At 62.5% G+C, this 54,829-nt stretch carries 55 protein-coding genes (2 of these 55 only partly in view); 38 read left to right on the top strand and 17 right to left on the bottom strand.

Going from position 1 to position 54,829, the window contains the following annotated elements; genetic code table 11:
- Window positions 1-664 carry the 3' portion of a co-chaperone DjlA gene (gene djlA / locus ACDC67_RS07030; RefSeq protein WP_376691795.1) on the top strand. The gene continues 128 nt to the left of window position 1, outside the view, so the window shows 664 of its 792 coding nt (coding positions 129-792); its start codon lies beyond the left edge, outside the window; its stop codon occupies window positions 662-664.
- A gap of 25 nt (window positions 665-689) precedes the next feature.
- Here djlA and ACDC67_RS07025 read toward each other — a convergent pair whose 3' ends face one another.
- Complete coding sequence (locus tag ACDC67_RS07025) at window positions 690-1,274, bottom strand: inorganic diphosphatase (RefSeq protein WP_376691793.1); 585 nt, start codon at window positions 1,272-1,274, stop codon at window positions 690-692.
- A 134-nt stretch (window positions 1,275-1,408) separates the two neighbouring features.
- On the opposite strand from ACDC67_RS07025, the gene ACDC67_RS07020 reads away from it, so the two are divergent.
- Together ACDC67_RS07020 and ACDC67_RS07015 are read left to right on the top strand one after the other, a co-directional pair.
- On the top strand, window positions 1,409-4,207 hold the full coding sequence (locus ACDC67_RS07020) for a TonB-dependent receptor (RefSeq protein ID WP_376691791.1): 2,799 nt from the start codon (window positions 1,409-1,411) through the stop codon (window positions 4,205-4,207).
- Between the two features lie 200 nt (window positions 4,208-4,407).
- Window positions 4,408-5,178, top strand: a complete 771-nt coding sequence (locus ACDC67_RS07015) for an alpha/beta hydrolase (RefSeq protein ID WP_376691939.1) — start codon at window positions 4,408-4,410, stop codon at window positions 5,176-5,178.
- A 33-nt stretch (window positions 5,179-5,211) separates the two neighbouring features.
- On the opposite strand, the gene ACDC67_RS07010 is transcribed toward ACDC67_RS07015, so the two are convergent.
- The 3 genes from ACDC67_RS07010 to rraA all read right to left on the bottom strand — a co-directional run bounded on the left by ACDC67_RS07010 (window position 5,212) and on the right by rraA (window position 7,828).
- Entirely contained in the window at window positions 5,212-6,501 is a 1,290-nt protein-coding gene (locus ACDC67_RS07010) for a lactate 2-monooxygenase (protein WP_376691789.1), read from the bottom strand.
- A gap of 68 nt (window positions 6,502-6,569) precedes the next feature.
- Window positions 6,570-7,217, bottom strand: coding sequence for a lamin tail domain-containing protein (locus ACDC67_RS07005; RefSeq protein WP_376691788.1), 648 nt, complete (start codon window positions 7,215-7,217; stop codon window positions 6,570-6,572).
- Window positions 7,218-7,348: 131 nt separating this feature from the next.
- Complete coding sequence (rraA, locus tag ACDC67_RS07000) at window positions 7,349-7,828, bottom strand: ribonuclease E activity regulator RraA (RefSeq protein WP_376691786.1); 480 nt, start codon at window positions 7,826-7,828, stop codon at window positions 7,349-7,351.
- A gap of 205 nt (window positions 7,829-8,033) precedes the next feature.
- Between rraA and ACDC67_RS06995 the strand changes: the two genes are divergently transcribed.
- The 3 genes from ACDC67_RS06995 to ACDC67_RS06985 all read left to right on the top strand — a co-directional run bounded on the left by ACDC67_RS06995 (window position 8,034) and on the right by ACDC67_RS06985 (window position 10,402).
- Complete coding sequence (locus ACDC67_RS06995; RefSeq protein WP_376691784.1) at window positions 8,034-8,519, top strand: RNA polymerase sigma factor; 486 nt, start codon at window positions 8,034-8,036, stop codon at window positions 8,517-8,519.
- A gap of 10 nt (window positions 8,520-8,529) precedes the next feature.
- Window positions 8,530-9,327 carry an anti-sigma factor family protein gene (locus tag ACDC67_RS06990; RefSeq protein WP_376691782.1) on the top strand — a complete coding sequence of 266 codons (798 nt, stop codon included), beginning with the start codon at window positions 8,530-8,532 and terminating at the stop codon, window positions 9,325-9,327.
- Window positions 9,328-9,460: 133 nt separating this feature from the next.
- Entirely contained in the window at window positions 9,461-10,402 is a 942-nt protein-coding gene (locus tag ACDC67_RS06985; RefSeq protein WP_376691781.1) for a surface lipoprotein assembly modifier, read from the top strand.
- Between the two features lie 7 nt (window positions 10,403-10,409).
- Here ACDC67_RS06985 and ACDC67_RS06980 read toward each other — a convergent pair whose 3' ends face one another.
- On the bottom strand, window positions 10,410-12,173 hold the full coding sequence (locus ACDC67_RS06980; protein WP_376691779.1) for a S8 family serine peptidase: 1,764 nt from the start codon (window positions 12,171-12,173) through the stop codon (window positions 10,410-10,412).
- Window positions 12,174-12,407: 234 nt separating this feature from the next.
- Window positions 12,408-13,787 carry a hypothetical protein gene (locus ACDC67_RS06975; RefSeq protein WP_376691777.1) on the bottom strand — a complete coding sequence of 460 codons (1,380 nt, stop codon included), beginning with the start codon at window positions 13,785-13,787 and terminating at the stop codon, window positions 12,408-12,410.
- Between the two features lie 238 nt (window positions 13,788-14,025).
- Here ACDC67_RS06975 and ACDC67_RS06970 point away from each other — a divergent pair, with 238 nt between their 5' ends.
- A complete protein-coding gene (locus ACDC67_RS06970; protein ID WP_376691775.1) occupies window positions 14,026-14,361 on the top strand; it encodes a YegP family protein in 336 nt (111 codons plus the stop codon).
- A gap of 77 nt (window positions 14,362-14,438) precedes the next feature.
- Here the strand turns inward: ACDC67_RS06970 and mgtE are convergent, their stop codons facing one another.
- The gene (gene mgtE / locus ACDC67_RS06965; RefSeq protein WP_376691774.1) at window positions 14,439-15,818 is read right to left on the bottom strand and encodes a magnesium transporter; all 1,380 of its coding nucleotides are present in this window, start codon (window positions 15,816-15,818) and stop codon (window positions 14,439-14,441) included.
- A gap of 218 nt (window positions 15,819-16,036) precedes the next feature.
- Here mgtE and ACDC67_RS06960 point away from each other — a divergent pair, with 218 nt between their 5' ends.
- The 4 genes from ACDC67_RS06960 to ACDC67_RS06945 all read left to right on the top strand — a co-directional run bounded on the left by ACDC67_RS06960 (window position 16,037) and on the right by ACDC67_RS06945 (window position 21,565).
- Window positions 16,037-17,632, top strand: a complete 1,596-nt coding sequence (locus ACDC67_RS06960; RefSeq protein ID WP_376691772.1) for a cation:proton antiporter domain-containing protein — start codon at window positions 16,037-16,039, stop codon at window positions 17,630-17,632.
- 54 nt (window positions 17,633-17,686) lie between these two features.
- On the top strand, window positions 17,687-18,433 hold the full coding sequence (locus ACDC67_RS06955; protein ID WP_376691770.1) for a nuclease-related domain-containing protein: 747 nt from the start codon (window positions 17,687-17,689) through the stop codon (window positions 18,431-18,433).
- Window positions 18,434-18,532: 99 nt separating this feature from the next.
- Window positions 18,533-20,590 (top strand): prolyl oligopeptidase family serine peptidase, encoded by a 2,058-nt coding sequence (locus ACDC67_RS06950; RefSeq protein ID WP_376691769.1) that lies wholly within the window; start codon window positions 18,533-18,535, stop codon window positions 20,588-20,590.
- Between the two features lie 3 nt (window positions 20,591-20,593).
- Complete coding sequence (locus ACDC67_RS06945) at window positions 20,594-21,565, top strand: patatin-like phospholipase family protein (RefSeq protein WP_376691767.1); 972 nt, start codon at window positions 20,594-20,596, stop codon at window positions 21,563-21,565.
- Window positions 21,566-21,600: 35 nt separating this feature from the next.
- On the opposite strand, the gene ACDC67_RS06940 is transcribed toward ACDC67_RS06945, so the two are convergent.
- Entirely contained in the window at window positions 21,601-22,128 is a 528-nt protein-coding gene (locus ACDC67_RS06940) for a pseudouridine synthase (RefSeq protein WP_376691766.1), read from the bottom strand.
- A 657-nt stretch (window positions 22,129-22,785) separates the two neighbouring features.
- On the opposite strand from ACDC67_RS06940, the gene ACDC67_RS06935 reads away from it, so the two are divergent.
- The 5 genes from ACDC67_RS06935 to ACDC67_RS06915 all read left to right on the top strand — a co-directional run bounded on the left by ACDC67_RS06935 (window position 22,786) and on the right by ACDC67_RS06915 (window position 25,168).
- Window positions 22,786-23,322: a GNAT family N-acetyltransferase gene (locus ACDC67_RS06935; RefSeq protein WP_376691764.1), complete on the top strand. Its 537-nt coding sequence runs from the start codon at window positions 22,786-22,788 to the stop codon at window positions 23,320-23,322.
- Window positions 23,323-23,354: 32 nt separating this feature from the next.
- On the top strand, window positions 23,355-23,783 hold the full coding sequence (locus ACDC67_RS06930) for a hypothetical protein (protein ID WP_376691763.1): 429 nt from the start codon (window positions 23,355-23,357) through the stop codon (window positions 23,781-23,783).
- A 71-nt stretch (window positions 23,784-23,854) separates the two neighbouring features.
- A complete protein-coding gene (locus tag ACDC67_RS06925) occupies window positions 23,855-24,460 on the top strand; it encodes a DinB family protein (protein ID WP_376691761.1) in 606 nt (201 codons plus the stop codon).
- A 197-nt stretch (window positions 24,461-24,657) separates the two neighbouring features.
- Complete coding sequence (locus tag ACDC67_RS06920) at window positions 24,658-24,924, top strand: BrnT family toxin (RefSeq protein WP_376691760.1); 267 nt, start codon at window positions 24,658-24,660, stop codon at window positions 24,922-24,924.
- A complete protein-coding gene (locus ACDC67_RS06915; protein ID WP_376691759.1) occupies window positions 24,917-25,168 on the top strand; it encodes a BrnA antitoxin family protein in 252 nt (83 codons plus the stop codon). Before ACDC67_RS06920 ends, ACDC67_RS06915 begins: the two co-directional genes overlap by 8 nt.
- A 57-nt stretch (window positions 25,169-25,225) precedes the next feature.
- Here the strand turns inward: ACDC67_RS06915 and yghU are convergent, their stop codons facing one another.
- A complete protein-coding gene (gene yghU / locus ACDC67_RS06910; protein WP_376691758.1) occupies window positions 25,226-26,101 on the bottom strand; it encodes a glutathione-dependent disulfide-bond oxidoreductase in 876 nt (291 codons plus the stop codon).
- A gap of 171 nt (window positions 26,102-26,272) precedes the next feature.
- Between yghU and ACDC67_RS06905 the strand changes: the two genes are divergently transcribed.
- Window positions 26,273-27,253 carry a class I SAM-dependent methyltransferase gene (locus ACDC67_RS06905; RefSeq protein ID WP_376691756.1) on the top strand — a complete coding sequence of 327 codons (981 nt, stop codon included), beginning with the start codon at window positions 26,273-26,275 and terminating at the stop codon, window positions 27,251-27,253.
- 155 nt (window positions 27,254-27,408) lie between these two features.
- Here the strand turns inward: ACDC67_RS06905 and ACDC67_RS06900 are convergent, their stop codons facing one another.
- On the bottom strand, window positions 27,409-27,798 hold the full coding sequence (locus ACDC67_RS06900; RefSeq protein WP_376691755.1) for a hypothetical protein: 390 nt from the start codon (window positions 27,796-27,798) through the stop codon (window positions 27,409-27,411).
- Between the two features lie 135 nt (window positions 27,799-27,933).
- Window positions 27,934-28,197: a hypothetical protein gene (locus tag ACDC67_RS06895; RefSeq protein WP_376691753.1), complete on the bottom strand. Its 264-nt coding sequence runs from the start codon at window positions 28,195-28,197 to the stop codon at window positions 27,934-27,936.
- 34 nt (window positions 28,198-28,231) lie between these two features.
- On the opposite strand from ACDC67_RS06895, the gene ACDC67_RS06890 reads away from it, so the two are divergent.
- The 4 genes from ACDC67_RS06890 (at window position 28,232) to ACDC67_RS06875 (ending at window position 34,394) form a co-directional block, all read left to right on the top strand.
- Window positions 28,232-29,125, top strand: coding sequence for a GGDEF domain-containing protein (locus ACDC67_RS06890; protein ID WP_376691751.1), 894 nt, complete (start codon window positions 28,232-28,234; stop codon window positions 29,123-29,125).
- A gap of 28 nt (window positions 29,126-29,153) precedes the next feature.
- Window positions 29,154-30,578 (top strand): pyruvate kinase, encoded by a 1,425-nt coding sequence (pyk, locus tag ACDC67_RS06885; RefSeq protein ID WP_376691749.1) that lies wholly within the window; start codon window positions 29,154-29,156, stop codon window positions 30,576-30,578.
- Window positions 30,579-30,760: 182 nt separating this feature from the next.
- Window positions 30,761-31,783, top strand: coding sequence for a class I fructose-bisphosphate aldolase (locus tag ACDC67_RS06880; protein WP_376691748.1), 1,023 nt, complete (start codon window positions 30,761-30,763; stop codon window positions 31,781-31,783).
- A gap of 301 nt (window positions 31,784-32,084) precedes the next feature.
- Window positions 32,085-34,394 (top strand): NADP-dependent malic enzyme, encoded by a 2,310-nt coding sequence (locus ACDC67_RS06875; protein WP_376691746.1) that lies wholly within the window; start codon window positions 32,085-32,087, stop codon window positions 34,392-34,394.
- Between the two features lie 81 nt (window positions 34,395-34,475).
- Here ACDC67_RS06875 and ACDC67_RS06870 read toward each other — a convergent pair whose 3' ends face one another.
- On the bottom strand, window positions 34,476-34,889 hold the full coding sequence (locus ACDC67_RS06870; protein ID WP_376691745.1) for a hypothetical protein: 414 nt from the start codon (window positions 34,887-34,889) through the stop codon (window positions 34,476-34,478).
- Window positions 34,890-35,162: 273 nt separating this feature from the next.
- Here ACDC67_RS06870 and ACDC67_RS06865 point away from each other — a divergent pair, with 273 nt between their 5' ends.
- The 5 genes from ACDC67_RS06865 (at window position 35,163) to ACDC67_RS06845 (ending at window position 39,820) form a co-directional block, all read left to right on the top strand.
- Complete coding sequence (locus ACDC67_RS06865; RefSeq protein ID WP_376691744.1) at window positions 35,163-35,876, top strand: class D sortase; 714 nt, start codon at window positions 35,163-35,165, stop codon at window positions 35,874-35,876.
- Window positions 35,873-36,538 (top strand): hypothetical protein, encoded by a 666-nt coding sequence (locus tag ACDC67_RS06860; RefSeq protein ID WP_376691743.1) that lies wholly within the window; start codon window positions 35,873-35,875, stop codon window positions 36,536-36,538. Before ACDC67_RS06865 ends, ACDC67_RS06860 begins: the two co-directional genes overlap by 4 nt.
- Window positions 36,539-36,613: 75 nt before the next feature.
- Entirely contained in the window at window positions 36,614-36,814 is a 201-nt protein-coding gene (locus ACDC67_RS06855; RefSeq protein WP_376691741.1) for a dodecin family protein, read from the top strand.
- Between the two features lie 229 nt (window positions 36,815-37,043).
- A complete protein-coding gene (locus ACDC67_RS06850) occupies window positions 37,044-38,525 on the top strand; it encodes a diguanylate cyclase domain-containing protein (protein ID WP_376691740.1) in 1,482 nt (493 codons plus the stop codon).
- Window positions 38,526-38,677: 152 nt separating this feature from the next.
- Window positions 38,678-39,820: an acyl-CoA desaturase gene (locus tag ACDC67_RS06845; protein WP_376691739.1), complete on the top strand. Its 1,143-nt coding sequence runs from the start codon at window positions 38,678-38,680 to the stop codon at window positions 39,818-39,820.
- Between the two features lie 73 nt (window positions 39,821-39,893).
- Here ACDC67_RS06845 and ACDC67_RS06840 read toward each other — a convergent pair whose 3' ends face one another.
- Window positions 39,894-40,289 carry a hypothetical protein gene (locus ACDC67_RS06840; protein ID WP_376691737.1) on the bottom strand — a complete coding sequence of 132 codons (396 nt, stop codon included), beginning with the start codon at window positions 40,287-40,289 and terminating at the stop codon, window positions 39,894-39,896.
- Between the two features lie 502 nt (window positions 40,290-40,791).
- Here ACDC67_RS06840 and ACDC67_RS06835 point away from each other — a divergent pair.
- The 4 genes from ACDC67_RS06835 to ACDC67_RS06820 all read left to right on the top strand — a co-directional run bounded on the left by ACDC67_RS06835 (window position 40,792) and on the right by ACDC67_RS06820 (window position 43,503).
- A complete protein-coding gene (locus ACDC67_RS06835; protein WP_376691736.1) occupies window positions 40,792-42,084 on the top strand; it encodes a cation:proton antiporter in 1,293 nt (430 codons plus the stop codon).
- A 186-nt stretch (window positions 42,085-42,270) separates the two neighbouring features.
- Window positions 42,271-42,834: a PRC-barrel domain-containing protein gene (locus ACDC67_RS06830; RefSeq protein WP_376691734.1), complete on the top strand. Its 564-nt coding sequence runs from the start codon at window positions 42,271-42,273 to the stop codon at window positions 42,832-42,834.
- A gap of 207 nt (window positions 42,835-43,041) precedes the next feature.
- On the top strand, window positions 43,042-43,302 hold the full coding sequence (locus ACDC67_RS06825) for a hypothetical protein (protein ID WP_376691733.1): 261 nt from the start codon (window positions 43,042-43,044) through the stop codon (window positions 43,300-43,302).
- Between the two features lie 51 nt (window positions 43,303-43,353).
- Window positions 43,354-43,503: a lmo0937 family membrane protein gene (locus ACDC67_RS06820; RefSeq protein ID WP_376691731.1), complete on the top strand. Its 150-nt coding sequence runs from the start codon at window positions 43,354-43,356 to the stop codon at window positions 43,501-43,503.
- Window positions 43,504-43,794: 291 nt separating this feature from the next.
- Here the strand turns inward: ACDC67_RS06820 and ACDC67_RS06815 are convergent, their stop codons facing one another.
- Complete coding sequence (locus ACDC67_RS06815) at window positions 43,795-44,139, bottom strand: hypothetical protein (RefSeq protein ID WP_376691729.1); 345 nt, start codon at window positions 44,137-44,139, stop codon at window positions 43,795-43,797.
- Between the two features lie 364 nt (window positions 44,140-44,503).
- On the opposite strand from ACDC67_RS06815, the gene ACDC67_RS06810 reads away from it, so the two are divergent.
- The 4 genes from ACDC67_RS06810 (at window position 44,504) to ACDC67_RS06795 (ending at window position 48,747) form a co-directional block, all read left to right on the top strand.
- Window positions 44,504-45,955, top strand: coding sequence for a M48 family metalloprotease (locus tag ACDC67_RS06810; protein WP_376691728.1), 1,452 nt, complete (start codon window positions 44,504-44,506; stop codon window positions 45,953-45,955).
- Window positions 45,956-46,092: 137 nt separating this feature from the next.
- A complete protein-coding gene (locus tag ACDC67_RS06805; protein WP_376691726.1) occupies window positions 46,093-46,245 on the top strand; it encodes a DUF3096 domain-containing protein in 153 nt (50 codons plus the stop codon).
- Window positions 46,246-46,445: 200 nt separating this feature from the next.
- Window positions 46,446-47,819 (top strand): ice-binding family protein, encoded by a 1,374-nt coding sequence (locus ACDC67_RS06800; RefSeq protein ID WP_376691724.1) that lies wholly within the window; start codon window positions 46,446-46,448, stop codon window positions 47,817-47,819.
- Window positions 47,820-48,105: 286 nt separating this feature from the next.
- Complete coding sequence (locus ACDC67_RS06795; RefSeq protein WP_376691723.1) at window positions 48,106-48,747, top strand: type III secretion system effector protein; 642 nt, start codon at window positions 48,106-48,108, stop codon at window positions 48,745-48,747.
- 36 nt (window positions 48,748-48,783) lie between these two features.
- Here the strand turns inward: ACDC67_RS06795 and ACDC67_RS06790 are convergent, their stop codons facing one another.
- From ACDC67_RS06790 to ACDC67_RS06780, 3 genes are all read right to left on the bottom strand, one after another.
- The gene (locus ACDC67_RS06790) at window positions 48,784-49,560 is read right to left on the bottom strand and encodes a Crp/Fnr family transcriptional regulator (RefSeq protein WP_376691722.1); all 777 of its coding nucleotides are present in this window, start codon (window positions 49,558-49,560) and stop codon (window positions 48,784-48,786) included.
- Window positions 49,561-49,724: 164 nt separating this feature from the next.
- Complete coding sequence (locus ACDC67_RS06785; protein ID WP_376691720.1) at window positions 49,725-50,444, bottom strand: Crp/Fnr family transcriptional regulator; 720 nt, start codon at window positions 50,442-50,444, stop codon at window positions 49,725-49,727.
- Window positions 50,445-50,582: 138 nt separating this feature from the next.
- Window positions 50,583-51,176 (bottom strand): exopolysaccharide biosynthesis protein, encoded by a 594-nt coding sequence (locus ACDC67_RS06780; RefSeq protein WP_376691719.1) that lies wholly within the window; start codon window positions 51,174-51,176, stop codon window positions 50,583-50,585.
- A 128-nt stretch (window positions 51,177-51,304) separates the two neighbouring features.
- Between ACDC67_RS06780 and ACDC67_RS06775 the strand changes: the two genes are divergently transcribed.
- From ACDC67_RS06775 to ACDC67_RS06760, 4 genes are all read left to right on the top strand, one after another.
- A complete protein-coding gene (locus ACDC67_RS06775; RefSeq protein ID WP_376691718.1) occupies window positions 51,305-51,580 on the top strand; it encodes an ElaB/YgaM/YqjD family protein in 276 nt (91 codons plus the stop codon).
- 24 nt (window positions 51,581-51,604) lie between these two features.
- Entirely contained in the window at window positions 51,605-52,075 is a 471-nt protein-coding gene (locus tag ACDC67_RS06770; protein ID WP_376691717.1) for a hypothetical protein, read from the top strand.
- A gap of 168 nt (window positions 52,076-52,243) precedes the next feature.
- Window positions 52,244-53,494, top strand: coding sequence for an efflux RND transporter periplasmic adaptor subunit (locus ACDC67_RS06765; RefSeq protein WP_376691716.1), 1,251 nt, complete (start codon window positions 52,244-52,246; stop codon window positions 53,492-53,494).
- Window positions 53,491-54,829: the beginning of an efflux RND transporter permease subunit gene (locus ACDC67_RS06760; RefSeq protein ID WP_376691714.1), read on the top strand. The gene runs 1,778 nt beyond the window's last position; the window shows 1,339 of its 3,117 coding nt (coding positions 1-1,339); the start codon lies at window positions 53,491-53,493; its stop codon lies off the right edge, out of view. Before ACDC67_RS06765 ends, ACDC67_RS06760 begins: the two co-directional genes overlap by 4 nt.

Raw genomic sequence — 54,829 nt, 5'->3', positions numbered from 1 at the left:
GCTGGGCGCCATCCAGCGCCAGTTTCTCGATTCGACCTTTGCTGTCATGGGCGCGCTGTGCAAGGCCGACGGGCAGGTAACGCGCGACGAGATTCGCGTCGCCGAGCAGTATTTCGGCAAGCTCGGGTTGTCGAGCGAGCAACGCCAGGCGGCCCGGGCGTCGTTCAATCGCGGCAAGGCGGAAGGATTCGACCTGGCCGCGGAGATCGAGCACCTGCGCGCCGTGGTCCGCGGCAACCAGCCGATGCTCCAGCTTTTCCTCCAGGTGCAGCTCTCGGCCATCGCCGCCGACGGCGTGCTGCACGAAGCCGAGCACGACATGCTGCTGCGCGTGGCGCGCCTGCTGGGCTTGTCCGAAATCGACCTCAAGCGGCTCGAGGCAATGTTGCGCGGCGTCTCGGGCGCGAGCGCGGGCGGCGGTGCCGGCGGACGCGATGCACAACCGTTGGAGGATCACTACGCCGTGTTGGGCGTGGATCCTTCCGCCAGTGACGCCGAGGTCAAGAAAGCCTATCGCCGCCTGATGAGCAAGTACCATCCCGACAAGCTCGCCAGCAGCGGCATGCCCGAGAACATGCGCTCGGTTGCCAAGGAACGCGTGCGCGAAATCCGCAAGGCCTACGATGAGATCAAGGCTCGTCGCGACAAGCAGCGCGCTGCCTGACTCCGGATTCGTCGTCCGGGGGCGATCAGGGTGATTCGGTTGCCTCGATGATGGCCTGGCGCGCTGCATCGGCATCCCCGTAGCCTTCGATCTCGATCGATTTTCGCCCCTCCGGCAAATCCTTGTAGACGCGGAAGAAGGCCTCGATCCGTTTTCTCTGGGCGCTCGGCAGGTCGGAGAGTTCGTGAACGTCGGCGTAGTCCGGGTCCACATCCCCGGCCGGGACCGCGATGATCTTGTCGTCGCGCTCGCCGCCGTCGAGCAAGCGGAGAATGCCGATCGGCCTGACGCGAATGAAGGCCCCCGGCACGACAGCTTCACGCGTCAGTACCAGGACGTCCATCGTGTCGCCGTCGGCCGCATTCGTGGCCGGTAGAAACCCGTAGTTGGCCGGGTAGGCTACCGGCATGGTCTGAAAGCGGTCGAGTACCAGGTGACCATGGTCCGGATCGATTTCGTACTTGGAGAAGCTGCCGGCCGAGATCTCGATGCCGGCCAGGACGGTCTGGGGTGCGCTGTCGGGCTGCGGTACTTCGAATGGGTGTATGACGGCAGCCTGCAATCCGCTTGCGGCCATCAGCAAGAAAGCAACTTGAAGCATCTTGAGCATGTCTGTCTCCGGTTCTGTTCTGTGAGAGTGCGCTACAAGAGCCCTGCGCGTAATGAAACGGTCACGCCGGCGCAACTTTGCCGTAGCGGTAGCTTCCTAGCCTATGACACTCATCTTTCAAGAGGGTGTCAGGCATGCATTCGACGATTCTCAGGGCAGTTGCCCTTCTTTTCCTGTTTGTCGCATTCGATGCGTCGGCGCAGTCGACCGGTGACGTGCAGGGTCGTGTGACCGATGCGCAAGGCGGCGGTATCGAGGGCGTGCGCGTCACGGCCGAGCCCGATGGTCCTTCCGCCGCCACGGACGAAGCGGGCCGGTACCTGCTGCGCGGTGTGACGGCCGGTTCGATCGAGGTCCGATTCGACTACCTGGGTATCGAATCACGCACCGAGAGCGCGAACGTCGTCGCCGGTGAGCGTGCGCAACTGGATGTCAGCCTGGGTTCGGCCGCCGAGCTGGACCGTATCGAGGTTCGCAGCCAGGCCCAGGCTGCCACCGACGCGCTCAACCAGTATCGCAACGCCGATGCCATCACCAACATCGTGTCTTCAGACGATATCGGCAACTTCGTCGATCAGAACGTCGCCGAGGCACTGCAGCGCGTGCCCGGCATTTCGGTCACCCGCGACCAGGGTGAGGGTCGTTTCGTGACCATCCGGGGCCTGAACGCCAATCTCAACAACGTCAGCCTCAACGGCATGCGGATCGGCACGCCCGAGGACGGCAACCGGGAGCTGCCGCTCGATTTGATTCCGACCGGCTCGGTCGAGCGCCTGGAAGTGGTCAAGGTGCCCACGCCGGACATGCCGGGTGATGCCATCGGTGGTGCCGTCAACGTGGTTTCGCCCTCGGCCTTCGATAGCGAAGGCCAGGTGATTCGCTACCGCATCGAGGGCCTGCGCGCCGACCTGGGCGATGAAAACGGTGTGCGCGGTGAACTCGCCTACAGCAACGTGCTCGATGCCTTCGGCGGTGATAACAACGTCGGCATTTCGTTCGGCATCAATTACCTGGAACGTGATTTCCAGTCCGACAACATCGAAACGGAATACGATTTCCTCGACAATGAAGCCACCGGCGGTGAGAGCTTCGTTCCCATCGAGACGCAGCAGCGCAAGTACTTCGTCACGCGCGATCGCCTCGGTGCGCACCTGAACCTCGATTTCCGCCCTTCCTACCGTGACCGGTACTTCTTCAACGCGCTCTACAGCCAGTTCAACGACGCCGAAACGCGTCAGCGCTCGATCAACGTCTGGGAAGACGGCGACCTTGCAGCGCTGGACGGCGATATCGCGCGTTTCACGGATGTGGAGGCCGATGGCGTTCGGCGCAGGATCCGCTTCCGGACCAAGGAGCAGGACACCTTCGCGCTCGCGCTCGGCGGCGAACATCGTCTCGAGAGCTGGACCATCGACTACCGGGCTGGCTACTCGGAGGCGAGTGAAACCACGCCGGACGAAATGGAAGGGCGTTTCGAACTCGATGGCGCCGACGTCGATGCCGCTGTCGCTTTCGGATCAGGTATTCCGACGTTCGATGTCACACGCGGCGGCGCGGCTGCCGACGACATCCTGCGCAACGAGAACTTCCTGCTCGACCGGGTCGTGATGGAGTCGAAATTCGTTGACGAAGAGGATATGAATTTCAGCCTCAATCTGGCGCGCGAATTCCTGTTTGGCGCCGGTCATCGCTTTACCCTGAAGTTTGGCGCCGACGCACGGTTCAAGGACAAGGACGTCGACGTCAACGAAATCGAACTCCGGGCCGTACCGGGCCTCAACCTGGATCAGTTCAGCACTGCACCTTTCGCCTTCCCGTTCGGGAGCCTGGGCGATGGCATCAGCTCACGTCAGTTCCGCCGCTATTTCGCCAGCAATCGAGGCGATTTCGACGAGCGTCCGCAGGACATCGGCGAGAACATTCTGCTGTCGCGATCGGGTGATTTCGTATCGAGCGAGGATGTGACGGCGGCCTACGTCATGGGGACCTTCGATATCAACGACTGGCGCATCATCGCCGGTGCCCGCCTGGAGGACACCGACTTCGACACGCGGGGTAGCGAGATCGATTTCAATGAGAACGATGAGGTCTCCGGCATAACGCCCATCAGCGCATCGAACAGCTATTCGGAACTGCTGCCGGCGCTGCTTCTTCGCTATGACGGGTTCGACGATATCGTGTTGCGTGCCGCCTGGACGAACACGCTGGCGCGACCGAGCTTCAGTGACCTGTCGCCGGGCACCGTGATCATTCGTGAGGATATGGAGGTCGAGGCGGGCAATCCGAACCTGGACCCGATCGTCTCATCCAATATCGACCTGATGTTCGACTGGTATCTCCCGAAGGCCGGCGTTTTCTCGGTCGGGCTGTTCCACAAGGATATCGACGATTTCGTCATCGACTTCGTCACCACCGACGATGCGCAGTTCCCGGGCTTCGAGGTGGAGCGCCCGATCAACGGTACAAGTGGGGAAAGCACCGGTATCGAGATCAACTTCCAGCATGACCTCGCGGTCTGGAGCGATAAACTGGACGGCTTCCTGTTCGGTGCCAACCTGACGGAAATGGATACCGACTTCACCGTCGCCGAGCGTCCGGGTGAGTCCTTCGCGCTGCCCCAGGCTTCGGAGTCGGTCGCCAACGTCTACCTCGGCTTCGAGCGTGGTCCGCTGTCGACACGGCTGGCCTGGTCGCGGCGAGGTGAGTACCTGGACGAAATCGGGGATGATTCCAACTTCGACATCTACGTCGATGACCATGCCCAGCTCGATCTGACGGCTTCGTGGCGCTTCAGCAAGCAGTTCGAGGCGCTTGTCGAAGTCATCAATATCACCGACGAGCCGCTACAGCTCTACCAGGGTCAGCCGGGCAACGTGCTGCAACTGGAGGAGTACGGCGTCAGCTTCAGCGCCGGCCTGCGGGGCCGCTTCTGATAGAAGGTTGAATGCCCGTCGAGTGAGTCATCGCTCGTCTGGTGTGCTGATCGCGGCGGCTCCGGAGTGGAGGCGCCGCTTTCACCGTCCCGGCGCGAGGCGCCGGGCTGGTACATTGTCGGGGAAATCACTTTCCGACAGTGGGGTCGACCATCCTCATCCGAGCGCTCATCACGCTGATCGTCGCCTACGGGCTGCTGATGCTTCTGGTCTATTTTCTCCAGCCGCGCCTGCTGTTCCTGCCCGGTTTGCCGGGGCGTGAGTTGGTCGCAACGCCCGAACGCATCGGGCTTTCCCATCGGGACATCAGCCTGCAGACCGAAGACGGGGAGACACTGCACGCCTGGTGGCTGCCGCACGAGCGGCCGCGTGCAACGCTGCTGTTCTTCCACGGCAATGCCGGCAACATCTCCCACCGGCTCGAAAGCCTGGAGATCTTCCACGAGCTGGGCCTTCAGGTGCTTATCATCGACTACCGCGGCTATGGCCGATCAAGCGGCAAGCCCTCCGAGGCCGGGCTGTATCGCGATGCGCGGGCGGCGTGGGACTGGCTGACCCAGACCGAGCGCGTGGCGCCCGAACGGATCATTCTGTTCGGTCGTTCGATGGGCGGCGCGGTGGCCAGCGAGCTTGCCACTGGCGTGGATGCCGCCGGCCTGATCGTCGAATCGGTGTTCACTTCGGTACCCGACATCGGCGCCGAGCTTTACTGGTGGCTGCCGGTGCGACTGCTCTCGCGCCTTGAATTCAACACTGCCGACTACATCCGCCGCAGCGACCTTCCGGTGATGGTGGTCCACAGCGTCGACGACGAGATCATCCCGGTCCACCACGGTCGCCGCCTGCGTGAGATTGCCGGCGAGCGCGGCTCCTGGCTCGAGATTCGGGGCGGCCACAATACCGGCTTCCTGGAATCGCGCGAGCGCTACCGCGAGGGCCTGGACTCGTTCATCTCCGAAGTGGTCGACTGAAGCTCGCGCCGCGTATCGCGGGTTCGGACTGGCTCAGCCCGCGCGCTTTGACGCCGAAAGACAGTTCTTGTCGATTTGTTCGATCGACCGGCAGCCGGCCAGCCCCATGGTCAGGTCGAAGTCAGCCTTGAAGTTCTGCAGCAATTCGCGAACGCCGGCCTCCCCTGCGATGGCCAGAGCGTAGGCGTATGGACGGCCGATGCATATCGCGTCTGCGCCCAATGCCAGGGCCTTGAAGGCATCGGCGCCGCTGCGGATGCCGCTGTCGAGCAGGATCCTCATGCGCCCGTCCACGGTGTCGGCGATGTCGGGCAGGGCTTCGAGCGTGGCGACGGCACCGTCGACCTGCCGGCCGCCGTGGTTGGACACGACGATACCGTCGATGCCGTGGTCGATCGCGCGCCTGGCGTTGTCGCTGTCGAGAACGCCCTTGAGCAGGATCGGCAGTTTCGTTTTCTCGCGCAGGAAGGAAAGTTCATCCCAGGTCAGCGACGGGCGCGAATAGGTTTCGACAAAGTGCTGGACCGCCCGTCTGGCGCGTCCGGATTTGAGATTGGCGAAGGCGCTGCCCGGAACGTTGCGAGCCTGGGCGATGGCCGTGGCGACGCTGTGGTGGTTCAGCGGCGCCTCGGGAGGTCGCCCGGCATCCGGTCGTTCCTCGGCTTGCTGCATGAACACCGGGTCGCTGGTGTATTGCGCGATGCCCTGCCCTCTGAGAAAAGGCAAGAAAGCCAGGTCCAGGTCACGCGGGCGCCAGCCCAGCAGGGTGGTGTCGAGCGTGACGACAATCGCCGAACAACCGCTTCTCTCGGCGCGTTCGACGAAGCTGGCCACGACGTCGTTGGACTTGCTCCAGTAGAGCTGGAACCAGCGCGGTGAATCGCCCATGCAGGCAGCCGTCTCTTCCATCGGCACGGAAGCCTGGTTGGAGAAGATGAACGGCACGCGTTCGGCGGCCGCCGCTTTTGCGACCGCGCGATCGGCCTGCGGGTGGGCCATCTCGAGCACGCCGATGGGCGCCAGAAGAAAGGGCGAGGGCAGGCGGGTGCCGAACAGCTCGATCTCGACATTCCGGGCTTCGACGTCGCGCAGGTAGCGCGGCACGATGCGCCAATCGTCGAAGGCCGAACGATTGGCCGCCATCGTCCGCTCCTCGCCCGCACCGCCGGCGATGTAGGCGAAGGCCTCGGCGCTCATCCGGCCGCGCGCTTGCTCCTCCAGCCGGCTGGCGCGCGTCGATATCAGGGGGCGTTTGCGGCCGCTGCCACCGAGGTAGATGGACTTCTGGCGTTCCGTGCCGTTCGTTCCCTTGTTATCAGTCATGGCGGATGCCTTTTCCTTCACCTGTCTTGTCCGCACTCGCGCGCTGATGCAGCCGGCATGGCTGGATGTCAGTCTTCGAAGCGATCTGCGAACAGAATGAATTCCTGCTGATTGGGTGTTGGCAAAGGCTGAATGAACCACCCGGCAGCGTTTCGGGCTATGGACTCGCCTCCGACGGCGTCGCCGACATTCGGCGACGGCGCCTGCCCGGTATGGTCGATCAGCTGGCTGTCGTTCTGGCCGCCGTAGATCACCGCATCCACCGGCACGGTAGATGCGGTGAGGCTGGCTGCCGGCAGATCGAAAAGGGCCACGCCGTCGGCCGTGATTCCGCTGTTCTGGATGTCCGGATCGAAGTCCTGGGCCTGGCCGAGTGCCGGAGAGTAATTGCTGGAACTGCTCATGGGCCCACCGACGACGAAGGTTTCGCCGGGACCGATGCTGCCCACCAAGTCGAGCGTTCCGTAGGTGTAAGTCGTTCCGCCCCAGCCCAGGCTGTAGTTGCCTGTGAGCATGATGGTCGTGTTACCGCGGTTGTACAGCTCCACCCACTCGAGCTGGTCATCCGGTCCGGCCGCGTCGTAGAAGACTTCGCTGAGCACCAGATTCTGGCCCGCGGGAAGCTCGCCCCAGGCGGGGCAGGTCAGCAAGATAAGTGTGCTGAAGGCGAACGTAGATCGCCAAGGTAAACGCTGATGCAGGTAGCGGATGTGCATGGGAAACGCTCCAACCGAATTGGAAAGATGCTGCGAGTATAAGGCCGGCGTCCCGCCAATCGCCAGCGCCGGTTCAGCGAAGCCGGGCTGCGATTGGTCGCCAAGCCCGGGACAAGCCGCCCCGGCATGGTTCAACTCAGCGCGTGTCCGGCCAGGATGATCCCGTTTGCGTCGGCATGGACGTGGTCGCCGGGGCGGAAGGTTACGCCGCCGAAGTGAATCGGGATATCGACCTGGCCCTCGCCCCGTCGGACGCTCTTGCGCGGCACGCAGCCGAGCGCGAAGACGCCGAAATCGATGTCGGGCAGCACATCCACATCGCGGCAGGCGCCGTGAATGATGATGCCGGCCCAGCCCTGGTCGCGCGCGCCCGAGGCGATCATGTCGCCGATCAGCGCGTTTCTCAGCGAGCCGCCGCCGTCGACGACCAGCACGCGGCCGTTGCCCTCGGTGGCGAGCAACTCCTTGATGCGCGAGTTGTCCTCGAAGCATTTGACCGTGGCGATCGGCCCGCCGAATCGGTCGCGGCCGCCGTAGGACTGCCAGTGCAGGCCGGTTACAACCTGAACGTCGTCGGCGTGGTCGTCGCAGAGATCGGGTGTCGAGCGCATGGTGATCCTTCTGGTTCGGCGACGCTCCGGGAGTCGTCGCGTTGAATTGGCGGCGTTCGATCAGAGTATACCGGCCGGCTCGGCCGTCTTTGAACCCGGCCGCCGAAGTTCTGGTGTACCGTCTCCGTGATCGCCTCATCACAACGACAGAAAGCCAATGGCAAGGGAATAGAATGGCTGCGACAGCCGTCAAGAAGGGTAAGCATTGAATCTGTCTGAGGAGCGTCTCAAGCGAGCGATTGCCGAGCATCTTGAAGCACTGCGCCGGTTTGCTACGGCGCTGACCGGCAACGGATACGACGGCGACGACCTGGCGCAGGGCACCATCGAGCGCTTGCTCGACAAGGGCGTTCCCGACGATGCGGTCTTTGCCGCCTGGATGTATCGCGTCTGCAGAAACCTGTGGATCGACCAGGTCCGCAAGAACGCGCGCATGACGACGCCGGGTCAGGACGACCTCGAGCGTCGCATGGATAAACTCGATGGCGAGCGAGCGGTGATGACGATGATGAGAATCGGGGAGATCGAAGCGGCCATGCAGAAACTCGAGGTCGATCAGCGGGAAGTACTGGCGCTGGTGGCGATCGAGGAATGCAGCTACCGCGAAGCGGCCGAGATCCTGGATATTCCGATCGGCACCGTCATGAGCCGGGTGGCCCGGGCGCGCAAGCGCCTCCTGGAGTTGAGTTGAGTAACGCGAGATGACCAGCAGCAATCAATCCGTTTCCGACGAGCAGCTGTCAGCCTACCTGGACGGCATGCTGGACGGTGCCGACGCAAGGGCGCTGGAAGCCGCGCTGGAAAGCGATCCCGGGTTGGGCCGGCGCCTGGCGGCGATGGCCCGTAACGACCGCGCACTCAGGCAGCACTTTCGGGAAGCGGCCCGGCGCCCCGCGCCCCCTGCTATCAGCGCCATGCTCGAGCCCGCGCCCCGAAAGGAGCGCTCGCGCTGGTCCGCGCTGGCTCGGCGCCTGACATCGTGGAACGTGATTCCGGTGCCTCTCCAGGCCATCGGGGCCGTGGCCGTGCTGGCCGGGGTGGGCATCGCTGTGCTGCTGATGCTGAACCCCGGTGCATCGTTCAACGGTTCAACCGGCGAGCCCGCCCTGGTTCGCGCGCTGCCGTCGACCAGTCCCGAGGTTTCACGTTTTCTCGACCGGCAGGCTTCCGGCGAAGTCCTGTCGCTCGGTGACGCCGGGCGCGCCGTCGTGGACATGAGCTTCGAGCATGTCGACGGTCGCTACTGCCGGCAGTATCGCGTGGCGCTCGGGGACGCGCCGTCTTCGTTTGCCGCCATCGCCTGCCGGTCGGGCGGCGACTGGCAGGAAATGCTGATGCAGCGCGTCGACGGCCCGGTTGGTGAATCCGGCCTGTTCCATGCGGCCAGCGGGCAGGCTTCGTCCGTGCTGGACGGCTACATCCTGGAGAATGCCGCCGGAGATATCATGGTCGGCGAGTCGGAAGCCGAATTGATCGAACGAAACTGGTCGAAGCCCTGAGGGGGTGTCGACTTCAACACAAGAGGGATAGGCAATGGTGGAAGTGTCGCAGCAGCAGGGGCGCTGTTCGAGTTTCGGTGCCGGCCGGGGAGGACGACTACTCCGGATTATTTGCCGGGCGACTCTGTTGGGGATGATCGCGGCCGCTTCGGTCGCCGTGGCCCAGCAGGATGAGCCCGACGACGAACGCGCGTCCGGACAGGACGAGTCGACGCCGGAAAGCGCCGAGCGGACGCCCTGGCCGATCGAGGTCACGCTGGCCGCCGGCCTGCAGTACGACGACCTGGTCACCGTCGATGAGCTCGACCAGAGCCTAAACGAGGGTGACACGGCGGCAGTGATCGACCTGGACGTCGATTACGAGAAACGCTTCAGCCAGGGCACCGACCTGGATGTCGGCTACAGCCTGTCGCAGAAGTCCTACTTCGACCTGTCGGCGTTCGACCTGCAGATCCACAACGTCAGCCTGGGCGTGAAGCAGAATTTCGAGGATTTCGACATCGGGGTCCGTAGCTACGCCGTGCACGCCCGGCTGGACAACGAGGGCTTGCTCAACTTCCAGCACATCTCGCCGTACTTCACGACCTTCCTGACCGAGCGAACCTACCTGCGGGCCGGTTACTACTACCGCAACAAGGAATTCCCCGACAATCCCGAACGCGATGGCAATGTGCACGCTGGCGATGCCGATCTCTATTTCTTTCTCGACGGCACCACGAATTACTTCGTCCTGGGCTATAGCTTCGAGCGCGAAGACACGCAAGCCGACGAGTTCGACTACGACGGGCAACGAGTGGACGTGCGCTGGTCGCGCCGCTTCAACTGGTACGGCGACCGGCCGGTTCGTGTGCGCCTGGACTGGCGGCTCGAGCAGCGCGATTATGATTCAGTGACGCCTTCGATCGGCGTTCGCCGCGACGACGATCGGCAGCGCTGGCGCGCGCGGTTCGATTTCCCGATCACGCAATCCCTGACTGGTCTGCTGACCTACCAGCACCGCTCCCACGACTCCAACCTTTCGACGGCCGATTACGACGACAACCGAATCGAAGCCCAGCTCGAAATGATTTTTTGAAGGCCCACTAGCGAGGTTCTTCGCCGGATGCCGCCTGGAGCAGGCTCGCGCCGATCAAGCCCCGGCCGAAAACGGGGTCGGGGCCCGGCTCGCCGAGGTCAATGACGTCGTCGTCGAGCAGCGGCTCAATGTCGGCCTCCCCGGATCGCGCCAGGTGGTGCAGGATCAGGCCCGTGACGAAAGGCGTGGCGTAGGAGGTTCCGGTTACCCGTTGATAGCCGTCAACGGAAGCGCCGTCAGCCACCAGCAGGTTCACGCCGGGTGCGGCGTAGTCGAGGTGATCGCCGCGCGCCGCTCGCAGGTAGGGCCGGTTTTGCGCGTCGACGGCGGTGGCGGCGAAAACGGCGTCGTAGGCGGCCGGATACCGCGGCGGCGAGGCCGGGCCGTCGTTGCCGGCGGCGGCCACGATGTAGATGCCCTTGCCGCGCGCCAGTTGTAACGATCGTTGCAGGACCCGGTTGTCGGGCCCGGCCAGGGACAGGTTGACGACCCGCACGCCGTTGTCCATCAGCCAGCTCAGCGCCTGGACCAGGCTGTGGCCGGTGGCGATGAGGCCGAACTCGGGGTCGCGAAAGAAGACTTCGGCGGCATGGAGCCGGGCCGAGGGCGCGATACCCAGCATGTCCGGCGACTGCCCCACCAGCAGCGATGCGACGGCCGTGCCGTGGCTGGAGTCGCTCGTTCGATTGCTCGCGAGGAAGGAACGCGTTCGGATCCGTGACTGGCGCAGGGCGAGGTGGTCCACCGCCACACCGCTGTCGATCATGCCCACGGCATATCGATCCGCATCGTGGATTTCCGCCGGCCTGTAGCGTTGCGCGGCCAGGGTCACGGCCCCGGAAGCCGTTGTCGCCGAATCCGTTCGGCTGACTTCGTAGCTGTGGTTGTAGTCCACCGCCGCGTCGGGCAGCACCTCGCGCAAGCTTGCGAGCGCCTGGTCGAGCCGAACCAAATCGGGCACCAGGAGGCGAATGAGATGGCTTTCCAGTTCAGGCAGCCGCTCGTTGCTCAGCTGACGGTAGCGTGAGAGGCGCGCCAGTTGATGCAGCTGGTCTTCGGGGGCGAGGACGATCAGTTCATTCCGGCTGACGAGCTGGCCCGCCTCGTTGAAAGTGATATCGATGATGTCGTCGACCACCGCATCGACGATCGCATCGCTCAAGTCATCGTCGGCATCACGCGGCGCGAACGCCGGCTCGTCGTCGAAATCATCGTCGTCGTAGTCGTCGTCCGAATCATCCTGCACGTCGTCCTCGGAGTCATCTTCGGCATCGTCCTCTGAGTCGTCTTCGGCGTCGTCCTCTGCATCGCCCTCTGCATCGTCCTCGGCGTCGTCTTCGGCATCGTCTTCGGCATCGTCTTCGGCATCGTCTTCGGCATCGTCCTCGGCGTCGTCCTCGGCGTCGTCCTCGGCGTCGTCTTCGGCGTCATCTTCCGCGTCATCTTCTGCGTCGTCTTCTGCGTCGTCTTCCGCGTCGTCTTCGGCATCGTCCTCGGCATCGTCTTCCGCATCGTCTTCCGCGTCATCCTCGGCGTCATCTTCTGCGTCGTCTTCTGCGTCGTCCTCGGCATCGTCCTCGGCGTCGTCCTCGGCGTCGTCTTCGGCGTCGTCTTCGGCGTCGTCCTCGGCGTCGTCCTCGGCGTCGTCTTCGGCATCGTCCTCGGCGTCGTCTTCAGCATCGTCCTCGGCATCGTCTTCTGCGTCGTCTTCAGCATCGTCTTCGATGAAGCCGCCCGGGCCGACGCTGGCCACCAGGATGGAGACGGCCATTGAAGTTTGCAGGGGCGGCCTGACCATGAGACTCGTTGGTTGTCCGGCCGCCAGGGAGAGGCCGGAGAGGAGAACAAGGATCAGGGCGGTAGCGGAGGAACGAAGCGCTTTCATGAGAAGATTCGAATAGATCTCTGAGCGGATTCTAGCAGGACGGCGCCAGAAAAGAACCCGCCCGGATAACCGGGCGGGTAGGGAGCGATTCACGCTCTGCGAAGATGCTTTTCGAGGCGATCAGTCGTCGTCATCGTCGTCGTCCTCGTCATCGTCGTCATCATCGTCGTCATCATCATCATCGTCGTCGTCGTCATCATCCTCATCTTCATCGTCATCATCGTCGTCGTCGTCGTCGTCATCGTTCCCGGCGTCGTCGTCATCGTCGTTTCCGCCGTCATCATCGTCGTCGCCGGTTCCCAGCTCGGTCGGGAACTGGACTTCGAGGAATACGTTGCCTCCCTGTTCGATCGAAATCATTTCACCGACAGGGTTGAAGTCGAGCGGGAGTTTGCCCGGGACGGTCGGGTTCCGGAACTCGAGTTCGCCCTCGGCGCCGTCGTCGAACATGATCACTTCGATCTCGCCGCGCATCACGCCGCCGACCCAGAGTTCGTAGGTGCCAACGTCGAGATCCTCGATTTCAACATCGAAGTCGACCCGAGTCGGATGCTGCTCCAGCTCTACGTCCCCGCTGGCGTCCGGGTCGATGCCGGTGTTGATGAAATCGACTTCCGTTTCGGAATTCCCGAACGGCGGGGCGTTTTCGTTGCCGCCGCCGTCACCACCACCACCCGGAGGCGCGGCTTCCGGATCCAGAACGGCGCTGAAGATGATCACGCCGCCGTCATCGATCTCGATCAACGCGCCAAGGGGGTCGAAGTCCAGCAGGAGATCGTCGTCGTCGGAAATCGGGCCGGAGAACTCGATCTCGCCTTCGGTCTCGTCGTCGTCCTGGACGACCTGGATGCTGCCGCGTTCGATGCCGTCGACCAGCAGGGTGTAGGTTCCGACCGGCACATCCTCGATTTCGACTTCGAACTCGATCTCGCCTGGGCGCGACTCGTAGTCAGCGTGGCCGGATCCGAGCGGGTGAACGCCTTCGTTGACCAGGGAAATGCGGAAGTCCTGGATGGGCTCCGAGCCGCTGTTGTTGTCGGCGGCAGATCCGGTGCAGTTGACGCCGGCAGAACTGCTCAGGCGCTGCAGTGGCATCTCGCCGGAACCGAAATCGGGATTGTCGCTCTGCCAGGTGGCCGTGCCGCTATTGCAGTCTTCGAAGGTCAAGTTGACCGTGCCGAAGGGGATCAGCTCTACGTCATCCGGGTCGAAGCCCGGTCCAAAGCTGGCGCCGACCGGTTGCGACATTTGCAGCTCCAGCGTATTGCCCTGGATGCGGTCCTCGCCCGTCAGCCAGACCTGGTTGCCGTTGGCGTCGTAGGTGAACCAGAACGCGACGGCCCGGCCGTCGGGCATGACCTGGAGCTGGAAGCCCTGGCCCCTGGTTTCCGGGTTGAACCAGTTGCCGGTGAAACCACCGGAGATCAGGATGGCGTGGCTGCTGCCGATCAGCAGGAACGACGCCAGGAATGCAGCTAGCAATTTCTTGGTCGATATCATTGCGGATTCCTCGTCTAGGGGAGAATCGTCTTCTTGGACGTCCAAAAGGCCCGTTTCGGCACTTTTCAGGAGGATTGACGAACGTCGGTGGGGGTTTATTCCCGCCGATTTCAGAAACGCCGCGTGGCCCTGGTGCGCGGCGCGTGACCGGTGTCAACGCCCTTCTTTTACGGCGAGCGCATAATAAGCAGACGGGCGGCATCGGGCCGGCCGAAGCTGCTGACGACGGGAGATCATCATGGCGGGAAAATTCGAGATCTACAAGGACAAGGCCGGCGAGTTCCGTTTTCGCCTCAAGGCGAGCAATGGACAGAACATCCTGGGCAGTGAAGGCTACGCCAGGAAACCCAGCTGCACGAACGGCATCGAGTCGGTGCGCAAGAACTCGCAGATCGAAGCGCGGTTCGAGAGCAAGCAGTCGGCTTCAGGCAAGTGGTCCTTCGTGCTCAAGGCTTCCAATGGCCAGGTTATCGGCGTGAGCCAGAGCTACGACTCCGAGTCGGGCTGCCGCAACGGTATCGAGAGCGTGGCAAAGAACGCACCCGATTCGCCTGTTGACGATCAGACCGACTGACGTCCAGCGCGAACCACCTGGTTACCCATTGATCGGCCGGCAAGCCAGGCGCTGACCCCGGCCATCCATCGGTTCTGTCAGAGCAGGATCACGCTTGCCAGTCCGAGAAAGGCGAAGAAGCCGATTACATCGGTCACCGTGGTGACGAAAGGCCCCGAAGCGAGGGCGGGGTCGATGTTGAAGCGCTCGAGCATGATGGGGATGACGATGCCGCCCAGGGCGGCGGCAACCAGCGTCATGGCCATCGCAAGGGCAATGACCACGCCGAGCATGGGCACGCCGAACCAGAACGCGGCGACCAGCGCCATCACGAGTCCGAATCCCAGGCCGTTGATGGCGCCGACCTTGATCTCGCGCCAGCTCACGCGCATGGCATTGCGCCGCGTCAGCTCGCGCGTGGCAATGGCGCGCACGGCCACGGTCATGGTCTGGGTTCCGGCATTGCCGCCCATGGAGGCGACGATGGGCATCAGCACGGCCAGGGCCACCATCTGATCGATCGTGTCGGCATACAGGTTGATCACCAGCGAGGCGAAAATGGCCGTCACCAGGTTGACCATCAACCAGACGGCGCGCCCGCGCGTGGTTGTCCACACCGTGTCGGCCAGGCTGGAGTCCTCGTCCACGCCGGCCATGCGCAGCATGTCTTCTTCGTGCTCTTCATCGAGGGCTGCCATGGCGTCGTCGATGGTGATCATGCCGACCAGCCGGTTGTTCTCGTCGACGACCGGGGCGGAAATCAGGTGGTAGTGGTTGAACAGGTAGGCGACATCCGACGATTGGTCGGTAACGCCGATGGTGCGAAAGCTCGGTTCGGTAATTTCCGCCAGCGGTACCTGGCGGCGCGAGGACAGCAGGCGGCCCAGGGTGACGTAGCCGGCCGGTTTCATGGCCGGTGAGACCAGGATGACGTGATAGAACTGATCCGGCAGGCTTTCGTCGTTGCGGATGTAATCGATCGCCTGGCCCACGCTCCAGTCTTCCGGCACGGCGACGATCTCGCGCTGCATCAGGCGCCCGGCCGAGTACTCCGGGTAGGACAGCGCGCCCTCGACCCCAATGCGGTCGCGGATCTCCAGGGCTTCGAGCAGCCGTGACTGCTGTTCTTCCTCCAGGTCCTCGACCAGGTCGACGACATCGTCGGAATCCAGGTCGCGGATGGCTTCGGCCACGATTTCAGCCGGCAGAGCATCGAGGAGCGGCTCGCGTACCGACTCATCCAGCTCGGAGAGCACCTCGCCGCTGATGTCATCGCCCCACAGCTCGACCAGGGCCATGCGCTCGGGCTGGCTGATCTGCTCGATCAGGTCGGCGACGTCAGCGGCGTGCAGGGGCTCGAGCAGCTGGTTGAGCTGGTCGGCGTCCTGTGCTTCGACAGCCTCGATCACCGACTGGATATGCTGCTGCTCCAATCCGTCCGTGATTTCTTCCTTTTCAGGCGGTGTCTCTTGCTGCACGGGGCTTCTCCTCGGGATGCATCCTGTTGCGACCGGGTTTTCTCGTACCAACCCGTCTAGTGAGCTGCGATTGGCGATTATTGCAGTTTGGCGTCGACGGCACGAGTCGAGGAAGCGGATTGCCGGCGATTTCGTAGCCCGGGTTCGTCGCCGGCGCCAAGCTTGCACTGCTCGGCCAAGCCACTAAACTCTCCCTGGGACTCGCCGGGAATTCGTTCATGTTCGAAGTGCTGTGTATCGGCCTCGCCTTTTTCCTCGGCCTGGCCGTGCGCCAGGTCGGCCTGCCGCCGCTGGTGGGGTTTCTCGCTGCCGGGTTCGGCCTCAATTTCCTCGGGCAGCGGTTCGGCCTGCTGCCCGACTACACCGGGGAGGTGCTGCAGCATGTCGCCCACCTCGGCGTGCTGCTGTTGCTCTTTACCGTCGGCCTGAAGCTCAAGCTGCGCCAGCTCGCCCAGCCGCACGTGCTCGGCGGTGCGCTGCTGCACTTCGCGATCACCGTCGTGATCTTCACCACCGCGCTTTATTTCCTGGTCGATCTCGAGCGCGAGATCGCCCTGTTGATCGGGATTGCGCTGGCATTCTCGAGTACCGTGCTGGCGGCCAAGATCCTGGAGAGCAAGCGCGAGCTGGCCGCATTTCACGGCCGGGTCGCCATTGGCATCCTGATTATCCAGGACGTGCTGGCGCTGGGTGTGCTCAGCATCTGGGGCGGCCAGGCGCCGTCGGTCTGGGCGCTGTGGATTCTGGCCCTGCCGCTGCTGCGGCCGGTGCTGCACTGGTTGCTCGACATCACCGGGCGGGATGAGCTGCTCGTGCTCATGGGTATGCTGCTGGCGCTGGTGATCGGCGGCATGGGCTTCGAGGCGGTCGGCCTGAGTTCGGAAGTGGGTGCCTTGCTCATGGGCGTACTCCTCTCCTCTCACCGGCGGGCGAAGGAGTTGTCGGACTCGTTGTGGAGTCTCAAGGAGCTGTTCCTGGTTGGGTTCTTCCTGCAGATCGGCATGTCCGGACTGCCGACGACCCAGGACTGGCTGTTCGCCCTGGTGCTGTCGCTCGCGCTGCCGCTCAAGGGCGTGCTGTTCTTTTTCGTGCTGGCGATGTTCCGCCTGCGGGCCCGCAATGCTTTCCTGGGCGCCCTGGCGCTGACCGCCTACAGCGAGTTCGGCCTGATCGTGGCCGCCGGGGTGCCGGCGATGGATGAGTGGCTGGTGCCGCTGGCGTTGACCGTGGCGCTGTCGTTCACCATTGCCGCGCCCCTGAACCATCTGGCGCACCGGCTTTTCGAGCGCTTCGAAGGCACGCTGTGTCGCCTGGAGACCCGTTCGGCCCATCCCGACGAGATCCCGCCGGATCTCGGCCGCGTCCGGGCCCTGGTCTTTGGCATGGGCCGCACCGGCACGGCTGCCTATGACGCGCTGAGCCCGCACGTTCGGAACCTGGTCGGCCTGGACTCCGATCCTTACCGGGTGGCCGGCCACGCCAAGAGCGTGCGCGAGGTCATTCTGGCCGACGCCGAGGACACCGATTTCTGGCGCATGGTGAATATCGAATCCCTGGCCGTCGTCGTGCTGGCCATGGACGATATCGAGGCCAAGCTCATCGCCACGCGCAAGCTGCGTCAGCGCGGCTTCGAGGGGCCTATCATCACGCACGCGCTGTATTCCGATCACGTCGACCTGATCAAGGCCGCCGGCGCCGACCGCACCTACCTGACGATGCACGAGGCCGGCAAGAGCATGGCCGGTCACGTGCTGGACGAACTGGGCCTGGCCGAGCATCGCGCGAGCGGCGGTGATAAACGCGACTCATCGTGAGGGCCGCCCGGGTTCGCGGCGGCGTTCGATGCTTCGTTTCGATATCCTGACGCCATGGCCGATACAGGACTGGTAAGGAGCTACCCGCCGCTGGAGCGCCACCGCGAGGAATCGCGGGCGCAGCGTCGGGCGCGGCGGTTGAGGCTGGCGATCGCCTTGCCGGTCAGCGTGCTGGTGATTGCCCTGGCGGCGAGCTGGAGCGCGCCCCTGGCCGTGTTGCTGGCCGGCGTGGCTGCCCTGATCGTGTTCTTCCTGGCCTTGCCCGGTTCGACCTCGGTCGATCCCGGCCACCTGGCCGGCGTCGAGGGCGAGGCGGCCGTGCTCGGGCGGCTCGAACGCCTGCCCGACGACTACCTGATCCTCAACCGGGTCCGCTTGCCCGACGAAACCCTGACCAACGGCCAGCGCGAGCTCGACTTCATCGTCGCCGGGCCCACCGGACTTTGGGTCATCGAGGTCAAGAACACGCCCGGGCACATCAAGGTTCGGCCCGGCGAGAAGCACTGGCCGATCGCCCGCCGCGCCGGCTGCGGCAGCCGTCCGAACTGGAATGCCATTGCCAACCCGGTCTACCAGACACAGGCACAGGTTCAGGCGCTGGAGCGCTGGTTACTCCAGCACGGCATCGAAGCGCGCGCCCGGGCGCTGATCGTCATGGCGCACCCGGAAGTGGCCATCTCCGACGCCGAGGCGGCCGAGATACCCGTGCTGGTGCGCGATCAGGTGAACGGCTACCTGCAGAATGCGTCGGCCCATGCGCTCGACGGCGCCTTGACCCGCCAGTTGTCCGAACTCCGCTGAACCTGATTTTCCGGCCCCTGGCCCGGCTGCCGGGCCCGGCCCGGTTGCGTGCGCCTCGGTTAGACTGCCGACTCGATCGAGACCTGTGGAGATCATTCGATGCGTGGAGTTCTGGGCTTTTTCCTGTACCTGGTCGTCTCGTCCGGGCTGCTCGTCGCGCCGGTGCTGGCGGACGCCTCCGGCGGGCGCTTGCAGTCGGCCGACCTTTTCGACCTGCAGTACGCCAGTGAGGTGAGGATCTCGCCCGACGGTGAGCGCGTGGTCTACGCGCGATCCATTCACGACGTCATGTGCGATTGCGTGCGCTCCAACCTCTGGATCGTCGACAGCGACGGCGACAATCACCAGCCGCTGATGTCGGGCCGGGCGAGTTACTCCTCGCCGCGCTTCTCGCCCTCGGGCGATCGCCTGGCCTACGTGGCCGAGGACGAAGCGGGCACCACACAGCTGTTCATTCGCTGGATGGACTCGGGCCGCACGGCCATGATCACGCAGTTGCGCGAGTCGCCCTCGTCGATCGCCTGGTCGCCGGACGGCGAGTCGATCGCCTTCACCATGCACGTGCCGGCCGAAAAGCCCTCGCTGGCGAAACCGCCCGAAAAGCCTGAAGGCGCCGACTGGGCTCAGCCGCCGGTGGTGATCGACAGCGTCGTCTATCGTTTTGACGGCCGCGGCTATCTCGACCCGGGCTTCGATCACGTCTTCGTCGTGCCGGCCGACGGCGGCGCGGCGCGCCAGCTGACCGCCGGCAACTTCAATCACGACGGGCCGCTGGCCTGGATGCCCGACGGGTCCGGCATCGTGTTTACATCGAACCGTTCGGAGGACTGGCAGTACGAGCTGACCGAGCGCGATCTTTTCCGGGTCGCCGTGGGCGACGGCGCTCTGGAGCAGCTCACCGACCTGCCGGGCACCGAGGCTTCGCCGGCCGTCTCGCCCGACGGGCAGACCATCGCCTTCGAGCGCGACGACCACCAGGGCCGGCAGTACACCATCAGCAGCCTGGGCCTGATCGACGCCGACGGCGAGAACCTCCGGGTGCTGGGCGAGGACCTCGACCGGTCCATCGAAGGCCCCAACTGGTCCGACAACGGCGATTCGATCTATTTCCACTACACCGACCGAGGCTGGCGCAGGGTCGGGCGAATCGGCCTCGACGGCGAGATCGAAACGGTCGTCGACGGCATCAACGGCACGACCGTTGGCCGGCCGTACAGCAGCGGCGACTACGCCGTGGCTGAAGACGGCACCATTGCCTACACCCTCGGCACCGAAAAGACGCCGGCCGATGTGTGGGTCAGGCCGAGGCGCGGCGAGGCCCGGCAGCTGACCGACCTCAATCGCAACCTGCTCGATCAGCGTCAGCTCGGCGAGGTGCACGAGATCGTCTACGAGTCTTCGGTCGACGGCACGGAAATCCAGGGCTGGTACCTGACGCCGCCGGACTTCGACCCCGACAAGCAATACCCGCTGGTTCTGGAAATCCACGGCGGCCCGCACCTGGCCTACGGCCCGCACTTTTCCGCCGAGATGCAGCGCATGGCCGCCGAGGGCTACGTCGTTTTCTATGACAACCACCGCGGCTCCTCCGGCTACGGTCGCGATTTCGGCATGCTGCTGGAATACAAATACTCGTCGGAAGAGGACTTCGGCGATCACATGTCCGGCGTGGACGCGATGATCGACAAGGGCTTCATCGACCCGGAGCGGCTGTTCGTCACCGGCGGTTCGGCCGGCGGCATCGCGGCCGCCTACGCCATTGGCCTGACGGATCGCTTCAAAGCCGCCGCCGTGGCCAAGCCGGTCATCAACTGGATCTCGAAGACGCTCACCGGCGACTACTACCCGGGCCAGATCGCGCACCAGTTCCCCGGCCTGCCGTGGGAGGAATTCGAGCATTACTGGAAGCGCTCGCCGCTGTCGCTGGTCGGCAACGTCACCACGCCCACGCTGCTGATCACCGGCGAGGAAGATTTCCGCACGCCCATGTCCGAGACCGAGCAGTACTACCAGGCGCTCAAGCTCGCCCGGGTCGAAACCGTGATGGTGCGCCTGCCCGGCACCTCGCACGGCATCGCCAGCCGGCCGTCGAGGCTGATCGCCAAGATCGACAACATCCTGGCCTGGTTCGAGCGCTACGACGCCGATGGGGAGTAGACGGTGAACGTCTCGAAGCGATCGCAGCGCTGGCTCGTCGCCGTCGGCCTGGTTCTCGCCCTGGTCGCCCAACCTGGCTCGGCGCAGGACGAAACCTGCGCCGAGCCCGACGTGGCGCTGGTGCTGGGTTCCGGCGGGGCGGCCGGCCTGGCCCATATCGCCATGCTGCGCGTGTTCGAAGACCACGGCATTCGGCCCCGCGCAGTCGCCGGTTCGAGCATCGGCGCCATCATCGGCACCCTGCACGCCGCCGGCATGTCAGTCAACGACATGGAAGCGCTGTTTCGAGAGTTCGGCGACTCCGCGCTCAGTCCTTTCGCCGGCCTGTTCGGCGGCGGCGGGGCGCCGAGCCTGCGCGACCTGATCGAAATCGACCTGGGCAACGGCAGCCTGCTCGATTCCAACCGCTTCGTCGACTTCGTCGGCGAGCGCATGGAGGCGCGGTCCTTCGACGACCTGGAACGGCCGATGTCGATCGTGGCCACCGATTTCTGGTCGGGCGAGCCCCGGGTGTTCGACGCCGGTGAGTTGCTGCCGGTCATGCGCGCCAGCATGGCCGTGCCCGGCGTGTTCGCCCCGGTGCGCAAGGGTGAGGACCTGCTCATCGACGGCGGTGCTTCCAATCCCCTGCCGGTCGACGTGGTGGCCGACCACGACATCGTCGTGGCGATCGACGTCACAGGTTCGCGCAATCGCACGGAGGGAGAGCCACCCAACATCAGCGACCTGCTGTTCAGCAGCTTCGAGATCATGCAGCAGTCCATCCTCCGCGCCCGCCTGCGCGAACACCCGGCCGACATCTACATCAAGCCGGAACTCGACGGCATCCGCATGCTGCATTTCGACCGCGTCGACGAAATCCTCAAGCGCGCCCAACCGGCCGCCCGCGAGCTGTCCGAACGGCTGAACCAGTTCACCGCCGAGCGCTGTTCAGGGCAGCAGTCGAAAGCCCCGGACCTCGCGACAGGTTCGTAGGATGCGTGGAGCGCAGCGCAACGCATCAATCCCAATCACTCAACGCGCCGCCACTCTCCCGGCGCCAGGCCCTGAACCGACCACGCCCCAATCGACCAGCGAATCAAGCGTAAAGTCGGATGCCCCACCGCCGCCGTCATCCGCCGAACCTGCCGGTTCCGTCCCTCCCTCAGCACGATCTCCAGCCACACGTCCACCACGTTCTTCCGATACCGAACCGGCGGATCCCGCGGCCACAAGCCCTCGGGCTCCCCAATAGGTCGAACCTCAGCCGGCCGCGTGAGTCCGTCTTTCAGCGCCACGCCCTGGCGAAGCTTGTCCAACGTCGCCTCGTCCGGCTCCCGCTCCACCAGCACCCGATACGTCTTCGGCAACTTGAACTTCGGCGAAGCAATCCGCGCCTGCAGCTTGCCGTCATCGGTCAAAAGCAGCAGCCCCTCCGAATCCTTGTCCAGCCGCCCGGCCGGATACACGCCGGGCACGTCCACGTAGTCGGCCAGCGTCGGTCCCTCACCGGAGAACTGGCAGAGGACGCCGAAGGGTTTGTTGAAAGCGATCAGCATCCGAAAAGGATAGCCGCTGTCGAGGCAGCGCGCAGCCCACTACCCCCAGGTCACTTGAATCGCCCGGCCCGGACAGGCAATATCGATCTCAGGGAAGGGCAATGGAAGCGTGCTATGGGGTGAAATTGCAGCATGATCATCATCGCGACAACCGCACTTGACCCAGAAATCAGTTGGTTATATCAACGTGGGCCCAATGCGTGCGTATCAAAGGGCCATTCTGCCGCCTTAGTCACTAAGAACTACTTTTCAAACCTAGTTGCTAGTGAAGTGCCGCAAGTATGAAGAATGGAACTGATTACGGATTCGAGCTTTTCTACTGGAAATTGTCCTATAGACGCAAATTCGTCCGGACCCTCTGGACGTCACCAATAATTCTTTTCCCGTTTTTCTTGCCTCCTGATTCTTCCTTTATCGGAGTGCCCAGAGAGGGCCTATTTGGGATATTCGTTTTGGTTCTACTGATGCAGGCAGGGTACACCTACAAAAAGTGGAAGGCGGAAGAGCAGAAATTGGAAATCCAGTCGAGCGATGAAGGGGCTGGTGAAAGCAAAGGCACTTAACAAGTCGCTCAAGTACGTTCCGGGCCTGTCGGCTCTCCACCGGCCGCGCTCACGCGCGCCGCTTGGCTAAACGTTAGCCAAAGGAATGTGCTCCATGAAACCTGATGTCACTATCAGGAATGAAACAAGCTCCGATGTCAGCGCAATAAGCGGAGTTACTATCGCTGCCTTCAATACGCTGGAAATCAGCAACCACACGGAGCAGTTTATAGTCGAGGCGCTACGCGCCGGAAAGGCCCTCACGGTATCTCTGGTTGCAGAGATGGATGGTCGAGTAATTGGGCACATTGCGTTCTCGCCAGCGACTGTTTCCGACGGCACAGCGGACTGGTATGGACTTGGACCTGTTTCGGTGTCGCCGGAATATCAACGTCAGGGCGTTGGCAAGGCCCTGATCCGCGCAGGATTGGCGCGACTTGGGGAGATGCATGCTCGTGGCTGTTGCCTTGTAGGACATCCGGAGTACTACAAGAAGTTCGGATTCGATAACGTTCCAGGACTTGTCCACGAGGGAGTCCCTCCGGAAGTCTTCCTCGCAATGTCCTTCGACGGGGATATTCCCCAAGGCGCAGTCACTTTCCACGAAGGATTAAAGGCGGATGGCCAACAAGAGCGTACACGCGACGCTTGACAGCGCGTCTGGCACTCGGCGTTATATTGGCGATGAAATCCATTCTGCTGCTTTTGATAATCCTTGCGTTCTCCATGGACGCGAAAGCTTGTAGCTGCATTGAGCAAACGGGCCCGATTGATGCCCAGGTGGAACGCGCCCTTGAACGCTACGATGCTGTCTATATTGGGTATCCGATGTCAATACAACAGTCAACTGTTGATCTCGGCCACTATGAAACTCAGCTTCAAACCGTTACGTGGTCAGTCCTTGAATCGTGGAAGGGGCCGAAAGCCGGTCGAATACCCTTTGTGACGGTCACTAACAATACCGGTGGTCTCTGCGGCCGCAATATCCCTCGCCAGGAGCGATATCTTGTTGTTTCAGTACGCACCCGTGATCATCAGTATTCAATTCCCCTTTGTTCAATTAGTGGGCCAGTACGCCTCTCGCATGAGTATATTGAAGAGCTTCGCCACTAAAGGGATCGCGAATCTAATTGAGAGATCTCTGAAAAACTCTGCGCGGAGCGCGTTTTAGTCTGAGAAGCCGGATGCTGTTTCTGGCGGCTCCGGTTAGCCCAATCGTTCTAGGGCAAACCGTTGTATGTTTCTGGCAAGGAGGTTTTATGGGAGCACATCAGGATCAGATGCGTGGTTTCGCCAGGTACAACCGCGAGTTCAATTTGGCACTGTTCAGCAAGGCTGCCGAGCTTGATGATGGCCAGCGCAAGCGAGACATGGGCGCATTTTTTGGCTCGATCCACGGAACCCTGAATCACATTTTGCTGGCCGACAGGATCTGGCTTGGGCGTTTCGCCGAAGCGATTCCGGATATTTCCGCATTGGGCGACGCGAAGCTGGTTTACGAATTCTCGTCACTTTCGCAGGAAGTCTGTTCCGACTTCGACGAGTTACGGCATGAGCGGAAGGCTACGGACGGGGTTATTTCGGCCTGGGTGGAAGAGTTGACCGACGAGTTGCTCGCGCAGACCATGCGTTACAGCAATTCCAATGGCCAGCTGCGCGAGCATCCCGTCTGGGTGGCGGCTGCACATATGTTCAATCATCAGACTCACCACCGGGGGCAGGTGACAACCCTGTTGTCCCAACTCGGCCTCGACCCGGGCGTGACCGACTATTTCGCCTACGTGAAGTAGCGGCCCGCTAAGCTAGCCGGGTGGATTGGCCGCTGGGCCGGCGGACGGCCTTGGCCCGTGGCCGAAGCCGCTGCCCGGGACGGGTGACGCGCCAATCTGCCAGAACAACCAATTGAGGGTTTGGGTGCGGCCGTCGGCGTCTTCGAGAATGAATAGCTGGGATTGACGTATATGCATTATATATGCATACTGCCCGCATGGAGATTGAGTTCGATCCAAAGAAGGCTGCATCGAATCTTCGCAAGCACCGGGTCAGCTTTGCTCATGCTGAACAGGCCCTGAGAGATCCCCTTGGTATCACCATCGAGGATCCTGACTCGGAAATCGAGCCCCGATTTGTCACTCTTGGCGCTGATTCCCTGGGTCGAATTCTGGTTGTAGTCCACACACCGCGGGACGATCGCGTCCGAATCATCTCCGCACGTAAAGCCAGCCGAAATGAGGCAAAGACCTACCATGCGTAAGGAATATGAATTCAGTAAGGGCAAACGAGGCCCTGCCATCGAGTCTCCCCGGAAGACTCGCATCACCATCATGCTGGACGATGACATTATCGAAGCTTTCCGGGCTCGGGCCGAATCCAGAGGCATTGGATATCAAACCGCAATCAATGAGGCGTTGCGGGCAACCCTCGATGATGAAAACGTACCGTTGACTGCTGGCAAGCTCAGGGAAATTCTCCGGCAGGAGTTGCAGCATGCGGACTGAGCGGTCAGCTTGTGATCGTTCGTTGTCGCAAGATGACTTTCGCTATCGAGGGGGTATCTACTCCTCCTTTCCGATCTTGTCCCAAGTCCGATGCTCGAAGTCGCTGGCATTATGCCGCTCCCGCAGCTGGTTCTCCGGCTTGCCGAACACCGAGTTGACCATCCTCCCGCGCTTGACGGCCGGGCGCTCGTCGATGGCCCTGGCCCATCGCATCACGTTCTCGTACTCGTAGGTCTGCAGGAACTCGGCCGCTTCGTAGACGCGGTCTAGGGCCAGGCAACCGTACCAGGGCCAGATGGCCATGTCGGCGATGGTGTAGTCGTTGCCGGCAATGTATTCCTTGTCGGCCAGCTCGCGGTCGAGCACGTCGAGCTGGCGCTTGACCTCCATGGTGTAGCGGTCGATGGCGTACTTGATCTTGACCGGGGCATAGTTGTAGAAGTGGCCGAAGCCGCCGCCGAGGAAGGGCGCGGAGCCCATCTGCCAGAACAGCCAGTTGAGGGTTTCGGTGCGGCCGCCGGCGTCTTCGGGAATGAACTCGCCGAACTTTTCGGCCAGGTAGAGCAGGATGGCGCCCGATTCGAACACGCGTCGCGGCGGATCGACGCTGTGGTCGGCCATGGCCGGGATCTTGGAGTTGGGGTTGATCTCGACGAAGCCGGAGCCGAACTGATCACCCTCGCCGATGCGGACCAGCCAGGCGTCGTATTCCGCGTCCGAGTAGCCCTTCTCGAGCAGTTCCTCGAACAGGATGGATGCCTTTACACCGTTGGGCGTGGCCAGGGAGTAGAGCTGGTGGGGGTGCTTTCCGACCGGCAGCTCTTTTTCATGGGTGGGGCCGGCTTCGGGGCGGTTGATACTGGCAAACCGGCCGCCGTTGTCGTCGGGTTCCCACTTCCAGACCCTTGGCGGGACGTATTCGGACTGGCTCATCTGGGCGTGCTCCTTGGCGATTTGACTGTCCATACTAATGTGAGAGCAGTGAGCGTCGTCATCAACACCCGTTGTATACGTAGTTCTGCGTAGCGGGGCGGTGGCCGGGGCGCATTGCCGTCGCGGGCCTGCGTGTTGATAATGAAGACTTTCCCGCGTGGAGAATCGATCATGAAGTACCTCTTGCCCCTGTTGCTCGCACTCGTCGTGCTCGGCTGCCGCCCCGCTTCCGATGATTCATCGGACCCGATGGCCGATGCCGCCGACCAGGCGGCCACCGCCACCGAAGCCGAAGTCGAAGTCGATCGCCCGTCGGACTCGGCCACGGCATCCGACAGCGCATCGTCCGGGGAAGGGCGGCTGGAAGCGATCCTCGAAGCGCAGCCCGAGGACGTCCGGGCACGCTACGACGAGCGCCACCCGCGCGAGACGCTGGCGTTCTTCGGTATCGAGCCGGGCATGACCGTGGTCGAAGGGCTGCCCGGCGGCGGTTGGTACACGAAGATCCTGCTGCCCTATCTGGGATCGGAAGGGGAGCTGATCGGCGCCAACTACGCGATGGATATGTGGCCGCATTTCCGCTTCGGCACCGAAGCGTTCGTGGAGCGGATGCGCCAGTGGCCCGAGACGTTCCCAGAGGAAGCGCAGGCGTGGTGCGACGATGACTGCGCGCCGGTGTCGACGTTCTACTTCGGTGCTCTGCCGCAAGAAATGGCCGGAACGGCCGACGCCGTGGTCTACGTTCGCCTGCTCCACAACCTGGCGCGTTTCCAGAATGACGGAGTTGACGACTATCTCGACCAGGCCCTGGCCGATGCCTTCACGGTGCTCGAGCCCGGCGGCACCTTCGGCGTGGTGCAGCACGAGGCACGCGAAGACATGCCCGACGACTGGGCCGACGGCAACGCCGGTTACCTCAAGAAGTCGTTCGTGGTCGAACGGGCCGAGGCGGCCGGTTTCGAGCTGGTCGACGAGAGCGACATCAACGCCAACCCCAACGATCGCCCGGGCACGGATGAAGTCGTCTGGCGCCTGCCGCCGTCGCTGCGCGTGCCTGACGACGCCGAGGACGCGGAGGCGCTTAGGGCGCAGTACGAGGCCATCGGCGAGTCGCACCGGATGACGCTGAAGTTTCGCAAGCCGGAAGAGTGAGCGTTTTCGCCGAGCGCTCGGCCAAAACGGTCGAACGACCGGCGCGGCCGAGGGATTCGAGCCGGTCACGCGGGACCGTTGGAAACGCGGCCGGTTCGAGGGCTGCGGGCATTTCCCGATGCTCGAAGCGCCGGGGGCTTCGCCCACTCGGTGGCCTACTTCCTGGAATGAGCCTTGGCCATGGCTGCAATTGCGCTGGCGGAAAGCGACAGCAGACTGCCCACGAGGAGCAGCCCGGTTCCGATCAGCCAGGCCTGCCACAGGAAATCCGACGTGCCGGAGAAGCGGGCGTTGCCGAAAACGAGCAATGAAATTGGAAACCAGCAAACGGCCGCTACCAGCAAAACTGCTGTCAGCCATCGATGAACGGGGCGCGTCGCAGCGCTGATCGCGAGCCCGGCCAGCGTGATCAGGCAGGTCCAGAGTATGAGATTGACGACCGGAGCATTCAGAACGCTGACCGCGGTAAAGGCCGGACCCTTCAGTCCAAAGCCTAGTGCGAGGATCAGTAGCTGAACGAACAGCGCCAGTGCCCAGGCTTTCATCGGTGCCCGCCGATACCGTGATGGACTCTGACTTGCGAATGGGGGCATGTTCAAAGAGATCTCTTGAGCCGGCGATTCAGGGTCGAGGGGCCAAGCCGATCGCCAATCGCTCCGAATCAGCAGTCCGTTCGGCCTTCAGATCGCGGTGCCGAAGCGGTCGGAGAACAGCTCGTCGCGACTCGTTCCCATCGGAATGGTGGCGGGGCTGAAGTTGCCGTTGTCGTTGACCTGGCCGTGATTCGTCGCACGGGAGACTCCTGATGGTTGTCGGTGGGGTCGATACTGCCACAGGCCGGCACACCGGGCCAGCCGCCCACCCCGTGGCGCCCTGGCGCCGCCGCTTGCCGTGCGCTGGTCCCGGGTCGATAATCGCAGCCATCGATTCGCACACGGGGCCACTGGCCGCAGGCGCCGGCGCCGCAGGGAGACAGGAATGCGAGATTCGCGCGAGGGAGTCGCCGACCGCCGGACGCTGTGGCTGTATGACCGCCTGGCCCGGCTGCCGCTGGGCAACCGCTTCGTCAACAAGATCTTTCTGATCGCTTTCGTCGGCACGCACGTGCCGCTGCTCGCGCTGCTGGTCTACTTCCTGGTCGGCTCGGATGCGCTGGGGACGCATTTCGATGTGCTCCTGGTCGCCCTGCTGGCTACCCTGGCCGGGTTCATCGGCTCCCTGTTGCTCCTGCGATCGCTGCTGGGGCCCATCACGCTGACTGCGCGAGCGCTCGAGGATTTCCGGACGAGTTCGAGCGTGCCGGATCTGCCGACTCACTACCGCGACGAGGTCGGCTCGCTGATGGCCACCGTCCAGCAGACGACCGAGCGCCTCAACGCCATGATCGTGGCGCTGCGGGAGGCCGCCAATACCGACGAACTCACCGGCGCGTTGAACCGGCGTGCTGCCCGCGAGCAACTCAACAGCCTGGTCGAGCGCGATCTCGGCCGCGGTTTCCAGGTCCATCTGGCGATCATCGACCTGGATGGATTCAAGGGGATCAATGATCGCTTCGGGCACCCGGCCGGTGACCGCCTGCTGCGGGCCTTTGGTGAGAAAGTCGCCAGGCATCTTCGGCCCAGCGACTGGCTGGCCCGCATCGGCGGGGACGAGTTTCTGGTGGTCATGAGTGATTGTTCCCGTTCGGAGATCGTCGAGCGCATGGACCGTGTCCATCGGGACCTGCAGGCGCGCCCCATCGAGTTTTTCGACGACCAGCCCGTCATGCTCTCGTTCAGCTTTGGCGTGGCCGAAGTGGACGGGGGCGATCTGGACGCCATTCTCGAGCGGGCCGACGCCGCGCTCTATCGGCACAAGCCCGAGGAGTCATGAGGCTTCCGCCACTGATAAACTCCGACCCATGACTCGAAGAACCAAGATCGTTGCCACGCTCGGACCCGCGACCGACGAGCCCGACGTGCTCGAACGCCTGATCACGGCCGGCTGCGACGTGGTCCGGATCAACTTCTCGCACGGCGATGCCGAGACCCACGCCCGGCGCATCAAGATGGTGCGCGCGGCCGCCCGCGAACTCGACACCGATGTGGCTGTACTCGCCGACCTGGCTGGCCCGAAGATCCGCATCGACCGCTTCCGCGAAGGTGCCGTGGCGCTGAAGGCGGGGCAAGAATTCGCGCTCTACGCCCGGGAGAATCCGCCGGCCGGCGACGAGCGGGGCGTCGGCGTGGCCTACCTCGGGCTGGTCGACGACGTGAAGCCCGGCTCAGAGTTGCTGCTCGACGACGGCCTGATGGCGATGCGCGTCGAAACCATCGACGGCGACACCATTCACTGCACCGTTCTGACCGCGGGCGCCCTGTCGGACCGCAAGGGGCTCAACCTGCGCGGCGGCGGGCTTTCCGTGCCCGGGATTTCCGAGGCCGATGCGCGCGATATCGAGCGCGCCGCCGAGTGGCAGGTCGACTACCTGGCCGTGTCCTTCCCGCGCGGGCCCGAGGACATGCAGCGCGCCCGCGAGCTGATGGAAGCCGCCGGCGGCCACGCCGGACTGGTCAGCAAGATCGAGCGCGCCGAGGCGATCGAGAATCTCGAGGCGATCATCGAGGCCTCGGACGCCGTGCTGGTCGCCCGCGGCGACCTGGGCGTGGAAATCGGCGACGCCGAGCTGCCCGGGCTGCAAAAGCGCATCATTTCGGCCTCGCTGGCGGCCAACCGGCCGGTGATCACGGCCACGCAGATGATGCAGTCGATGGTCGAATCCCCGATTCCCACGCGCGCGGAGGTGCTGGACGTGGCGAATGCGGTGATCGACGGCACCGACGCGGTGATGCTCTCGGCCGAGACGGCCGTGGGCCGCCACCCGGTGAAGGTCATCGAGGCCATGCGCCGCATCTGCAAGGGCGCTGAGCGCCACGTCGACACGCATCTGCCCATGGGCCGGCTCAATGTCCAGGCCGAGCGCATCGACCAGGCCGTGGCGATGGCCACCATGGTGACCGTCCACAACCTGCCGGTGAAGGCCATCATCGCCCTGACCGAGTCGGGCTCGACCGCCCAGTGGCTCAGCCGCGTTAGATCGCCGGTGCCCATCATCGCGCTCTCTCCCAACCGCTTCAGCCTCAGAAAAATGCGCCTGTTCCAGCACGTGCGCCCGCTGCTGTTCGTACCCCAGGACATGCCCACGCCCAAGCTGGCCCGCTCGGCCATCGAACAGGTCAAGCGCGCCGGCCTGGTCGAAACCGGCGACCGCGTCCTGATGACCCTCGGCGACGAACAAGGCGTCATGGGCGGCACCAACACGATGAAGATCCTGACCGTGGAATGAAAACCGGGTAACCACCGAATACACCGAAGACACCGAGAAAGAAGGAGGGAAATGCTCTTTCGGTGAATTTCGGTGTTTTCGGTGGTTCCTCCTTTTTTGCGGATGAAGTCGGCCTCGTGGGTGGCTACAATAGCGGACTACTCTCATTCACCCGCCAACCGCGTAGCAGGGGTCTCAAGATCATGACTGACAAACTCGAACAGCTCGTTGAAACCGCACAGGCGATGGTCGCCCACGGCAAGGGCATCCTGGCCATCGACGAATCCACCGGCACCATCAAGAAGCGCCTGTCGGCCGTTGGCGTGGAGTCCACCGAGGACAACCGCCGCGACTACCGCTCGATGATGCTGTCCACGCCCGGCCTGGGCGAGCACATTTCCGGGGCGATCCTGTTCGACGAAACCATCCGCCAGAAGGCCCCGGACGGCACGTCCATGGTCAAGCTGATGGAAGACGCCGGCATCCTGCCGGGCATCAAGGTCGACCGCGGCGCCAAGAATATGGCCGGTTTCGAGGGCGAGAAGATCACCGAGGGCCTCGACGGCCTGCGCGAGCGCCTGGCCGAGTACGCCGAACTGGGCGCGAAGTTCGCCAAGTGGCGCGCGGTCATCACCATCAGCGACGACACGCCCTCGCGCGCCTGCCTGGACGCCAACGCCCACGCCCTGGCCCGCTACGCCGCGCTTTGCCAGGAAGCCGGTATCGTGCCGATCGTCGAGCCGGAAGTGCTGATGGACGGCAACCACGACCTGGATACCTCCTACGACGTCACCGAGGCCACGCTCAAGGCCCTGTTCACACAGCTCTACGAACAGAATGTTCTGCTTGAGGGCACGGTGCTGAAGGCGTCGATGGTGATTTCCGGCTCCGACGCAAGCGACCGCGCCAGCCCCGATGAAGTGGCCGAGGCCACCATCGATTGCCTGCTCAACGCCGTTCCGGCCGCCACCGCCGGCGTGGTCTTCCTGTCCGGCGGGCAGGGCGACGTCGAAGCGACCGAGCACCTCGATATCATGAACAAGATGGGCAATCTGCCCTGGCCCCTGTCGTTCTCCTACGGCCGCGCCCTGCAGGCCGAGTGCCTCAAGACCTGGGCGGCCGACCCCAAGGGCAACCGCGAAAAAGCCCAGAAGATCCTCGCCCACCGCGCGAAAATGAACGGCCTGGCGGCGATGGGGGAGTGGAGCGACGGTGAGGAGTCGTAGTCGCTACAGTGGATCTTGAAGTTCGTCGCATGATTCTGCACTTGGGTGTATCGGGACTCGGGACTCGGGACTGGGGACTCGCTACTGATAGTGCCGTTGAGATTCCAAGCGCATTGGCTTCGATCGGTGTGGCATTGCCCCTTCGTTGGGGCTCCTGGGGATTTTCCGAGTCCCGAGTCCCGAGCCCCGAGTCCCGGCTCTTAAGCGAGTCCCGAGTCCCGAGTCCCGAGTCCCGAACCTCAGACGCCAGATCGAGGCCCGGTATCCCCGGGAAAGCAAACCGCAACCGAACGCCCCACCCATGACCGACCAAGACAAATTCCGCGAAGAAGCCCTCGACTATCACCGACAGTTTCCGCCGGGCAAGATCAAGATCGTGCCGACCAAGGCGCTGACCACGGCCAAGGACCTGGCGCTGGCCTACTCGCCGGGGGTGGCGGCGGCTTCGGAAGAGATTGCGAAGGACCCGCTCAAGGCGCTCGACTACACCGCGCGCGGCAACCTGGTGGCGGTGATCTCCAACGGCACCGCCGTGCTGGGCCTGGGTGATATCGGGGCCGCGGCGTCCAAGCCGGTGATGGAAGGCAAGGGCGTGCTGTTCAAGAAGTTTGCCGATATCGACGTGTTCGACATCGAAATCGACGAGCGTGATCCCGACAAGCTCATCGACATCATCGCTAGCCTGGAACCGACCTTCGGCGGCATCAACCTGGAAGATATCAAGGCGCCGGAGTGCTTCAAGGTCGAGGAAGCGCTCAAGGAGCGCATGAATATCCCGGTCTTCCACGACGATCAGCACGGCACGGCGATTATTGCCGCCGCCGCCCTGGTCAACGGCCTACAGCTGATCGAAAAGAAGATGGAGGATATCCGCCTGGTGGCCTCCGGCGCGGGGGCGGCCGGCATGGCCTGCCTGGACCTGCTGGTCACCATGGGCGTCAAGCGCGAGAACATCACCGTGTGCGATCGCGAAGGCGTGATCTACGCTGGCCGCGAATCCTACATGGACGACCGCAAGGCGACCTACGCGGTCGAGACCGATGCCCGCGAGATGGGCGAGGTGATCGAGGGGGCCGACGTCTTTCTGGGTGTTTCGGCGCCGGGCGTGCTCGAGCCCGAAATGGTCAAGAAGATGGCCGACCGGCCCATCATCCTGGCCCTGGCCAACCCCGTGCCGGAGATCATGCCCGACCTGGCGCGCGAGGCCCGTCCCGATGCGCTGATCGCCACCGGTCGCTCGGACTTTCCCAACCAGGTCAACAACGTCCTGTGCTTCCCCTACATCTTCCGCGGCGCGCTGGATGTCGGGGCGACGGCGATCAACGACGAAATGAAGATGGCCTGCGTGCACGCCATCGCCGAGCTGGCGCAGATGGAGGCTTCCGATGTGGCCGCCCAGGCCTACGGCGGCCAGGCGCCGAAGTTCGGCCCCGACTACCTGATTCCCCAGCCCTTCGACCCCCGCTTGCTCGTGCACCTCGCGCCGGCCGTGGCGAAGGCGGCGATGGATACGGGAGTAGCCGCGCGACCGATCGAGGATCTCGACGCCTATACCGAAAAGCTCTACCAGCACGTCTTCCGCACCGGCTTGCTGATGAAGCCGGTCTTCGACGCCGCGCGCAAGGATCCCAGGCGCGTGGTCTTCGCCGAGGGCGAGGAAGAAACGGTCTTGCGGGCGGTGCAGAGCGTGGTCGACGACGGCCTGGCGAAACCGATCCTGATCGGCCGTCCCAAAGTGGTCGACATGCGAATCGAGCGCGCCGGGCTTCGCATCCGGCCGGGCAAGGATTTCGAGTTGGTCAACCCGGAATCCGACCCGCGCTTCAAGGAATACTGGCAGACCTTCCACGAGATCACCCAGCGGCGTGGCGTCACGCCCGATTCGGCCAAGGCGCTGGTGCGTACTCGTACGGCCGTGATCGCGGCGGTGATGGTGCACCGCAACGAAGCCGACGCGATGATCTGCGGCGTTGTGGGTCGCTACCAGAAGAAGCTGCAGTACATCTCCGAGGTGTTCGGCACGCGCGACGACAGCAGCACGCTCGGCGCGCTGTCGGCCATGACCAACGAGAACGGCGTCTGGTTCGTCTGCGATACCCACGTCAATCCCGATCCCAGCGCTGAACAACTCGTCGAACTGACCCTGATGTCGGCCGAGCGCCTGCGCATGTTTGGCATCACCCCGCGCGTGGCCCTGTGCTCGCACTCGAACTTCGGCAGCCACGTCAATCCCTCGGCTTCGAAAATGCGCCAGGTCTTCAACATGCTGCGCGAGCAGGCACCCGACCTGGAGGTCGAGGGCGAGATGCGCGCTGACGCCGCACTGATGCCGGCCATCCGCGAGCGCATCTTTCCCAATTCGCGCCTGAACGGTGAGGCCAACCTGCTGATCATGCCCAACCAGGACGCCGCGCACATCGCGTTTTCGATGGCGCGCGTGATCGGCAAGGGCGTGACCATCGGGCCGATGCTGATGGGTATCGGCCGCCCGGCGCATGTGCTCACCCCTTCGGCCACGGTGCGTCGCGTGGTCAACATGACGGCAATCGCCGTGGTCGATGCACAGCAGTACGAACGGCGCACGAAGGCCAGCGGCGAACTTTTCGGTTGAGAATGGTGGAGGCGGCCGCGTGAGATCAAGTGGGGCCGGCCGATCAGGCCGGTCCCGAGCGTCGTCGATCGGTCGGTGGCGTCAGTGGATTTCCACCTCGCCTTCGGGGCTGACGACCAAGACGCCTTCCTGATCACCGTTGACCATGATGGCGTAGTACGCGTTGCCGGCAGGGTCGCTGCCGATGTAGACCAACGAGGCGTCGTTGTCTAGCGTGCTCGCGTCGGACTCCCAGAACTCGGCCGCGTTTTCGCCCAGATCGCTATGGCTGAACACGCTGTTCTTGCCGCTCGGCCGATGGTGGACCAGGAACATCGCGCCGCGATCCGCGCCGATGATCTCGAGTGTGACGGCCCCGTTGCTGGAAACCAGTTCCTGCACTGCCAGTTTGTCGACGTCCTCCGGCTTTTCCGGTCGGTCGGCAAAGGCGGGTTGGGCGATCAGCAGCGCTGACACCAGCCAGCCAAGAGACACTACTGTCGTTCTACGTTTCATGGCGTCCTCCATTTTGCGATTCAATCGCCAACAAACGCGGTCACAGACCACGGCAAAAAAGCTATCAACGCCTTTCATTTTCTGTCAAGAGGGCTTGGGCGGGGCGTCTTTGAAGGGTCGTCCAGTCGCTCCCGGGTGCGCTGCCGAACAGACAGTCGCTGGTTGCGGCACCAGGATGGGCGTCTGTAGCGAATAGCAAGGAAGCGCCCCGCGATGAAGTGTTCCGCCCCGACCATCTCCCGTCCATCAAGACTCCCGTACGGCCGCACGACCATGAGCCGGGGCGCTGGACGCATGATGGTGGAGCTGGGATTGTGGATCCTGGGTATCGCGCTGCTTACGACCTATTTTTTGGCGACCGCCGGACTCGAGAGCGAGCGCAAGCAGGGCATCGAGATGTTTACCCAGGCGCGCGCCGCGGCAACGGGCAGTCATGCGCTGGAAGATCTCCCGCTGCCCGGTCAGAGCCCAGCGTCCCCCACGAATCACGAAACCGGGCGCACAACCCTTCCCGAAAGCGACTCCGAGGGCGACTCCCTGCCCGTTGCCGTGCTGCGCATTGCCAAGCTGGGCATCGAAGTGCCCGTCTATCCCGACCTTACCGAGCTCAATCTGAGTCGCGGCGCCGGCTGGGTCGGCGGTACGGCCGCGCCCAACACCGGCGGCAATATGGCGATTGCCGCCCATCGCGACCAGTATTTTCGGCCGCTCAAGGATATCCAGGTCGGCGACAGCATGGAGCTGGAAAGCCTCTCCGGCCGTGGCGAGTTTCGCGTGTCCAGGATTGCCATCGTCGACCCGGAGGATGTCTCCGTTCTCGACGACACTGCTGTGTCCACGATCACCCTGGTCACCTGCTACCCCTTCTATTTCATCGGAAACGCCCCGCAACGCTACATCGTGCAGGCGACAGCCGTTGAACCATCCGGGAAGTCATCCATCGAGGATGCCGTTCCCACCGCACGACAATCAGGAGAAACACCATGAGCACCCACTTGAACGTACTCGCCATGACGTCGGCAGCCCTGCTGCTGGGTCTGGCATGGTCTGGCAACACCCAGGCCCAGGAACTCTCACCCAATATGCCGGGGCCCGACGTCGATCGCGCAAGCTGCGACGAGGTGGAGTGGCACAGCAACCTGCTGCGTGACTACCCTTGGGTCGTCGACGCTTGTCAGGAAGCAATCATCGTCGACGGGCAGAAATGGGCCCGGTTCGAAGCCGAGTTCCAGGAGCTTCATCGTGATGGGGCGATCACCTCGAATTTCACGAATGACCGCGGCCGATCACTCGGCAATGTTCGTCTGATGCCGGGCAAGGATCAGCGTGTGATGCTCGATGGTCGTCCCTACCGGTTCTCCCAACTGAAGACTGGACAGACCCTGAACTTCTACGTTCCGGATGATCTGTACGCCTTCACCATGGAGCCGGGCGCGCCCGACACCGAACAGGTTCGAATCATCGAGCCCGTGGAGGAACGCCAGCCTACTCGCATGGCCGAAGCGCGGACCGACAACAACAGAAATCGGCCGGAAACACTGCCGGCAACCGCTGGTCCGTTGCCGATTATCGCCCTGGGCGGAATGTTCTCGCTGCTGGGCGGCATTGGGCTGACCACGCGTCGCCGCCTCAAGAAGTCGAATGCCTGAATCCCGGGCACGGAATTAACTCGCCGGGCGGTTGCAAGCCGATCGTCCGGTCTTTTTGTATGACAGGAGCACCCCATGACAGTTGCCAAGATCATCGAGATTTCAAGTGATTCCACCACCAGCTTCCAGGACGCCATCGAGACCGGTATAAAGCGCGCAGAACGAACCGTCAAGAACGTGAGAGGCGCCTGGATCGCCGAGCAGAAGCTGAGTATAGACGGCGGCAAGATCACAAGTTACCGGGTCATCATGCGCGTCAGTTTTGTGATCGATTAGTGGGCGCATGCTCGCGTCTACCCCATCGAGGCCGCTCATCCTTGGAGTGAGCCGGGCCTCTCTGCGAATATCTGAACCAGAGAAAAACCAGAATCACTCCAGCGACAGTCCTGGAGTCCATCCCTGACGGCGCCTGCTCTGTCACGTTAGATGTCCTTATGTGCGCTACCGAACTGAATGACTGCAACATCAGGCGCTAGGCTCCATTCGATGCTGCTGGAGAGACTGCATGCTTGACTACAAGCCTGGCCGCCATGAGCATCAGCCTTCAACGTTGGGCTCTGAAGCGCTGGGAGAGTGGGAAAGCGAAGGCGGAAGCCTGTGTTGGCCATCTGTCGAGAATCGAGAGGTTGTGGGCTCGAGCGCGTTGTATGCCGACTCCGGGATTGCTTTGCTCGAAGCGCTGCCGCTAGGCATTCTGATCACCAATCGCATGGGTGAGATCACCTATAGCAATCCAGCTGCGCAGAAGCTGTTCGGCGCTTCAGCATCCGAGCTGCTCGGCACCGCCTGGTGGCTGGCGATCGATCCGCTCGACCGACCAGCCGCCTCGGCGCGGTGGCAGAAAGGCGTTGCCGACGGTCGATCTCCGACGTTTGAAGTTCGTTTGACCACCAGTTCCGGGCGGCCTGTTTGGACGCGACACAGTATCGCCCGCCTTCGTTCCTGCAAGACTTACGGTGATCATATCCATACCGTTGAAGATATCAGTGGAGCCAAGGCAGCCGAGAAGGCCGGGCAGAATGCCCTGGAAATCCTGTACAGAGAGCGGGAGCGAGCTCGCGTGACTCTGGAGTGCATTGGTGATGCAGTCATCAGTACGGATTCTTGCGGCCGGGTAACCTATCTGAACACCGTTGCGGAGCATCTTACCGGTTGGTCTCGGGATGTCGCCGCAGGCCAACCCCTTAGCCGAGTCTTCAGTGTGATCGACTCCGACAGCCGCAGCCCCATCAGTAACCTGGCCGAGCGGGCAATGGAAAGCCTCGAGATCGTACAGATGCCGGCAAACAGCCTGCTGTTGCGTCCGGATGGAAGCGAACTGGCTATCGAGGACTCCGCTGCTCCGATCCTCGACGAATCGGGGCGGCTGACCGGTGCGGTCCTTGTTTTTCGGGACCGCATGCTTTCTCGGGAGAATACGACAAGAATGGCTTACCTGGCGCGCCATGATGCGCTGACCGGCCTGCCCAACCGAGTCGCATTCTCTGAACACTTTACGCAGGCCACTACGCTTGCCAAGCGCCATGGGAAGCGGGTCGGGCTGCTGTTCATCGATGTCGACCATTTCAAGCAGATCAACGATAGCCTCGGGCATGAAGTAGGTGACCGTCTATTGAGGGATCTCTCGAGCAAGCTGGTGGCTTGCGTTAGAAGCACCGATCTGGTGTGCCGGCATGGTGGAGACGAATTTGTCGTCCTGCTGGGTGAGATCGGGCAGGTCGAGGACGCCGGCAAGATTGCAGTCAAGATGCAGCATGCAGTGGCGAGGCTCCGCCATAGCGAGGGGCAGGCTTTCGATCTCAAATTGAGTATCGGGATCAGCGTCTATCCCGAAGACGGCTCCGACCTGGAAGAGCTGATCCACCGGGCCGATTCCGCGATGTATCAGGCCAAGCTCGATGCTGGCCAGCAGTATTGCTTCTATCGGCTTGGCATGGAGCGACCGGCTGCTGGGGCGCCCTTCAGAAAGGCCTCCAGCAAGGGTTAGCGTTCAGCTACCGAACCCGTCTCGAAAGCTAAAGACTGGGTTGAAGCCCCGCCAGGGGGTTCCTGGTTTATGTTTCCTACCGAACAGAGTAGCTGCCCCATGCCGTGATGTAATGGCCACTACAGCGATAACGTGCTGAGGAGGCCGAAGTCATGAATATCCAAAAGCCGCCGCAGGCCACAGCCAATTTGATCTATTTTTTCACCGTTCACCTGCTGGCGCTGGTGGCAGCGCCCCTGTGGGGACTTTTCGTGGGTTTCAGTGGCTGGGCATGGTTGACAGCCGGCCTGATCTGGCTGTTCAGTGGGCTTTCGATTACCGCTGGCTACCATCGGTTGTGGTCACACCGAAGCTACCAGGCTGCATGGCCCCTCAAGCTTTTCTTCGTTATCTTCGGTACATTCTCCTTGCAGAATTCGGTCCTGGTGTGGTGCGCGCGACACAGAGTGCATCATCGCTTTGTTGATGACGTAGAGCGTGATCCGCACTCGATCCGCAAGAGCTTCTGGCATGCTCACATCGGTTGGATGTTGCGTCACTGGCGTTCCAGTGAGGTCGACTTCGAACAGGTCTGGGATCTCGAGCGTGATCCGCTGTTGAAGTGGCAACACAAGTATTACTGGCCGTTGACCTGGGCACTCAACCTGGGGGTTCCCTGTGCCCTGGGCTTGTTGGTAGGTGACATCATCGGGATGGTCCTGCTTGCCGGGGCCGTCAGACTGGTCTTCAGCCAGCATTGCACCTTCTTCATCAACTCGCTTGCGCATGCCTGGGGCAGGCGCGACTACAGCAATGACAACACCTCGCGCGACAACGGCTGGCTTGCGCTGCTGACATGGGGCGAGGGCTATCACAACTTTCATCATGCCTTTCAGGCGGATTATCGAAATGGCCAGCGCTGGTGGCACTTCGATCCAGGCAAGTGGCTGATCGCTAGCTGCTCCGGGTTGGGACTGGCCGGGCGGCTCAACCGTACGCCGGATTTCAAGGTGCAGCGAGCACGCATACGAATGCAGTTTCGAGAGCTGGAGAAAGAGCTGGCCTCGGCGGACGCGGCTGAGACCTGGGCCCAGGTCATTGAGCGCGAGTACCAACAGTTCAGGGACACCATCGCCCAGTGGCGGGGCGTCCAGGCAGAGCGTGTCAAGGCCGGTGCTGCCGCCTTGGGTGATCGCTGGCAGAAGCGTGCCTTCAGTACCCGCTTCCGGGAACTTGACGAACGTCTCAAGGCCCAGGCCCGTCGCCTCGCTGACCTGCAGAAGCAGTGGCATGCCACGCACCCGGGGCCCGCCTGAGGAGCCAAAGGCGGCGGATTGAATCGCTTGACTTTCTATCTCACAACGCCACCACGGTCTGCAGTCTTGTCCGCTAGTCCCGGTGGGGCGGTGTCTTCACCTTTCGGATCCGGAGCGTCGTGAATAGCAAGGCAGCGGTCAGGAGCGAAGCCACTATCAAGCCAGGCATGAAATTCACTCGGGTCGAGAGATCCAGGACGATGCCACTGATGTGAGCTTGCTGGTGCGCATCGGCAATAAACCAGCCGATCGTCCCGAGTACCAGCGAGCCAAACAGCAGAACATCCAGTGGCTTGTGACTTTGTATGACTGCGATCAGCGCAAGAACCAGTACCAGTCCCAGCGGCATGTACAGGACCGAGCCGGCCAGCTGCGCCTGCCAGGTCGCGACAGCTGCCGCGAGCAATCCCAGCGCGGGCGAAGCCAGCAGCAGAATCAGCGCCAGGCTGAAAAGGAGAGGGTCCTTCATTCCTGATGTCCTTGAAGTCGACGTCACTGTGCTCATGGCGTCAATTCTGCATCTTGGGGGTGTCCCGGGTCGGTGCGCTAGGGAACAGTGGAAGTTTGCAGTCGGCCTGCGCTGCGTCCCGTGGGAGTCTGTCGGGCGGCCTCGGGATTGCAGTGTCGGAACCCGCGCACTGCGAGCGAAGCAAAAGAACGGCGCTTCATTGATAGAGGCGCCGCGGAACAAGCGGCCAGGAAGGTAATGCCCAGGGCCGATACCACCAGTCCTTAGGCATTTGCAACTTGAGAAAACTCCTGAATTGGCTGAATATGTCTGCTGTCCTGTTGTGGCGCTCGAGCTGAGCGCACGGCTTCAAGAGCAAGCGGGTTGTTGCCTGTACTCTTTACGCTGGCGCACCGGATGGCAAACGAAGAACGTGGCGTTCGTTGTCGTACAGACCTGGCAAGGTTGGTCATGGGGTTTCTTCGTGCGGTCCGCAAAGAGTTGTTCAGAGGTTCCATAGTCAATGACAACCGCAACCTGGTTCATGCTGATTGGCCTGCTCCTGTTGGTGGTCGGCTTTACGTTTTCCTATATCAAGGCCGTGCCAATAACCTCGGCCATTATTTACCTCATCGTGGGTTCCCTTGTCGGTCCCATGGGCCTGGGGCTTTTTCACTTCAACCCGCTGAAGGAATCTGCGCTCCTTGAGTTGCTGACCGAGTTGGCGGTGCTCGTCTCTCTGTACTGCGCCGGTGTGAAAATGCCGGTGCCGATCGTCTACAGGCGTTGGCGCAGCCCCTTGCAACTGGCCGTTGTGTCGATGGCCATCACGGTTGGCCTGGTGACGCTGTTTGGGCACTATTGGCTTGGATTGCCGCTTGGGGCCGCTGTGCTCCTCGGAGCCGTAGTTGCGCCGACGGATCCGGTGCTGGCAACCGAAGTCCAGGTCCGCCATGCGGATGACCCCGATCGTCTTCGTTTTGCATTGACCTGCGAGGCAGGGATCAATGACGGTAGCGCGTTTCCCTTTGTCATGCTCGGGCTGGGTTTGCTGGGGCTGCATGACCTGGGGGAGGCGGGTGGAAGATGGATCGTCATGGACATTCTCTGGGCCAGCGGTGCCGGTGTAGGAATCGGGATCCTGGCCGGCGCGGCTATCGGCCTGCTCGTGTATCGGTTGCGAACGATGTTCGTGAGCAGCGCCTTTCTGGAAAGTTTTCTTGGCCTGGGGCTGATTGCTCTGGTCTACGGTCTCTGTCTGTTGGTGGAAGCCTGGGGCTTCCTAGGCGTATTCAGTGCAGCGGTTGCCTTGCGTCACACCGAAGTGAGACTGGCCCTTCGCGAGAACGAATCACTGCTACTCCAGAATCATGAAACAAGAAAGCAGCCCCCGGAAAATAGCCAGGTACACGTAAGTGAGAGTTCGCTCGAGTTCAACGAACACCTCGAGCGGCTGTCGGAAATCGTGCTTGTTCTGCTGATTGGCGGATCGCTTTTCTGGGACTCCTGGAGCCTTCGAGCTGTCGGTTTCGCAGCTTTCCTTTTCTTCATTGCTCGTCCAGTGAGCGTCCACCTGGGTTTATTGGGCAGCAAGACATCCATGAGCGTGCGCAACCTTGCGGGCTGGTTTGGTGTACGTGGTATCGGCTCTGTGTATTACTTGATGTACGCCATTCAGCACGGGTTACCTGAAGAACTGGCGCTGGAGCTGCTGCATCTGACCCTGGTGACGGTTGCTCTGTCCATATTGGTCCACGGAGTTACCGTCAAGCCAGCCATTGCGCGTTTCTGGCGTTCGCGGGATACCCGGCGTTAGCGATTGCCCCTCCTGGTTGCAGGCAACGTGCAGGTCGACTCTTTCAAGACAAGGGTGTCGCAGCGAACAGACTGAAGTATCCATTGTTCCGACAATGGTGACCACTCCTGGCTGCGAATCACGCTAATGCCAGTGATGATGTCCCGGTGACATTCTGGTTACGCGGGGAACCCTTGGAGAATACAAATGAACAAGTTCACGTCAATCAAGTACGCAGCCGTGCTCCTTCCGGCATTCGCAATGGGTAGTTCCGTTGCATCAGCCGACAATCAGAGCTGCGATTGCCCTTGTGCCCCTGAGACCACGAGCGTCAGTGCCGAGAGTAGTCATGCCGAGAAGGGCTCTAAACAGGCAGCAATGAATTCGGAGCGACGCATGCATTCGGCGCGCGAAGCTCAGGCCGAACACGAGTCCATGGCTTCCGGTGATGCCAAAGTTGCCGTCGTCGACTTCAGCTACCTGGCAAGCAAGCCTGCCGACGACTACTTCTCCAGCAATCTTATCGGCCATGACGTCATGAACAGACGAGATAACAAGGTGGTCGGCACAGTCAACGAGCTCCTGATCGACGAGAACGGTCAGATCGGAGCCGTGATCATCAGTACGGGCGGCGTCATGGGTCTGGGGAAAAAGGATCTCGCCATCGCCTGGAACGAAGTCGATAGAAAAGTCGACGGCGAGAACATCACTCTGTCAGTCGATGTCTCGAGCGTCAGCCTTGTCGAGGCACCGACATTCGCCCGCAAGTAGCCTGGATTAGATTTAAAACAGCCCGCTACCGCCGGCCATCGGCGGTAGTACTGGCATCCTCGGTTTCGGCCAACTCTAATCCCGGGTCACGACCTGAGTGGTTAGATGGCAACTCGCCTTGACCGAGGCTTTTCTTGGGTTTTGCACGCTCGCTACCTGAGGAAATCGGGCTCGTATCCAAATAACTGAATTAGCAGGAGCATCGCCATGAAGGCAAATGAAAAAGACGACGTATCGCATCCGAAGGTGGACAGCATAGCATCCGGCGCTCATGAAGCCGTGGATTGGGCTGCCGACGCGACCAACTACGCAACGGACAGCCTTTCCGGAAAGAGTCGCCAGATGAACAATCTACAGAAGAAGTGGCGCGCCAGCGGGCGTGGTTATGTACGAGAGAATCCAGCGACTTCGGTCGGCATTGCATTCGTTGGAGGCTATCTTCTCAGCCGCATCCTGCGCGCACGCTAGAGCGCACCAACATGACTCAAATGCAGTTACAACATGCAAGGAACATAAATCATGCTATTTACAATTGCCGTTATTCTTGTCGTACTTTGGGCGCTTGGGCTGGTCTCCGGAACCACCCTGGGTGGCCTCGTTCACGTTCTGATCGTGCTTGCAGTCATCATGGTCGTCTTCCAGCTGCTTAGAGGACGTCGGGCCATATAGGGATTGCCGTATTCCGAACGTGAATTCAGGCTTGGCTGTCGGCGCCCCTGGCAGGGCGTCGCCCCCTCCCGGCTCGCTCCATTGCTGTACTTCTCCAGCTCCCAAGGAAGTGCCACGCCTGCCGCGACGGTACGGCTTGTGGGCCTATTCCAAGCGAGCGGAACGCAGCCGGTGACCGGCTCCGGAGCTCTGAATGTCTGCTGATTGGTGACCGCGTTAGTAGATGGCCAATCAGTGCCAGGCGGTCACTTCAAGGCAATTTTTTGTTTCGGCCTTTCCCTTTTCCATGCATTACGGGGGGGCATCCGTCGACGTCAGAAGGTTTTCTTCAGAGCGGTCGTTTGATCCATTCTTGTGGAGTATGGAAAGGGCGTCACTCAAGGCATGTTCGAGTACGAGTGCAGTCCGAATGAGTTGTGCATTTTCCTGCAGGAGGCTTTCGATCTGTTTCAGGGCCGCCTGAAGCTGATCTCGGGGATCCGGGCTTTCCAGACAGCTGTATTTTTCCGGCTGTTTCTGAAGTCGCCACTGTGCTCGAGTGGTTTTTGCGATCTGAATCCATGCGGGGCCCCTGAGAATTCCTGGTTGGGCCTGGCTTGCTAGAAAGTTGTGGCCATTCATTGTGTGGGTCGTCATGTCTGAACTTCTCCTTGCCCGATGGGGCACCGAAAGCCAAGGCGCCTTCGGCGGCGCATGGTGGGAATAAGACGCAAGGCATGAATGATCGAGCTTCGATCTACTGCAAGTCATCCTGCATCAGTCGACAGAACTGTCGCTTTTTCAGCTTCTGTCCTACCGGGTGGGGTGTCTGTTCGTCAGCGAACAGTTGCATGCCGCATGGTATGGCATCGCAATGCCCGTGGGTCGCCCGGCCCAGCGCAACACCTCGCAGACACGGCTATCGACGCCGCATTGCGTGCGGCAGCGTACCGACATTCCTGACGGCGGGTAGCAAGCTGTCTTTCAAATCAACCGAGTCATTGCTGCCTGAGGGCGCCGTATGATGAATATTCGACCACGCCGGGTCGCCACGATACTTGCTGCCTTAGCCTCAGTCTTCATGCTGCAGGGATGCGCCGTGAATCCGGTCAGCGGCGACCGTGAGTTCGTCCTGGTCAGCGAGAGGCAGGAAATCGCCATGGGTGCGCAGGGTGCCGAAAGCGTGCGTCAATCCGTCGGCGTGGTCGACGATGCGCAGCTTCAGGGCTACGTTCAGGAACTGGGAATGAGCCTGGCAGAAAATTCCGAGCGTCCCAGCCTGCCCTGGTCTTTCAATGTCATCGATGATCCCACGCCGAATGCTTTCGCCTTCCCCGGAGGCTATATCTTCATTACGCGGGGCTTGATGGGGCTGATGGGAAGCGAGGCCGAGCTTGCAAGTGTTCTTGGCCATGAGATCGGACACGTCACTGCACGGCATTCGGTTGCAATGATGACCCGCTCGCAGGTTGCGCAAATTGGCTTGGGTGTCGGCAGTATTCTCAGTCCCGAACTGGCAGAGTTCAGCGAAGCAGCTGCGGGTGGATTGTCATTGCTGTTCCTGAGTTACGGGCGCGATGCGGAGCGACAGGCCGACGATCTGGGATTTAAGTACGCATTGAGTCACGGCTACGACGTACGTGAAATGCCCAACGTGTTCACCTCGCTACAAGGTTCCGGTCGACTCGCCGGTAGCAGCCCGCTTCCCAATTGGCTGGCGAGTCACCCCGATCCGGCCGAAAGAATCCGCCGCATCGAAAAGCGACTGGGCACGCTGGATCAGCCGCTGGGCGGCACGCGCATCGGCCGAGACGACTACCTGGCCCGGATCGACGGCATGGTTTTCGGAACCAATCCTCGACAGGGATACTTCGAGGAAAATCGATTCATGCATCCAGACCTGGCATTCAGAATCAGCTTTCCCGAGGGCTGGCAGACTCAGAACCTGGCACAGGTGGTATTGGCCGGTAGTCCCGACAAGGACGCGGTAGTGCAGTTGACCCTGATCTCGGGTTCCGTGTCGGCTGCCGCCGAGAAATTCTTTGGTCAGGAAGGTCTGTCAGCCAGCAACCCGAATCGGGGGGCAATCAACGGGCTGGATGCCATACAAGCCCGCTTCCAGGCCCAGACAAAAAGCGGTCAGCTCGGCGGAATGGCGGCCTTCATCGCTTATGGTGAGCATGTTTACCGCCTTCTTGCATTTGCGCCCCCTGATCAGCTGGACCACTACGACTCTGCCTTCCGAAAAACCATCGGCAGTTTCGCAAGGCTGACCGATCGCAGGGCACTGGCCAGGCAGCCGGACCGCATCGCCATCGTGCGCGTACCCCAGGCCACTACACTTGAGTCGTTCAATATGAGATTTCCGTCGGCTATCGATATTGAACGCCTCGCCTTGATCAATCAGCTTTCCGGATCCGAAGTGCTCATTCCGGCAGAATCCCGTCTGAAACGAGTGATACGGGAGCGCTAGCCGTGATGTCCGCTGCACGCACGCCCCTGCATTTGCGACCGATTGCACCGGCGTCTTGGCTACCTGTCGGCAGACTGGTCGGCATACGGCCGTCGTCGCCCGGTACCTCCTCCCGCTTCCCGAACTAGAGGAAAGACATGAATTTGCCCATGACTCTCACTCCCCTGATATCGCTCATTGCCGGTATTCTGATCCTGATCATGCCTCGCCTGCTCAGCATGATCGTTGCCATTTACCTGATTGTCGTCGGCCTGATCGGGCTGTTTGGAATGGTCGATATCCGGTTCTGAACCCTGGGCCGCTCCGCGGCGCGCTGGACCTGTGTGCGGTATCACACAGACACGCGCCTGCTCCGGCGCTACCCTGATTTTTCGACAATCTGTCGAATGCAATGCAGCAATAAGGATTCCCGATGATAACCAGACTCTGTGCCACTCATTCGCGGCACTTCGCGACAATTACTCCGGGCTTTCAGTGGCCTCCCTTGCGAATGTCTCGTGCCGTTCGGGTGTTTGCTGGCGCGGCGTTGCTGTTCTTTGCCGTCCCGGCGTTGACCCAGACGGCTCCGAATCTTGGCGCTACCAGTCCCTTTGCGATCGTATCCGAGACTTTCACCAATACCACCCCGGGAACGGTCGTCGACGGGGACGTCTGTTTCACGACCGGCCCCGTCGTTGCCCCCACGGTCAACGGATCACAGCAGACGCCGTGTCCTGCCCAGGTCGGCATCGACCAGGACGCAGCCCGATCCGAACTGGACGCTCAGTCTTGCACCTCGCTCGGTGCCGCGGTGGCGCTGGATACGGTCAGCATCGGCGGCGGGACGCCGGGGGAATTTCCGCCCGGCTGCTACTCGAGCACCGGCGCCATGAGCATAACCACCGGGGGAACGGTAACCCTGAGCGGCGACGGCGTCTATATTTTCAGGCCCGACGGCGCGCTGAGTTCGGGAGCGAATTCAAGTGTCGTAACCGCCAATGGAGCTTGCTCGGACTCTGTCTTCTGGACGCCAAGCGGTGGCACGACGATCGGCGCCAACGCTTCGTTTGTAGGCACTATATTCCGCGGTACGGCCGCCGGCCTGAGCATTACATTGGGCGATTCGGCATCGCTTGAAGGGCGGGCGCTGGCATTCGGTTCGACGGTCACCACCGACAACAATGCGATTGCCGTTCCCCAGGCATGCGGCGAGCCCGGCACTGGGACCATCATTGTTGAAAAGCGGACGAATCCGCAAGGCAGTTCCCAGACCTTCAGCTTTACTGGTGATGCCCTCGGCGTTCTGACCGACGGCGAGCAGATCGTCGTCGACAATCTGGCGGCGGGCAACTACAGCGCGACCGAATCCGTCCCGGCCGGGTGGCAGGTGACAGACATCACCTGCAGTGACGCAGACAGCACCGGCGACCTCGGAGCGGCGACTGCCGACTTCGCGCTCGACGCCGGGGAAACGGTAACCTGTGTGTTCCTCAACACGCAAGACGGGGCCCCCGATGGATCGATCACCATACTCAAGCAGGCCACGCCATCCGATACAGGTGATTCGTTCAACTTCAGCGGTGATCTCGGCAACTTCAGCCTGATGCACGGTGAGTTTGTCGTGGAGACCCGACCGCCCGGAACCTATGCCGTGAATGAAACAGTCCCGGCGGGCTGGCAGCTTGACAGCGCCACCTGCGATGATGGCTCGCCACCCTCCGCCATCAGCCTCGAAGCGGGCGAGAGCGTAACGTGCACATTTACCAACTCGAGGGATGCCCTCGGCGTACCGACCTTTTCACAGGGCGGGATTGCGCTGTTTGTCCTGCTGATGGTAGCAATCGCCGCAATCTCCATGCGGCAATTCAACCTGAATCCAAGGTAGCAGTCGCAATTCAAATGGAAAGCCCTGGCCGTTCTCGCGGCCAGGGCCTTTCTTGATTCTGTTCGCCGGATACTGGTCTCGACGCCAGTATCAAATACTGATCCTCATCTCGTTTATGGAGCCTCTGAATTGCTCGCACGGGCGCGACGGGCTATCCAGAAGTTCCCTGCGCCCGTGCGTCACTCAGAAACCTTGACGCCGCCGCCCAATGAGGCGGACGATGTGGCTACAGTGGCCATTGGCTTGGGGTGGCTGCTTCGAGGCCAGGAGAGGAGGTTTCAGGGGCGTGAGCTCGCGATCTTTCGGTTTGCTGGTGGTGCTTTTCTGGGTGGTTTCAGCAGCCCATGCCGATCATGATTTTCCGGCTCGGCCCTATATGGAGCACAACCTGGTCCGGGCGGCCGGGCAGTTTCCCCACGATGTGCCCCGGCAGCGTTGTTGGGCGGCAGCAAATGCGGTCTGGCAATACACGCGCGACCACTTCGGCCCGGATCATGCCCGGGCGTGGTTCACGCCATGGTGGTACGGCGGCCAATGGCGAAAGCTGTGTGACGGCCAGGGTCTGCGTAGCCTCGAGGAATCTCGCCACTGGGGCATAACCTGTCCCTATCAATCTTGTCCGGAAGGTCAGGGGCCGTACATCAGCATCAATCATGACCGCATCTATTCGGGCAAATGGCCCGAACCCTGGCTGCATGGGCGCTACTACTACGTCATGGCGCATGAGATGGCGCACGCCATCGGTCACTACTATGGTGATCCGCGTTGGGCCGATGATCATTGGGCGGATGCTGTGGCGCATGCTTTCGGCGCCGAGGTTTGTGAGCACTCACCGTATTGTCGCCGGCGTTCGCCGGCGTCGAACGCCGACGGAAAAGTTGCGCCCAGTGGCCTCGTCGTTCCGCCGCGAGCCCCGGTTCAAGACTGACCATGCCCATTTTTCGAACGCGACCCGGAGCCCCGCTCAAGTGCCTTGATCGGAACCGAACTGGCGCTCATACGACGTGATGGCTGCGGGATAGCACTCGCAAGCCACGGACTCCAGGCCTGAGCGCGAGAGCACCTGGATGTGCCCGCGACTGTAGCTGATCATCTTCTTGTCCTGCATTTGTCCGGCCGCAATGGTGACTGCGCTTCGCCGAACGCCGAGCATGTCCGCCAGGAACAGGTGAGTCAACGTCAGGGGTTGGCCGCGGGCGCGGTCGTCCATCATCAGTAGCCAGCGGGCCAATCGGGCCGCGACTTCGTGAAAGGCATTGCAGGTGGCTGTCTGGGCCAGTTGCTCAGCGCACACGAACAAGTAGCCATGGATTGCTTGTTTGAGCGCCGGGCTGTCTTCGAGATGGCGTTTGAAGCTTGTCGACGTCATCTCCAGTGCAATGCCGTCTCCCTGGACAACCGCCCGCATGGGGTGGCGTTCGATGCCAAGGGCCAGCGAAGCGCCCAGCATGCCCTCGTATCCGATCATGCCCATTTCCAGTGGACCGTGGTCGCTGACCTTGGCGGTAACGGAAATGATGACCGTGGTGGGAAAAAGGACTCTGGAGATTGGCGCACTCGAATCGTTGAGTTCATGGTCGAACTCGAGATCGACAGAATGACACTCGGCCAGCAGTGACGCGGCGTCTGAAGCAGGTAGGCCGTCGATCAGTTGATTTGTCGCAGGCGATTGATGTGGCATGGGCAAAGGCTTTCTCAAGCAAGGGGCCGTCACCCGCCGGATGGGCGGGTGTTGCAGCATGCTTGCGTGATCCCATGCTCGCTGCCATGACCTTGACTGTCTGTTCGCCAAGGCACGTTCCGGAACTCGTCGGGCTCAACGATCGTTGATCAGCCGTGTCGCCCGAAAGTGGCATGAATCGCACACACGCGGAGGCGCTGCCACTACCGAGCGCTTCGTGCCCACTAAAGGTGCTTGGCGTACGCGGCCAGGCGGTCGGTTTCGCTCTTGACCACGGCGTAGCACTCGCAGCTGAGTCCTTCGAGCTTGGGCCGGTCGAGAACGTTGATTCGCCCGCGCTGGTAGTTGATGACGCCCAGCTTCTGGAGCTTGCCGGCCGCTTCGGTCACCCCTTCGCGGCGGACGCCGAGCATGTTGGCGATCAACTCCTGGGTCATGGACAGCTCGCTGGTCGGCAGCCGATCGAGCGACAGCAGCAGCCAGCGGGCCAGCTGCTGGTCGATGGAATGGTGCCGATTGCAGACTGCGGTCTGGGCCATCTGGGTGATCAGCGCCTGGGTGTAGCGCAACATCAGCATGCGCATGGCGGCATCGTTGTGGAACTCATGCTTGAGGCTGGAGGCCGGCAACCGGTAGGCGGTGCCGGCGCTTTGCACGACAGCACGGCTGGGTGTGCTGTCCCCGCCCATGAACACGGCAATACCGACGATGCCCTCGCGGCCCACGACCGAGATCTCGGCCGAGTGACCATCGAGCATGACGTAGAGCAGGGAGATAATGCAGTCGGCCGGGAAATAGACGTACTGCACATCCTGCCCGGCGGCGTAGATTTCCTTGCCCAGCGGCAGTTCGATTTCGCGCAGCTGCGGGAATATCCGATTCTTGATTTTCTGAGGCAAAAGCGCGAGTAGTTCGTTTCTCTCCGGTCCGGTCTCAGTCGTCATATCTCCCTCCCCGTTGAAACCCAACTCCCCAGTATTCATCGAATCGCACGAGCATGTATGTGCGGTAGCGAACATTGTAGCCCGATGCACACGGAATTCGCCCTTGAAGGACGCAAAATCGGGCCCGCCGCAACCTGGTCACGCGCTCAGGATCCAGTGCCCGACGAGCCCGAAAACCGCGGCGGTCAGCACGAGCGAGATCAAGGCGAACAGGCCGTCGCGCACGACCAGGGCGGCGCCGAAGGTGAACAGGGCAATGCCGGCCAGGTTGGCCGAGAACGGGATGAACTCGAGCAGCGGCATGGCCAGGCCGACGCCCAGTGCGGCGACCGCAACGACCAGGGTGAAGAAGTTGCCGGTGAAAAACGCCAGGCGGTGAAACAGGAACCGGTCGGTAAAGCGCGCCGGGCGCAGCATGAAGTTCAGGGCGCCCTGCAGGTGGCGGTGCGCGATGGATCGCCGAAGCAAAAACTGCGGCAGCCAGAAGTAGCTGCGCCCCGCCAGGATCTGAACGGAGGTCAGTACCACGAGCACTGCGACGAGCGTCGGTACGCCGGGGATGTCGCCGACGAGCGGTGCGAGCACGATGATCCCGGCGACGATGAGGATGGCGCCGAAGGAGCGCTGCTCGACCTGCTGGAGTATCACGTGCAGTTCGACCGGATCGGTTTCGTGGCTGATCGAACGCAGCTGCTCGATCAGGTCTTCGAGCTTGTTGATCTCCTGGGGCATGGCGGTACCTGGGCCGATTCCTCGACGATGGCATGGATCGAAGCAAACGCCTCGCGGGGTGGTTACCTCGGATTGTGTTAATGTCTATACCCTAGTGTCTCAAAAATCCAGGCAAAACAGGAGGATCCATGGCGACGACTGCTGACAAGGAACTTCAGGAACTCAAGGAAGAGTTCGCGGAATTGAAAAAAGAGCTCTCCGGTATCGGACAGACGGTCTCCAAGTTAGCGCACTCCGTCTCCGACGAGGGTCGTAACCGCCTGCATGCCGCGGCGGACCGTTCGCGTGATCAGGTGCGAGAGACCTGGGGCGCCTTCGAACATGAAATCGAAGAGCGACCGATGACCAGCATCGCGGTCGCGCTCGGGATCGGGTTCATCCTCGGCAAGCTGCTCGATCGCTAGGCCACGGCGCAAGGGCTGAGCCGAATGCTTTCGCAGTTGAAAAAGCGCATGGAGACGGGGGTTCTCGTGGCGGCGATCGTCGTGCCTGCCGCGCTGTGCGTATTCGCCTTCCTGGGCGTTGCCTGCTATTTCGCCATGCTGGAGATGCTCCCCCCGTCGCTGGCTGCGCTGGTGACCGCCGCAGCCGGCATCGTTCTGATCGCGCTCGTACTTTTGATCGCCAGGATCGCCAACGCGTCGGCGAAGCCTTCGCGCCCGCGCCCCGGGCACGAAGCCTACGGCGAGGATTTCGAGAAACTCCTGCGCGAGCATGCCGACCCCGTGCTCGCCCGCTGGATCCAGGGCAATCCGGAGAAGGCTGCCATCACCACGCTGGCCCTCGGCGTGGCCGCCGGCTACAGCGAGCAGTTTCGCCGGGTGTTGTTCGATCTCTACGCGCGCTACTCCGAATCGGAGAACGTGCGTCGCTCCGGACGTGGGGAAGACCACCACTAACCCCCCGCTCGCTTCCGGCCGACAACCGAAAGCCTTGACGTACCATTCCCCCGATTCTGATAGTTTCTCGTGAAACCTTTTCAGTGCCTGGCTGTCGAGTCACCTGCGGTCCGGCAAGCTGGCTCGATCGACTAGTCAAAATGATTCACGACGGGGAGCCCGTATCTCGTGAGTAACGAAACGCATGCAGTCAGGGACGATGACCGTAGCGGCCTGGTGAAAACCATATTCATCTGCGTCGTTCTGGTGCTGGTCGGCGCCGGATTCCTGTTCGTCATCTTCAACACCGAGCCGACGGCGCGCCGCGACGGGGCGGTGCGCCAGTCGGCCTCGCTGGTTGATGTAACCCAGGGCGAGTTCGGCAGTTTCCGGCCGACCATCGAGGCGATGGGCACGGTCCGCCCCGCGCGCGAGATTTCACTGGGCGCGCGGGTGGACGGCGAAGTCGCCGAGCTCGGCCAGGGCTTTGTGCCGGGCGGCTTCGTGGACGCGGGCGAGCTGCTCATCCGTCTCGACGAGGCCGACTACCGGATTGCCCTGGAGCAGCGCCGCAGCGCGCTCGAGCAGGCACAGTCACAGCTGGCGATCGAGCGCGGCGAGCAGCAGGTCGCCCGTTCCGATCTCGCGTCCATCGACCGTGAACTGCCGCCCGAGCGCCGGGCGCTGGTGCTGCGCGAACCGCAGTTGCGCTCGGCCCGGGCGCAGGTGGAATCGGCGCGGGCCGACGTCGCCCAGGCACAGGTCGATCTCGATCGCACGACGATCGAGGCGCCGTTCGATGCGCACGTGCTCACTCGGGCGGTCAACCTGGGCTCGCAGGTCAGTCCCGGAACCGCCCTGGGGCGCCTGGTGGGTCTCGATACCTACTGGGTCGAGGCGACCGTGCCCGTCGGCCAGCTTCAGTGGCTGACGGTGCCCGACGGCGACCAGCCCGGTTCGAGCGCGACGCTGCGCAACCGCAATGCCTGGCCGGCGGGTGCGACCCGCCGGGGCGAAGTGCTTCGCCTCATCGGCGAGCTGGAAGGGTCGACCCGCCTGGCGCGCATCCTGGTTGCCGTTGACGATCCGCTGGCGCGCAACACCGACGAAGACCTGCCGTGGCTGATGCTCGGCGAGTATGTCGAATGCCGCATCGAAGGCCGCGAGATCGCCGACGTCGTCCGGCTCGATCGCGACTATGTGCGCGAGGACGACACGGTCTGGCTGATGGTCGACGGGCGCCTGGTGATCCGGCCGGTGTCGATCGTCTTCCAGGACGAGTCCTGGGCCTACATCGATGAGGGATTGAGCGCGGACGACCGGGTCGTGACCACGCGCCTGGCGACCGTGCAGGAGGGCCTGCGCCTGAGGCTCGATAGCGACGACGGCGACGGCGACGGCGAGAGCGATGGCCAATCCGTGGAGGACGCGGGCGCATGATCCACCCCCCGGCCGGTTCCGGCCTCAACGCCCGCGGCCCGATCGCATGGATGGTCAACAACCCGATCGCGGCCAACCTGGCCATGGTCATCCTCCTGGCCGGCGGCGTGTGGACGGCAATCACCATGCAGAAGGAAGTCCAGCCCCGCTACGAGCTGGACTATGTCGATGTCAGCGTCTCCTACCCGGGCGCGGCGCCGGCCGAAGTGGAGGAGGGCATCCTGCTGCCGGTCGAGGAAGCCGTGCGCGGCGTGCAGGGCATCAAGGAGATCAGCTCGACCGCGCGCGAGGGCTCCGGACGGGTCAACCTCGAGCTGGTCACCGGCGTGAATCGAATGCGGGTCTACCAGGACGTGGACCAGGCGGTGTCACAGATCCGGACTTTCCCGATCGATGCCGAGGAGCCCGAAGTGCGCCTGCGCTCCTGGCAGCGCGACGTGATGGAAATCGGCGTTTTCGGCGACGTCGACACCTGGACCCTGCGCCAGCTCGGCGAGCGCGTGCGCGATCAGCTGCTGACGGAACCGAACATCACCCAGGTCGAGCTCAGCCGGGTACCGTCCTACGTCACCCACGTGGAAATCTCACAGGACGCGCTGCGCGAGTACGACATGACGCTGGCGCAGGTCGCCGACTTGATCGAGCAGTCCAGCCGCGATGTGCCGGCCGGCGCCATCGACACCAGCCGCGGCGAGATCCTGCTGCGCATGAACGAACGCCGCGAATGGGCGCGTGAGATGGCCGACATCGTATTGGCCAGTTCGGACACAGGGGCACCGCTGCGGCTGGGCGATATCGCCGAGGTGCGCGACGGCTTCGAGGAGGTGGGTTTCCATTCCCAGTTCAATCGCCAGCCCTCCATCGAGATCGAGATCTTCCGCGTCGGCACCCAGTCGCCGCTGGAAGTGGCCGACTCGGTGCAGAACGTGCTGGACGACCTCGAGCAGACCCTGCCCGAAGGCGTGACCTGGCGGATCGACTCCAACCGGGCGGAGGAATTCAGCGACCGGCTCAACCTGCTGCTCAAGAACGGGGCGCTGGCCATCATCATCATCATCCTGATCCTGGCGCTGTTCCTCGAGGCGCGCCTGGCGTTCTGGATCATGATGGGCATGACCATCTCCTTCGTCGGGGCGATCAATTTCCTGCCGAGCTTCGGCATCAGCATCAACATGATCTCGATGTTCGGATTCCTGGTCGCACTGGGCATCGTCGTCGACGACGCTATCGTGGTGGGCGAAAACGTCTACGAGCACCGCGAGCGGGGCCTGGACATGAAGGACGCGGCCATTGTCGGTGCGCGCGAGATGGCCTGGCCGGTGACCTTCAGCATCC

The organism is Wenzhouxiangella indolica (assembly GCF_042310355.1).
Classification (GTDB): Bacteria; Pseudomonadota; Gammaproteobacteria; order Xanthomonadales; family Wenzhouxiangellaceae; genus Wenzhouxiangella.
Note: the sequence above shows the minus strand (reverse complement) of the source record. Positions and strands in the feature narration are given on the sequence as shown.

What these genes read in the sequence shown, in the direction of transcription:
- ACDC67_RS06880 (WP_376691748.1), top strand. Translation starts at nt 30,761, where the DNA reads ATGACTGACAAACTCGAACAGCTCGTTGAAACCGCACAGGCGATGGTC.
- ACDC67_RS07015 (WP_376691939.1), top strand. Translation starts at nt 4,408, where the DNA reads ATGCTTCTGGTCTATTTTCTCCAGCCGCGCCTGCTGTTCCTGCCCGGT.
- ACDC67_RS06770 (WP_376691717.1), top strand. Translation starts at nt 51,605, where the DNA reads ATGCTTTCGCAGTTGAAAAAGCGCATGGAGACGGGGGTTCTCGTGGCG.
- ACDC67_RS07005 (WP_376691788.1), bottom strand. Translation starts at nt 7,217, where the DNA reads ATGCACATCCGCTACCTGCATCAGCGTTTACCTTGGCGATCTACGTTC.
- ACDC67_RS06950 (WP_376691769.1), top strand. Translation starts at nt 18,533, where the DNA reads ATGCGTGGAGTTCTGGGCTTTTTCCTGTACCTGGTCGTCTCGTCCGGG.
- ACDC67_RS06815 (WP_376691729.1), bottom strand. Translation starts at nt 44,139, where the DNA reads ATGACGACCCACACAATGAATGGCCACAACTTTCTAGCAAGCCAGGCC.
- ACDC67_RS06925 (WP_376691761.1), top strand. Translation starts at nt 23,855, where the DNA reads ATGCTGTTTCTGGCGGCTCCGGTTAGCCCAATCGTTCTAGGGCAAACC.
- ACDC67_RS06990 (WP_376691782.1), top strand. Translation starts at nt 8,530, where the DNA reads ATGACCAGCAGCAATCAATCCGTTTCCGACGAGCAGCTGTCAGCCTAC.
- ACDC67_RS06810 (WP_376691728.1), top strand. Translation starts at nt 44,504, where the DNA reads ATGATGAATATTCGACCACGCCGGGTCGCCACGATACTTGCTGCCTTA.
- ACDC67_RS06900 (WP_376691755.1), bottom strand. Translation starts at nt 27,798, where the DNA reads ATGAAAGCCTGGGCACTGGCGCTGTTCGTTCAGCTACTGATCCTCGCA.
- ACDC67_RS06955 (WP_376691770.1), top strand. Translation starts at nt 17,687, where the DNA reads ATGGCCGATACAGGACTGGTAAGGAGCTACCCGCCGCTGGAGCGCCAC.
- ACDC67_RS06870 (WP_376691745.1), bottom strand. Translation starts at nt 34,889, where the DNA reads ATGAAACGTAGAACGACAGTAGTGTCTCTTGGCTGGCTGGTGTCAGCG.
- ACDC67_RS06790 (WP_376691722.1), bottom strand. Translation starts at nt 49,560, where the DNA reads ATGCTGCAACACCCGCCCATCCGGCGGGTGACGGCCCCTTGCTTGAGA.
- rraA (WP_376691786.1), bottom strand. Translation starts at nt 7,828, where the DNA reads ATGCGCTCGACACCCGATCTCTGCGACGACCACGCCGACGACGTTCAG.
- ACDC67_RS06960 (WP_376691772.1), top strand. Translation starts at nt 16,037, where the DNA reads ATGTTCGAAGTGCTGTGTATCGGCCTCGCCTTTTTCCTCGGCCTGGCC.
- ACDC67_RS06800 (WP_376691724.1), top strand. Translation starts at nt 46,446, where the DNA reads ATGTCTCGTGCCGTTCGGGTGTTTGCTGGCGCGGCGTTGCTGTTCTTT.
- ACDC67_RS06905 (WP_376691756.1), top strand. Translation starts at nt 26,273, where the DNA reads ATGAAGTACCTCTTGCCCCTGTTGCTCGCACTCGTCGTGCTCGGCTGC.
- ACDC67_RS06860 (WP_376691743.1), top strand. Translation starts at nt 35,873, where the DNA reads ATGAGCACCCACTTGAACGTACTCGCCATGACGTCGGCAGCCCTGCTG.
- ACDC67_RS06845 (WP_376691739.1), top strand. Translation starts at nt 38,678, where the DNA reads ATGAATATCCAAAAGCCGCCGCAGGCCACAGCCAATTTGATCTATTTT.
- ACDC67_RS06930 (WP_376691763.1), top strand. Translation starts at nt 23,355, where the DNA reads ATGAAATCCATTCTGCTGCTTTTGATAATCCTTGCGTTCTCCATGGAC.
- ACDC67_RS06975 (WP_376691777.1), bottom strand. Translation starts at nt 13,787, where the DNA reads ATGATATCGACCAAGAAATTGCTAGCTGCATTCCTGGCGTCGTTCCTG.
- ACDC67_RS07020 (WP_376691791.1), top strand. Translation starts at nt 1,409, where the DNA reads ATGCATTCGACGATTCTCAGGGCAGTTGCCCTTCTTTTCCTGTTTGTC.
- ACDC67_RS06940 (WP_376691766.1), bottom strand. Translation starts at nt 22,128, where the DNA reads ATGCTGATCGCTTTCAACAAACCCTTCGGCGTCCTCTGCCAGTTCTCC.
- ACDC67_RS06780 (WP_376691719.1), bottom strand. Translation starts at nt 51,176, where the DNA reads ATGCCCCAGGAGATCAACAAGCTCGAAGACCTGATCGAGCAGCTGCGT.
- ACDC67_RS06915 (WP_376691759.1), top strand. Translation starts at nt 24,917, where the DNA reads ATGCGTAAGGAATATGAATTCAGTAAGGGCAAACGAGGCCCTGCCATC.
- ACDC67_RS06970 (WP_376691775.1), top strand. Translation starts at nt 14,026, where the DNA reads ATGGCGGGAAAATTCGAGATCTACAAGGACAAGGCCGGCGAGTTCCGT.
- ACDC67_RS07010 (WP_376691789.1), bottom strand. Translation starts at nt 6,501, where the DNA reads ATGACTGATAACAAGGGAACGAACGGCACGGAACGCCAGAAGTCCATC.
- ACDC67_RS06920 (WP_376691760.1), top strand. Translation starts at nt 24,658, where the DNA reads ATGGAGATTGAGTTCGATCCAAAGAAGGCTGCATCGAATCTTCGCAAG.
- yghU (WP_376691758.1), bottom strand. Translation starts at nt 26,101, where the DNA reads ATGAGCCAGTCCGAATACGTCCCGCCAAGGGTCTGGAAGTGGGAACCC.
- ACDC67_RS06890 (WP_376691751.1), top strand. Translation starts at nt 28,232, where the DNA reads ATGCGAGATTCGCGCGAGGGAGTCGCCGACCGCCGGACGCTGTGGCTG.
- ACDC67_RS06850 (WP_376691740.1), top strand. Translation starts at nt 37,044, where the DNA reads ATGCTTGACTACAAGCCTGGCCGCCATGAGCATCAGCCTTCAACGTTG.
- ACDC67_RS06865 (WP_376691744.1), top strand. Translation starts at nt 35,163, where the DNA reads ATGAGCCGGGGCGCTGGACGCATGATGGTGGAGCTGGGATTGTGGATC.
- ACDC67_RS06835 (WP_376691736.1), top strand. Translation starts at nt 40,792, where the DNA reads ATGACAACCGCAACCTGGTTCATGCTGATTGGCCTGCTCCTGTTGGTG.
- ACDC67_RS06805 (WP_376691726.1), top strand. Translation starts at nt 46,093, where the DNA reads ATGAATTTGCCCATGACTCTCACTCCCCTGATATCGCTCATTGCCGGT.
- ACDC67_RS06840 (WP_376691737.1), bottom strand. Translation starts at nt 40,289, where the DNA reads ATGAAGGACCCTCTCCTTTTCAGCCTGGCGCTGATTCTGCTGCTGGCT.
- ACDC67_RS06985 (WP_376691781.1), top strand. Translation starts at nt 9,461, where the DNA reads ATGATCGCGGCCGCTTCGGTCGCCGTGGCCCAGCAGGATGAGCCCGAC.
- ACDC67_RS06855 (WP_376691741.1), top strand. Translation starts at nt 36,614, where the DNA reads ATGACAGTTGCCAAGATCATCGAGATTTCAAGTGATTCCACCACCAGC.
- ACDC67_RS06825 (WP_376691733.1), top strand. Translation starts at nt 43,042, where the DNA reads ATGAAGGCAAATGAAAAAGACGACGTATCGCATCCGAAGGTGGACAGC.
- ACDC67_RS06775 (WP_376691718.1), top strand. Translation starts at nt 51,305, where the DNA reads ATGGCGACGACTGCTGACAAGGAACTTCAGGAACTCAAGGAAGAGTTC.
- ACDC67_RS06785 (WP_376691720.1), bottom strand. Translation starts at nt 50,444, where the DNA reads ATGACGACTGAGACCGGACCGGAGAGAAACGAACTACTCGCGCTTTTG.
- pyk (WP_376691749.1), top strand. Translation starts at nt 29,154, where the DNA reads ATGACTCGAAGAACCAAGATCGTTGCCACGCTCGGACCCGCGACCGAC.
- ACDC67_RS06935 (WP_376691764.1), top strand. Translation starts at nt 22,786, where the DNA reads ATGAAACCTGATGTCACTATCAGGAATGAAACAAGCTCCGATGTCAGC.
- ACDC67_RS06875 (WP_376691746.1), top strand. Translation starts at nt 32,085, where the DNA reads ATGACCGACCAAGACAAATTCCGCGAAGAAGCCCTCGACTATCACCGA.
- ACDC67_RS06820 (WP_376691731.1), top strand. Translation starts at nt 43,354, where the DNA reads ATGCTATTTACAATTGCCGTTATTCTTGTCGTACTTTGGGCGCTTGGG.
- ACDC67_RS06830 (WP_376691734.1), top strand. Translation starts at nt 42,271, where the DNA reads ATGAACAAGTTCACGTCAATCAAGTACGCAGCCGTGCTCCTTCCGGCA.
- ACDC67_RS06980 (WP_376691779.1), bottom strand. Translation starts at nt 12,173, where the DNA reads ATGGCCGTCTCCATCCTGGTGGCCAGCGTCGGCCCGGGCGGCTTCATC.
- ACDC67_RS07025 (WP_376691793.1), bottom strand. Translation starts at nt 1,274, where the DNA reads ATGCTCAAGATGCTTCAAGTTGCTTTCTTGCTGATGGCCGCAAGCGGA.